At 36.9% G+C, this 57,671-nt stretch carries 47 protein-coding genes (2 of these 47 cut by a window edge); 20 read left to right on the top strand and 27 right to left on the bottom strand.

Annotation, left to right across the window (positions count from 1 at the left end; translation table 11 throughout):
* Nucleotides 1-723 carry the 3' portion of a PepSY-associated TM helix domain-containing protein gene (locus tag OM074_RS01190; protein WP_301197438.1) on the top strand. 798 nt of this gene lie to the left of the window's left edge, so only the last 723 of its 1,521 coding nucleotides appear in the window; the start codon falls outside the window, past its left edge; the stop codon is at nt 721-723.
* Between the two features lie 4 nt (nt 724-727).
* Here the strand turns inward: OM074_RS01190 and OM074_RS01185 are convergent, their stop codons facing one another.
* The 5 genes from OM074_RS01185 to porU form a co-directional block, all read right to left on the bottom strand.
* Complete coding sequence (locus OM074_RS01185) at nt 728-1,057, bottom strand: thioredoxin family protein (protein ID WP_301197437.1); 330 nt, start codon at nt 1,055-1,057, stop codon at nt 728-730.
* Nucleotides 1,058-1,111: 54 nt separating this feature from the next.
* A complete protein-coding gene (locus tag OM074_RS01180; RefSeq protein WP_301197436.1) occupies nt 1,112-1,477 on the bottom strand; it encodes a CoA-binding protein in 366 nt (121 codons plus the stop codon).
* 269 nt (nt 1,478-1,746) lie between these two features.
* Nucleotides 1,747-2,226, bottom strand: a complete 480-nt coding sequence (gene ispF / locus OM074_RS01175; RefSeq protein WP_301197435.1) for a 2-C-methyl-D-erythritol 2,4-cyclodiphosphate synthase — start codon at nt 2,224-2,226, stop codon at nt 1,747-1,749.
* Between the two features lie 77 nt (nt 2,227-2,303).
* Nucleotides 2,304-3,440, bottom strand: a complete 1,137-nt coding sequence (gene porV, locus OM074_RS01170) for a type IX secretion system outer membrane channel protein PorV (RefSeq protein WP_301197434.1) — start codon at nt 3,438-3,440, stop codon at nt 2,304-2,306.
* 65 nt (nt 3,441-3,505) lie between these two features.
* A complete protein-coding gene (gene porU / locus OM074_RS01165) occupies nt 3,506-7,294 on the bottom strand; it encodes a type IX secretion system sortase PorU (protein WP_301197433.1) in 3,789 nt (1,262 codons plus the stop codon).
* A gap of 357 nt (nt 7,295-7,651) precedes the next feature.
* On the opposite strand from porU, the gene gldJ reads away from it, so the two are divergent.
* Both gldJ and OM074_RS01155 read left to right on the top strand, forming a co-directional pair.
* The gene (gene gldJ / locus OM074_RS01160; protein WP_301197432.1) at nt 7,652-9,145 is read left to right on the top strand and encodes a gliding motility lipoprotein GldJ; all 1,494 of its coding nucleotides are present in this window, start codon (nt 7,652-7,654) and stop codon (nt 9,143-9,145) included.
* Nucleotides 9,146-9,211: 66 nt separating this feature from the next.
* Entirely contained in the window at nt 9,212-10,507 is a 1,296-nt protein-coding gene (locus tag OM074_RS01155; RefSeq protein ID WP_301197431.1) for a UDP-N-acetylmuramoyl-tripeptide--D-alanyl-D-alanine ligase, read from the top strand.
* 25 nt (nt 10,508-10,532) lie between these two features.
* Here the strand turns inward: OM074_RS01155 and OM074_RS01150 are convergent, their stop codons facing one another.
* The 6 genes from OM074_RS01150 to OM074_RS01125 form a co-directional block, all read right to left on the bottom strand.
* The gene (locus OM074_RS01150; protein ID WP_301197430.1) at nt 10,533-11,579 is read right to left on the bottom strand and encodes a glycosyltransferase family 2 protein; all 1,047 of its coding nucleotides are present in this window, start codon (nt 11,577-11,579) and stop codon (nt 10,533-10,535) included.
* Nucleotides 11,580-11,581: 2 nt separating this feature from the next.
* The gene (locus OM074_RS01145) at nt 11,582-12,463 is read right to left on the bottom strand and encodes a lysophospholipid acyltransferase family protein (RefSeq protein WP_301197429.1); all 882 of its coding nucleotides are present in this window, start codon (nt 12,461-12,463) and stop codon (nt 11,582-11,584) included.
* Complete coding sequence (locus OM074_RS01140; RefSeq protein WP_301197428.1) at nt 12,456-13,253, bottom strand: inositol monophosphatase family protein; 798 nt, start codon at nt 13,251-13,253, stop codon at nt 12,456-12,458. The genes OM074_RS01145 and OM074_RS01140 overlap by 8 nt, the downstream gene beginning before the upstream one ends.
* Nucleotides 13,254-13,265: 12 nt before the next feature.
* The gene (mtaB, locus tag OM074_RS01135) at nt 13,266-14,588 is read right to left on the bottom strand and encodes a tRNA (N(6)-L-threonylcarbamoyladenosine(37)-C(2))-methylthiotransferase MtaB (RefSeq protein WP_301197427.1); all 1,323 of its coding nucleotides are present in this window, start codon (nt 14,586-14,588) and stop codon (nt 13,266-13,268) included.
* Nucleotides 14,589-14,751: 163 nt separating this feature from the next.
* Nucleotides 14,752-16,527 (bottom strand): hypothetical protein, encoded by a 1,776-nt coding sequence (locus OM074_RS01130; RefSeq protein WP_301197426.1) that lies wholly within the window; start codon nt 16,525-16,527, stop codon nt 14,752-14,754.
* 122 nt (nt 16,528-16,649) lie between these two features.
* Nucleotides 16,650-17,384, bottom strand: a complete 735-nt coding sequence (locus OM074_RS01125) for a lysophospholipid acyltransferase family protein (protein ID WP_301197425.1) — start codon at nt 17,382-17,384, stop codon at nt 16,650-16,652.
* A gap of 468 nt (nt 17,385-17,852) precedes the next feature.
* On the opposite strand from OM074_RS01125, the gene OM074_RS01120 reads away from it, so the two are divergent.
* The 6 genes from OM074_RS01120 (at nt 17,853) to OM074_RS01095 (ending at nt 23,972) form a co-directional block, all read left to right on the top strand.
* Entirely contained in the window at nt 17,853-19,151 is a 1,299-nt protein-coding gene (locus OM074_RS01120; protein ID WP_301197424.1) for a cysteate synthase, read from the top strand.
* Nucleotides 19,152-19,483: 332 nt separating this feature from the next.
* Nucleotides 19,484-20,200, top strand: a complete 717-nt coding sequence (gene dapB / locus OM074_RS01115; RefSeq protein WP_301197423.1) for a 4-hydroxy-tetrahydrodipicolinate reductase — start codon at nt 19,484-19,486, stop codon at nt 20,198-20,200.
* 21 nt (nt 20,201-20,221) lie between these two features.
* Nucleotides 20,222-21,661 carry a S26 family signal peptidase gene (locus tag OM074_RS01110; protein ID WP_301197422.1) on the top strand — a complete coding sequence of 480 codons (1,440 nt, stop codon included), beginning with the start codon at nt 20,222-20,224 and terminating at the stop codon, nt 21,659-21,661.
* Between the two features lie 250 nt (nt 21,662-21,911).
* On the top strand, nt 21,912-22,979 hold the full coding sequence (gene lepB, locus OM074_RS01105; protein ID WP_301197421.1) for a signal peptidase I: 1,068 nt from the start codon (nt 21,912-21,914) through the stop codon (nt 22,977-22,979).
* Nucleotides 22,980-23,038: 59 nt separating this feature from the next.
* The gene (locus tag OM074_RS01100; RefSeq protein ID WP_301197420.1) at nt 23,039-23,329 is read left to right on the top strand and encodes a lipopolysaccharide assembly protein LapA domain-containing protein; all 291 of its coding nucleotides are present in this window, start codon (nt 23,039-23,041) and stop codon (nt 23,327-23,329) included.
* Nucleotides 23,316-23,972 carry a WbqC family protein gene (locus OM074_RS01095; protein WP_301197419.1) on the top strand — a complete coding sequence of 219 codons (657 nt, stop codon included), beginning with the start codon at nt 23,316-23,318 and terminating at the stop codon, nt 23,970-23,972. The genes OM074_RS01100 and OM074_RS01095 overlap by 14 nt, the downstream gene beginning before the upstream one ends.
* Before the next feature lie 33 nt (nt 23,973-24,005).
* Here OM074_RS01095 and OM074_RS01090 read toward each other — a convergent pair whose 3' ends face one another.
* Both OM074_RS01090 and OM074_RS01085 read right to left on the bottom strand, forming a co-directional pair.
* Nucleotides 24,006-24,431, bottom strand: a complete 426-nt coding sequence (locus OM074_RS01090; RefSeq protein WP_301197418.1) for an NUDIX domain-containing protein — start codon at nt 24,429-24,431, stop codon at nt 24,006-24,008.
* A gap of 2 nt (nt 24,432-24,433) precedes the next feature.
* Nucleotides 24,434-25,213 (bottom strand): C40 family peptidase, encoded by a 780-nt coding sequence (locus OM074_RS01085; RefSeq protein WP_301197417.1) that lies wholly within the window; start codon nt 25,211-25,213, stop codon nt 24,434-24,436.
* Between the two features lie 142 nt (nt 25,214-25,355).
* Between OM074_RS01085 and OM074_RS01080 the strand changes: the two genes are divergently transcribed.
* Complete coding sequence (locus OM074_RS01080) at nt 25,356-27,488, top strand: HD family phosphohydrolase (protein ID WP_301197416.1); 2,133 nt, start codon at nt 25,356-25,358, stop codon at nt 27,486-27,488.
* A gap of 38 nt (nt 27,489-27,526) precedes the next feature.
* Here OM074_RS01080 and OM074_RS01075 read toward each other — a convergent pair whose 3' ends face one another.
* Nucleotides 27,527-29,446, bottom strand: a complete 1,920-nt coding sequence (locus OM074_RS01075) for a methyl-accepting chemotaxis protein (RefSeq protein WP_301197415.1) — start codon at nt 29,444-29,446, stop codon at nt 27,527-27,529.
* A 204-nt stretch (nt 29,447-29,650) separates the two neighbouring features.
* On the opposite strand from OM074_RS01075, the gene OM074_RS01070 reads away from it, so the two are divergent.
* The gene (locus OM074_RS01070) at nt 29,651-30,664 is read left to right on the top strand and encodes a substrate-binding domain-containing protein (protein WP_301197414.1); all 1,014 of its coding nucleotides are present in this window, start codon (nt 29,651-29,653) and stop codon (nt 30,662-30,664) included.
* A 132-nt stretch (nt 30,665-30,796) separates the two neighbouring features.
* On the opposite strand, the gene OM074_RS01065 is transcribed toward OM074_RS01070, so the two are convergent.
* The gene (locus tag OM074_RS01065) at nt 30,797-32,839 is read right to left on the bottom strand and encodes a M3 family metallopeptidase (RefSeq protein ID WP_301197413.1); all 2,043 of its coding nucleotides are present in this window, start codon (nt 32,837-32,839) and stop codon (nt 30,797-30,799) included.
* A 327-nt stretch (nt 32,840-33,166) separates the two neighbouring features.
* Between OM074_RS01065 and OM074_RS01060 the strand changes: the two genes are divergently transcribed.
* From OM074_RS01060 to OM074_RS01045, 4 genes are all read left to right on the top strand, one after another.
* The gene (locus OM074_RS01060) at nt 33,167-34,300 is read left to right on the top strand and encodes a hypothetical protein (RefSeq protein ID WP_301197412.1); all 1,134 of its coding nucleotides are present in this window, start codon (nt 33,167-33,169) and stop codon (nt 34,298-34,300) included.
* 39 nt (nt 34,301-34,339) lie between these two features.
* Nucleotides 34,340-35,320, top strand: a complete 981-nt coding sequence (locus tag OM074_RS01055; protein ID WP_301197411.1) for a DUF6588 family protein — start codon at nt 34,340-34,342, stop codon at nt 35,318-35,320.
* A 114-nt stretch (nt 35,321-35,434) separates the two neighbouring features.
* On the top strand, nt 35,435-36,463 hold the full coding sequence (locus tag OM074_RS01050; RefSeq protein ID WP_301197410.1) for an SPOR domain-containing protein: 1,029 nt from the start codon (nt 35,435-35,437) through the stop codon (nt 36,461-36,463).
* 18 nt (nt 36,464-36,481) lie between these two features.
* On the top strand, nt 36,482-37,471 hold the full coding sequence (locus OM074_RS01045; protein WP_301197409.1) for a DUF6588 family protein: 990 nt from the start codon (nt 36,482-36,484) through the stop codon (nt 37,469-37,471).
* Nucleotides 37,472-37,632: 161 nt separating this feature from the next.
* Here the strand turns inward: OM074_RS01045 and OM074_RS01040 are convergent, their stop codons facing one another.
* Nucleotides 37,633-38,148 (bottom strand): nitroreductase family protein, encoded by a 516-nt coding sequence (locus OM074_RS01040; protein ID WP_301197408.1) that lies wholly within the window; start codon nt 38,146-38,148, stop codon nt 37,633-37,635.
* Between the two features lie 230 nt (nt 38,149-38,378).
* On the opposite strand from OM074_RS01040, the gene OM074_RS01035 reads away from it, so the two are divergent.
* The 4 genes from OM074_RS01035 (at nt 38,379) to def (ending at nt 42,289) form a co-directional block, all read left to right on the top strand.
* Complete coding sequence (locus OM074_RS01035; RefSeq protein ID WP_301197407.1) at nt 38,379-39,008, top strand: YdcF family protein; 630 nt, start codon at nt 38,379-38,381, stop codon at nt 39,006-39,008.
* 171 nt (nt 39,009-39,179) lie between these two features.
* Complete coding sequence (locus tag OM074_RS01030) at nt 39,180-41,159, top strand: peptidase U32 family protein (protein ID WP_301197406.1); 1,980 nt, start codon at nt 39,180-39,182, stop codon at nt 41,157-41,159.
* A 156-nt stretch (nt 41,160-41,315) separates the two neighbouring features.
* Complete coding sequence (gene ruvX, locus OM074_RS01025; protein WP_301197405.1) at nt 41,316-41,741, top strand: Holliday junction resolvase RuvX; 426 nt, start codon at nt 41,316-41,318, stop codon at nt 41,739-41,741.
* Nucleotides 41,738-42,289 (top strand): peptide deformylase, encoded by a 552-nt coding sequence (gene def / locus OM074_RS01020; protein ID WP_301197404.1) that lies wholly within the window; start codon nt 41,738-41,740, stop codon nt 42,287-42,289. Before ruvX ends, def begins: the two co-directional genes overlap by 4 nt.
* Before the next feature lie 159 nt (nt 42,290-42,448).
* Here def and OM074_RS01015 read toward each other — a convergent pair whose 3' ends face one another.
* The 11 genes from OM074_RS01015 to OM074_RS00965 all read right to left on the bottom strand — a co-directional run bounded on the left by OM074_RS01015 (nt 42,449) and on the right by OM074_RS00965 (nt 56,805).
* The gene (locus tag OM074_RS01015; RefSeq protein ID WP_301197403.1) at nt 42,449-43,138 is read right to left on the bottom strand and encodes a DUF2490 domain-containing protein; all 690 of its coding nucleotides are present in this window, start codon (nt 43,136-43,138) and stop codon (nt 42,449-42,451) included.
* Between the two features lie 7 nt (nt 43,139-43,145).
* Entirely contained in the window at nt 43,146-43,550 is a 405-nt protein-coding gene (locus OM074_RS01010) for a hypothetical protein (protein WP_301197402.1), read from the bottom strand.
* Nucleotides 43,551-43,552: 2 nt separating this feature from the next.
* Nucleotides 43,553-47,104, bottom strand: coding sequence for a CotH kinase family protein (locus tag OM074_RS01005; RefSeq protein WP_301197401.1), 3,552 nt, complete (start codon nt 47,102-47,104; stop codon nt 43,553-43,555).
* Nucleotides 47,105-47,228: 124 nt separating this feature from the next.
* Complete coding sequence (locus OM074_RS01000) at nt 47,229-48,086, bottom strand: polysaccharide deacetylase family protein (RefSeq protein WP_301197400.1); 858 nt, start codon at nt 48,084-48,086, stop codon at nt 47,229-47,231.
* Between the two features lie 52 nt (nt 48,087-48,138).
* A complete protein-coding gene (locus OM074_RS00995; RefSeq protein ID WP_301197399.1) occupies nt 48,139-50,829 on the bottom strand; it encodes a carboxypeptidase-like regulatory domain-containing protein in 2,691 nt (896 codons plus the stop codon).
* 52 nt (nt 50,830-50,881) lie between these two features.
* Entirely contained in the window at nt 50,882-51,595 is a 714-nt protein-coding gene (locus OM074_RS00990; RefSeq protein ID WP_301197398.1) for a glycoside hydrolase family 16 protein, read from the bottom strand.
* 11 nt (nt 51,596-51,606) lie between these two features.
* On the bottom strand, nt 51,607-52,497 hold the full coding sequence (locus OM074_RS00985) for a bacteriohemerythrin (RefSeq protein ID WP_301197397.1): 891 nt from the start codon (nt 52,495-52,497) through the stop codon (nt 51,607-51,609).
* Between the two features lie 12 nt (nt 52,498-52,509).
* Complete coding sequence (locus tag OM074_RS00980; protein ID WP_301197396.1) at nt 52,510-53,937, bottom strand: glycosyltransferase family 2 protein; 1,428 nt, start codon at nt 53,935-53,937, stop codon at nt 52,510-52,512.
* 4 nt (nt 53,938-53,941) lie between these two features.
* Nucleotides 53,942-55,177 carry a hypothetical protein gene (locus OM074_RS00975; protein WP_301197395.1) on the bottom strand — a complete coding sequence of 412 codons (1,236 nt, stop codon included), beginning with the start codon at nt 55,175-55,177 and terminating at the stop codon, nt 53,942-53,944.
* A gap of 1 nt (nt 55,178) precedes the next feature.
* Complete coding sequence (locus tag OM074_RS00970) at nt 55,179-56,408, bottom strand: YaiO family outer membrane beta-barrel protein (RefSeq protein ID WP_301197394.1); 1,230 nt, start codon at nt 56,406-56,408, stop codon at nt 55,179-55,181.
* Nucleotides 56,409-56,427: 19 nt separating this feature from the next.
* Entirely contained in the window at nt 56,428-56,805 is a 378-nt protein-coding gene (locus OM074_RS00965; RefSeq protein WP_301197393.1) for a response regulator, read from the bottom strand.
* A 246-nt stretch (nt 56,806-57,051) separates the two neighbouring features.
* On the opposite strand from OM074_RS00965, the gene OM074_RS00960 reads away from it, so the two are divergent.
* On the top strand, nt 57,052-57,671 hold the 5' portion of the coding sequence (locus OM074_RS00960; protein WP_301197392.1) for a hypothetical protein. The gene runs 346 nt beyond the window's last position; 620 of the gene's 966 nt are visible here — the first part of the coding sequence; the start codon lies at nt 57,052-57,054; the stop codon falls past the right edge of the window.

Raw genomic sequence — 57,671 nt, 5'->3', positions numbered from 1 at the left:
TATGTTTTTGGTTTGTTTTTATTGGTCAATACAATAGCTGGAATGTTTTTGCGTCCTCCTCTTTTAATACCAATTGCAGGAGCAGCCATGCCCATAGTGCCCTTTACCCATCTGGATAATCCCAATCCTTGGCAGGATAAGTTAAGGATGATCCGCTGGAACGAGTTTCTTAATACTTATATTGTTTCTACTTCAGATGGTTTCTATGTAGTAGATGAAGGGTTAGGAACTCCATTGAAGCCCGTTGAATCGCAGCCTCCGGTGAGTGTAATGGGCTGTAATGTTTTTGAGCCGGTGGCCGATGATACTTATTTAATAGGTTCTTTTTCAGGGTTGTTTAGCTGGAATGTTACCACAGGTTATGTTTTTAATATGATGACCAACCAGGCTGTGTCTAAAAGGGTAAAATCAGGACGACCTGTTTCTGATTACATGGTGAGCGGTTTGGTTCGGTTTAGTAATAAAAAGATGTGGTATCTCGATTACTCAAAGGGAATTCAAGGCTTGGTTCGCTTTCATCAAAAAGCCATAATGCCAGGAAGTATTAAAAAGAATAGTCCTATGTCGTTGTGGAACTTTTGTCTCGAATTACATACGGGAAGGATCTTTGAATCCATATTAGGGCCATTTTATATATTGTATATCCCAGTAGCCGGTATTTGTTTTATGTTGGTGTTGGTAAGCGGTTTTTTTCTTTGGTGGTGGATTTATAGACAATCATAAAATATTAACCAAATATCATTTGGTAAGGCCTTGTTATGGCGTTTTTCAATTCCGAAATACTAAGGTTTCGTGAAAACTGAAAATATGGTTTTTCTTCAAAATAAACAAGGATTGAAGGGACTGCAAAAATGCGATTTTGGGCGGCCAGCTCCGGAGATAGCTTAATGTTGCAATAGCATAGTTGCATATAGGGGAAGTGCTCCTCAACCATTTCATTAATCTTGGGCAACAGAACTTTGCATACACTGCATTCATCATGAGAAAAATAAAAAATAACGCCCTGGTTATTATTTGTTTTTTCCTCAAATTCGTGGTGAGTTGTTACTGTTTGCATTACAAAATTCCTTATGGTGTCTTTCTCAAATGTCCAGAATCGGAAGATAGGTAGTTAATACTGGCCGGTGCTTAATAAAACCAAAGTGCAGGCATGAAGCACTTCAATATTATTATCCTTAGCAAACTCTTCCATTTCAGTATTCTCAGTGCCCGGATTAAAGATAATTCTTTGGGGTTTTAAAGAAGCTATGATATCAAAGTATTTTGCCTGGTGCTTAGCTCCAATATATAATGTTACCGTGTCGATGTCTGCAGTGTCTAATACCTCTGTAGTAATAGGGATCATGTCAATGTTTCCCATGCGGTTACCAACTGCCACAACTGGGTGGTTGTATTCAGTAAGTTTTTTAACGGCTTTATTTGAATATCTTTCCGGATTTTCGCTGGCACCAATAACTAAGGTTTTCTTATTGTTCATGATCTTTAATTTTATCGTAAAGCAAATGCAAATGTAGCAATTTTATAATCAAATCAAAATATACAGATGTTTAGATGTGAGTTGGAAAACTTCCATGATAATATAGATTTGAGAAAAAAAACATAGCGCTTTGCTCTCTGCTCCATACCCATTGGTATTTGAAAATAATAAGCTATCTGCTATAAGCTATCCGCTATAAGCTAATTGCTATAAGCTAATTGCTATAAGCTAATCGCTATACGCTAATCGCTATACGCCATAAGCTACCTCTATCCCTTCTGGATTAGCACTGTTGCATAGGCGGCAATACCTTCCTGTTTACCTACAAAGCCCAGTTTTTCGGTAGTAGTGGCTTTTATGGCAATATCTTCAATGTCAATATTCATCACCTGGGCCAGTACACTTTGCATTTCTGGTATGAGGTTTTTTAGTTTAGGTTTTTCCAGGCAGATTGTAGAATCAATATTGTTGATTGAATATCCTTTTTCTGCAATAATATCTACGGTTCTCTTTAAAAGAATTTTGCTGTCAATTCCTTTAAAGTCATTGGATGTGTCAGGAAAATGGAAACCTATGTCGCGCATATTGGCAGCACCAAGCAGTGCATCGCATATGGCATGGATTAAAACATCTCCATCCGAATGACCAATGGATCCTTTTTCAAAGGGGATATGGATTCCGCCAATCCATAGTTCCTCATTAAAACCTAACTGATGCACGTCGTAACCAAAACCTACTCTAAGCTTCATTGTATTTAAGTTTTTTGAAATAAAAAAATCCTGAACCAAAACGGTTCAGGATTGCAAATATATCAGATATAATAAAATTATCTTCTTTTTCTTCCTTTTCCTCCATTCAGTTCATCAAAGTTTAGTCCTAAAGTAAAACGGATCGTGTTTGCCAAAGGGTTATTTGATGCCATTGTAATTATGTATGAAGCGTCTATTGTTAGCATGTTGAATTTGATCCCTGCTCCGGCAGTTGCAAATTTTCCATTACCCATTGACTCGTCTTCATGATAATATCCGGCTCTAATTGCGAATTGTTCAGCATAGGTGTATTCAGCTCCAAGTGAAAAAGTTAAATCAGTAGCTTTGAAATCACTGAATGATTCAAAAAATGCCGCAGGGACAGATTTTTCACTAACATCCTCTCCTTCTTTTTGTTTTACTACCATAACCCTGTTTACATCAAGGGCAACACCAATTTTATTGTAGCGGTCAATTTCAGTATTGTAAGCCACCCCTAATTTTAAGTTCATTGGCAAAAAGTCGTTGGTGTTTCCATCGTCATATGACAATTTCGAACCAATGTTGGAGAAGTTGACCCCGGAAGAAAATTGACCATTTCTGCCTCCCCATTTAACCCTGTCGGTATAAAAAAAGTTTAAATCTGCAGCAAATGCATTGGCAGGGGAAATAGCATTGTCTCGTACTCCGTTAGTGATGTCGGAACGTATGAACCTGAAAGCCACGGATCCTGAAATATTATCAGAAAGCTTTCTTGCATATGCTGCATCAATAGCAAACTCATTTGGGCTTCCACTAGATACAATACTACCAGAGTTATCTGTAAAGTTAATGTCCCCTAAAGCAAAATACCTGAATGATGCACTAAAGGTTTGCATTTTGTCGATGCGTTTAAAAAAGGTGGCATACATTAGGTTGATATCGTTTACCAGGTTTCTTAGCCATGGAGTGTATGAAATAGCCGCTCCCATTTCCTGATCAAGGAATGCATATTTAGCAGAGTTCCAGTGCTGGGAGTTGATGTCTGGAGATGTTGCAGCACCCACATCACCCATTGCACCCCCTCTTGATTCGGGTGTAATTGTAAGGAATGGTGCTCCGGTTTGAGGCGGCCCAAATCCACTCCCGTCATTGTCACTTTGTCCGTTAATATTAAGAGAAGAAGAGATTGCCACAAACAAAACAGCAACCGTTTTTAAAACTAATTTTTGCATATGATATTTATTTACTTTCATTTTTGAAATTCACTACAAAGGTAAACTCAAAAAAAAGAATTTTATTATGGAACTACCATTATTTTTCCTGTTTCTTTTCCCTTTCTGCCTGTTTGGGAATTTATAACGAGCTCATACAGATAAATTCCGGGCGATAAATCAACAGTCCACTCAATTGGGGGGATTGTGTTGTACAAAGCAACAACTGATTTGTCAAACTGCTTAACCAACTCCCCGTTTAAGGTGTAGATATTAAAATCGATGTTTAATATAGAATTGGGCTCGTCATGCTCAAAGTAAAAATACGTGGTGTTCCCTTGTGCCACAGGGTTTGGGTAGTTTTTAATGCTTGACACCTTGATGGAACTCTCTGCCGAAACCTTAAACTCAATTTCTGATTCAGAAGAATTGTTATAAGTATCCCATGCTTTTACCTTGAGATGGTGAACGCCCGATTCCATTTGTGGAAGCTGGTATGTTACGGTCCCTTTTCTGTAATTATTTAGTTCGCTTTCAAAATAATCATTTAAAATGATTGGATTACTCTTGTTTCCATCAAGCACGCAGGTAATATCGTGCCCTATACCTATTCCGGTTGTATTAATGCCGTTTTCGTCACTAAAATCAGCAATTAAAATAGGAGTAGGGCCTGTTTTTGAACCACTTGTAAAATCTCTGTCGTTAATGTAAAGTGATATGTCAGGTCCTTTTTCATCTATGGGAGCATCTTCAATCATCCCACCGATAGTTATGTTGTCAAAGGCGCCAAAGGCTTCCTTGTTGTCGTCCGAAAACGCATAATAGCTTATTTTACCGTTATCAAAGTTGTACCTGATATCCTTTGGTACAATAAAGTCTATTTCAAATTTGCCATTTACCACTTCTGTTCGCCCTTTGAAAATGATATTGTCATATTCTTCATACTGAAAAGTTCCAATCCCTAAATTGTCTAAAGTTGTAACAAATGATTTTTTGTCGAATATGTTGATGTAAACCTCTCCATTAAAATCACTCTGGATCTGACCCAGTCCATCTGTTATTTCTCCGGTAATGGTGTCTGTACTCAAAGCCAATAGGGCATCAATTTCAGATGTTACATTATCGTTATTTAATGTTAGTGTGTTTACCTTATACCTGGGGAATATGGGTTGTATAGCCGGGTCTCCCAGTAACGTAAAGTTGAGTTTGTTGACACTCGATCCGGAGGCGTTTTTTGTTCGCTTCATGATTTCACCCAGCGTCAATGGTTGGCCATCCTGGTTTAATTCAAAAATATTATCGTATATATTGTCGTTTACTATTTTGTTTAAGCTGGAGTATACAATACGGGTTGTAGAATACAATGCAATTCCACCGCCAAGTTCGTGTGTAAATACAAGTTCCCCTGCAGAAGGTTCTTCATGATCATCGTAACGGCTAAATTCGCAGGTTGCTGTAATAAAAATTGGGAGCTTGTTGTAGTTTTGCCATTGTTTAATGTGTTCGTATGTAATAACATGTTCATGAGATAGTGCTCCGGTACCACCATGTCCTGTATAGTTAAATACTAAAGTGCCTTCATGGAGGGCGTTGTATATTTCTTCTTCCACCTCGGGATAGTTTCCTCCGGTTGAGTTTTGCTCTTTAGTATAGGCGTCAAAAAATATTTTGTTGATGTCAAACTGAGGATAGTTACTGTCTACTTTTTCTGAAATTGAATTGGCGTGTTTCATATGGATGTTGCTGTCTCCGTCATCACCAACAAAAGTTATGGTGTTTTTCCAAGTGTCCAATTCAGCTTCGTATAAGTATCTTCTGGTTTTGTCAACGGCAATTTTGGCTTCTTCAACAGTATTTACAGGGAAACGGCCAATTCCAATATCCAGTTTTTCGGAAGTGATGCTACTTCCTTCAATATCATCCAATAAACCAAAATAGTCATCCGACACATATGAATTTGTGCGATGAAGGGAGTTGATGGACTGGTATGTGATTATCCTTCCTTCATCCGAACCCGGCCTGTTGTCATATGATCCATCACCAAAAAGCAAAAGGTTTTGAGGCCCTTTATAGTTATTGGATCCTGTTCTGTCATAAAACATTTTTGCAAAACTCCTGATGGCAGTAACATCCTTTTTACCGGATGAAAACTCATTGTAAATCTGTTCGTCTGTTACAACGGCATAGGTGAGCCCGTTATATTCATTGTGTATTTTCCCTAAGCGTTCAGCCTGATCAATAAAATCAGGATCACATACAATTAAGTATTCAACATTGGGCAGACCGTGCAGGTCCTGGTTTTCTACAGCTCCAACCAATTTTGGTGTTTCAAAATTACCTGCAGGATCAAAGGCAACAAACTCACAGGCTTGTGGGTTATAATTAAATCTACTGGTGTTACCTGATTGGTTGTGAATGATGTTTTGTGGTCGTAAAGGATCTGTAATGTCCCATATTATAATATTTTCGGAGCTGTTGCTTAGGTTGAACTGCATGTTTTCTCCCAGGTCAGGGTCATTTGCATATCGGAACAATAACTCATCTTCTTCAAATTGAAGCTCTCTGGTGGCATTGATACATATATAATCCAGATAGCCAATTGAATTGGTTGAGTTATTGTATGCAAGTGTCAGGTCTATTTGCTCTGAAACGGGAATAAAGCTTTTATTGATAATGCCTTCCCTGGCAAAATAGTCCAGGTGTTCACTCAGGTCAACAGCAGATATGTTCAGTTTGGTAAGTTCTGTGTCCTGATATAGTAACTTAAAGTTGGCAATTGAACCAGATCTGCTTGCCAGTCCAATTTTAACTTTGGCTTGCTCTTGGGTATGTATGTTGGGGAATGAGAAATTAAAGGTTTGTTGTGGTTCTCTGTAGTATTCAAATTTTTTTCCAAACCATTTGCTCCCGGAGCCTATCAGGTTAATTTCATTTTCTTCATGATAATTATAGTCGACAAATGTATTAACAGCATGTTCATATGTTTCTGGCTGATTGTCAGACTCAGGGATTGATTTTGATGCGTCCTGCTTTTGAGTGATAAAATAATATGATTTGTCACTAAAAGGATGCTTTGTGTGTAAGTACATTTTTTGTGAGTAATCATATTTCCAGGTAACAGGGCCTTCAGCATAAAAATATATGGCGTTGTTATAATGCCAAACTGCATTCTCAACCAAATCGTCCTCTCTGGGCAGGCTGTTTGAAGTAGGGATTAATTTACCCCCATTGCCATAGATGCCAACATTTTCAGGGTTTGATATACCCCAGTTGGCAAGCTGTGTGTAGGTGATTTTATGTATTCCGGTATTGGTTACGCTTATTTTTTTCCAATTTCCCTCAGCCAGAACTGAATGGGTTGCGTACTGGTATGTGCTTGATTTTAATTTGGATTGGACAGCTGATTTATTTGAAGTGTAGCTTATGATAATATCAAAAGATTTAAGCTTTTGAAAAGAAGACGCTCCTTCCTCCATTTTTAATGGGGTGATAGTGATGTCTGCATAAAACTGACCTTTAGATTGAGAAAAACCAAATTTGAATGGGATATCCTTGCTGATACCTGCATTTTTAAAGGCCACATGTTCTGAGGGTAAAGGCCATATAAACTGTTGGTTTTTTATTGATATGCTTATTGAATTCAGATCAATGTTGGCAGGTAAGGCAATGCTTTCAAAATAATATGGCAAGCCAGAATTATCATCTAATCCTGCCATCCCGGTAAAATCGAGCAATACAACATCTTTTTCCTGAACCTGAGTATGGGCAGGTTCGTGCCATGTGATTTCCCTTTTTAGCAAAATATTATCCTGACCCCAAGAATTGATGTAAAAAAACATCAAAACTCCACACCACAATAGCTTATATATATTCATATTTAATCTTTAAATTCTAAACGTATTAATAATGTAACTTGTTTAGTTTATCCGGTTGCAAAAATAAAAAAAGCATAAAAAGTTATACTCTCGAATACCAAATCAAGTTTCAAAACGTTTAAAATGTTGTTTTATTATAAATGGGTATAACAATAATACGAATAATCGAGTTGTTGAATTTATACTGATTTTACGAGTTAAAAGTATTTATTTGAAATAAAAAGGTAAAAAACTTCAAAGAATAATTTTTTGAATATAACCTTTTTCTATTTTTGCAGTATAAGGCACAAGATGCATTTTTACTGATGTATTTATTTAATGCTTTAAAATAAGAAACTTTAAGATTATTAATTCGCTATGAAGTTTAAGACTAAATTTTTTCACATTGCACTAACACTTGGAGTAGTTGCCATGACATCTTGTAGTAAAGGTGGTTCAGGTAACGTTTCTTCAGCAACCGGATGGGAGTACAATACTCCGGATAATGGAGGATTTGAATATTATGCCGGATATGAACAAGAAATAGGCCCTGGTTTAAGATTTATTGAAGGGGGTACTTTTATTATGGGTAGGGTAGAGCAGGATGTGCTTTACGATTGGAATAATGTTCCTCGCAGGGTTACTGTTCCATCTTTTTATATGGACGAAACAGAAGTAAGGAATGTTGACTACAGAGAATACCTGTATTGGATTAATCGTGTGTTTATTGATTATCCTGAGGTTTATAAAAAGGCGCTTCCTGATACTTTAGTGTGGCGTAGACCTTTAGCTTACAATGAGCCTATGGTTGAAAATTACCTTCGTCATACCGCTTATAGTGAATATCCTGTTGTTGGTGTTAACTGGCTCCAGGCTGCTGACTTTTGCCAGTGGAGGACTGACAGGGTGAATGAAAAAATTCTTATCGACAGAGGTATACTTGAATTGGATGTAAACCAACAAGGAGAAAATAACTTTAATACAGAAGCATATCTTTTAGGACAGTATGATGGTATTGCAGGTAAAAGACCAATGCCGGATTTAGATCCAAATAAAGATAGCCGTAGAGTACGTTGGGAAGATGGTATTTTATTACCACGTTATCGCCTCCCAACTGAAGCTGAGTGGGAATATGCTGCACTTGGTCTTATCGGTAATTCTCAAGAAGAGCGTATGACTAACAGGAGGATTTATCCTTGGGATGGCCATATTACCAGAAATGCTGATCAAAAAGAGCGTGGTAGGATGATGGCTAACTTTGTTAGGGGCAAAGGTGACTACATGGGTATGGCAGGAGACCTGAATGATAAAGGTGATATTACTGTTGATGTTCACTCATATTATCCAAATGATTATGGTTTGTACTGTATGGCTGGTAATGTTAATGAGTGGGTAGCAGATATCTACCGTCCACTTTCATTTGATGAAGTTGATGAGTTCAGCCCATTCCGAGGTAACGAATTTAAAACAAAGGTACTTGATGAAGAAGGTTATGTGGTAGAGAAAGATAGTTTGGGTAGGATTAAGTATCGTTCAGAAAATGATAAAGATATTCTTGACAGAAAGAACTACCGTACTTCTGATAACAGAAACTTTGGTGATGGTGATGCTCAATCGAATATTAATCCGGCAAGTGAGTGGTTGGATAATGAGCAGAGCACTTCGGATATGTATGGTGCACATGATGGAACAATGGGTTCATTGGTTTCAGATAGAACACGAGTATATAAAGGTGGTTCATGGAGAGACAGGGCATACTGGTTAAGTCCGGGTACCCGTAGGTATCTTGATGAAAGAGAAGCAAGGGATGACTTAGGATTTAGATGTGCAATGACAAGAGTAGGAAGTCCTGAAACTTATGGAAAAAAGTAATAGCGAAAACTAAATATTTTTTTAAAGGCTAGCCCAATGGGTTAGCCTTTTTTTTATTTTTGTTTTATGGTTAGTATTTCAGAGATATATAAGTTGTTTGTGCAGTCTTCCGGTGTGTGCACAGATACGCGGTCCATAAAAAGGGAGAGCATGTTTTTTGCATTAAAAGGAGCTAATTTTAATGGCAACCTGTTTGCCAAAGAGGCTATAAGGCAAGGGGCATTGTTTGCAGTTGTTGATGAGCCGGAAGCGGCAGGTGACGAGAATATTGTTTTGGTAGATGATGTTTTAAAAACCTTGCAAGAGTTGGCAAGCTATCATCGTAAGCAGTTAAATATTCCAATTATTGGGATTACAGGAACCAATGGAAAGACGACTACCAAGGAGTTGGTAAAATCAGTGTTGGAGTCGACTTATAAAGTGTATGCAACCCAAGGTAATTTAAATAATCATATTGGTGTACCGCTAACCTTGCTTTCAATGGGGAGTGATATTGAAATTGGGATTGTTGAAATGGGGGCTAACCATCCAGGGGAAATAAGGGCTTTGTGTAATATTGCAGACCCGGACTGTGGGTTGATTACTAATGTGGGGAAAGCACACCTGGAGGGATTTGGATCTTTTGAAGGTGTTAAGAGTACAAAGTCAGAGTTGTACAGGCATCTTGAAGGAAAGCAGGGTACTGTTTTTATCAATTCCGATAACAGTCATCTTAAAGGAATGTTGACACAAGGGGCAATTAAGTATTCATATGGAAAATCGGATGATAACAAGGTGGTTTTTGGCAGTTTTCTGAATGGTGATTTTCTTGGGTTTTCGTGTGCTATAGACGGTTGTGAAACGGAAATTAAGACCAACCTGGTGGGTCGCTATAATCTCGAAAATGCCATGGCAGCAGTAACAATTGGCAACTATTTTAAGGTTACCAGTAATCGTATTGTGCAGGCTATTGCCAACTATTTTCCTACTAACAACCGGTCTCAATTAGAAGTTACCTCAAAAAATAAAGTGTTATTTGATGCATATAATGCAAATCCATCCAGTATGGAAGTGGCTCTTTTAAATTTTAAGGATATGGAAGGAGTCAATAAAACTGTGATATTTGGAGAGATGAAGGAGTTGGGTGTTGATAGTGCCATGGAACACAAAAAGCTGGTTGATGCCTTGTTTCAAATAGAAGGCCTTAGAATTATCCTTGTGGGTGAAAATTATAGGGAGTTGGTTAAGGATTCAGAAGTTGATTATTATCACAATGTTGATGAATTGGTATCCTTGTTGAAAGCTAATCCATTGGAAGATGCTCTTGTACTTGTAAAAGGTTCAAGGAGTAACCGACTGGAAAAACTTAAAGAGGTGTTGTAAGCAGAATCATGAAGACTGTGCCCTACTATTTAATTTGGTCTACTTTTTCAATTTCTGCAAGTTCTGTGAATTTTTTTCTTTTGTGAATAAAAAACTGGTTTACTATTGAATGGGGGTACATTTCTTTGTGAACGAATTGTATTCCTGATTTCAGGTTTATTTTCCGTTTGTGATACATTTTTGCAAACGAACCATAAAACATCAGGTGGGCTTTAATAACTGAATAGAAATTTTTAAATTCTCCAGATAAAAGAAATTTGATTCCAGCTAAACCATCTAATAACATCCTTTGCAATAGGTGGATAAACAAAGTGTTGTTAGGAAGGTTTTTGATCAGAAGGAAAAGGTTGTTTCTAAAGTTTAAATATACCTTTCGTGGATTTTTGTAGTCGAGAGTGGCGCCTCCCAAGTGAAAAATTTCGCTTTCTGCAACATAGCGGATATTCCATCCTCTGTTTTTTAGGCGCCAGCATAGGTCAATCTCCTCCATGTGGGCGAAAAAGTCCTCATCGAGTCCGCCTTCCTGAATATATAACTTAGTTCGTATCATTAAAGCAGCACCACTTGCCCAGAATATATCAGCGGAATGGTTGTATTGTCCGTGATCCTTTTCCAATTCGTTGAAAATTCTTCCTTTACAAAAAGGATATCCAAAACGGTCGGTATACCCCCCGGCAGCCCCTGCATATTCAAAATATTCAGGATTACGATAACTTTTTATTTTGGGAACACAAATGGCTGTTTGAGGGTTTTTATCCATTTCTTTGATCATTGGTAATAGCCAGTCTTTACCGGGGGCAACATCAGAATTTAAGAGTACAGTATAATCTGCGTCAATCTTTTTTAAAGCTCTGTTATAGCCTCCTGTAAATCCATAGTTTTTATCCAGCACAATGGTTTTTACAGATGGAAATTCTTCGGCAATTATAGAAAGCGATTGGTCTGAGGATGCATTATCGGCTACTATTACCTCAACATCCGGATGTTCAGAATGTTTTATTACTTCAGGCAAGAACTCCCTCAGTAACTTTTCTCCATTCCAATTTAATATTACAATTGCTACTTTAGTCATTGTTATTTATTCAAATCAGGATTTGCATGCTTCCATCGGTTGTGCGACCAAAGCCAGTATTCTGGTTTTTCTATAATTATCTTTTCAAGATGTTTTGTGTGAATCTCTGTGATTTCAAATTCCTTGCAATCCTTTGGGTTTTCCACCAGGGGTTCAATAATCATATGGTAATAGCCCCTTTTTACTTTATCAAATCTGACAAAAACAACCGGGTCATTGGTTTTCATTGCCATCTTCTCTGTTCCCAGGTGAACCGGGGTCAGCTGGTTTAAAAATTGTGTTTGGTATTGTATTTTACTTCGGGAAGGGGATTGGTCAGAAATCATTCCGATGATAAAACGTACCCTGTCCCTTTTTAATTGCAGCATAGATTTGAATGCCAGTTTCATGGTAAAGTTAAGAGTTCCCCATTTGGAGCGCAGTTTAAGCATGAATTGATCGTAAGGCTTACTTTTTAACGGGTGGTATACCTCACATCCCTGGCATTTAACAAACAGGTTTATTGATGGTATCCATTCCCAGTTGCCATAATGACCAAGCACAGCAATCACATCTTTTCCTTCATCGTAATATCTGTTAATTAATTCAGTATTGGTGATTTTTACCCGCTCCCGGATTTGCCTTTCACTCATGCTTTGTAGCTTGAAGGTTTCCAGGAAAATATCGCTTAAATGGCGATAGAACTTGTTGGCAATTGACTTTATTTCCTGTTCTGATTTTTCGGGGAAAGAGTTCCTGAGGTTTTTGTATACTAACTTTTTTCTATATCCAATTCCCTTAATTATGTAATAGAACAGGTCTGATAACAGATAAATTGCCCAAAAAGGAAGGTATCCTATAAGTTTGATAAAAAACAGACCAATATAAACTCCTGTATTATTCACTTTTCGACACCATTAGTTTATTAACAATTTCTTTGAACTCATCAAAAACCAGAGAGTTTGAAGAAATGATTTCTTTGCCATAAATATAATTGTTACCGCCTGTGAAATCGCAGTTTTTTCCACCGGCCTGTTGTACCAGGAATGCCCCTGCAGCCACATCGTATGGTTTCAGATCGTATTCGTAAAACCCTTCGAACCTTCCACAGGCAACATATGCCAGGTCAGTTGCGGCAGATCCTAGCCTTCTGAGTCCATGGGAGTTTTTCATAAAGTAATTCAGGGAGTCCATAAAGCCGGCCATTTTACTATAGTTTGAATAGGGAAAGCCGGTGGCCAGGAGACTATCGCTGATTGTAGCCGCCTCTGAAACTTGTATTTCTTGTCCATTTAAGTATGCAGGAGCTCCTTTCCAGCTATAAAAACATTCTTTGAGTCCCATTTCGTATACAACACCTAAAATAATCTCTCCATCCTGTTCCAATGCTACGCTTATGGCAAAAGGAAATAGCCCGTGTATAAAATTTGTTGTGCCATCAATGGGATCTATTATCCAGTTGAAATGTTCTCCTTTTTTATCCGAAGTACCTTCTTCGGCAATAAATCCCGCTTCCGGAAGTAATTCGGAGAGCCCTTTTACAAGGCGTTGCTCACTTCCTTTGTCAACATGTGTTACAAAATCATTTTTTCCTTTCGCTTCAATGCGTTTGGATCCGGAAGATTCATCCAGTATATATTTTCCTGTATTTTTTACAAGTTCTACTACAGAATGACAGAGAGTTGCAAAATCCATTTTTGTGAAATTTTAGTTGTTTACAATTTCTGAGTCAAACACCAGTTCATCAATAATTAATGAATTTAATCTGACTGTTTTTATCGAATTCTTCAGGTCTTCGTGGTATGGGACTCTTATTTTTAAATAGTTTTCGGTGTACCCATTCATGAAGCCATTGTTATTGCTGCCTTCAAATAAAACCCTGGCAGTTGTGTTTTCAAATTTCTGGTAAAAGCTTCTGGTTTTTTTATCTGATAACTCGTGTAAAACCTGACTTCTGCGTTTTCTTTCTTCAATGGGAACATTGTGGTCAATAGTTAACGCTTTAGTATTTGGGCGCTCAGAGTAGGTAAACACATGAAGCTGTGATATGTCAAGGTTGTTGATGAACCTATGGGCGTCGTTAAAGTGATCTTTGGTTTCCCCCCTTACTCCCACAATTACATCAACACCGATAAAGGCATGGGGCATTAGCGCCTTAATCGTGTTTATTCTTTCAGCAAAGAGTTCTCTTTGGTATTTTCGTTTCATCAGGGCAAGTACCTTGTTGCTACCTGATTGTAGTGGAATATGGAAGTGCGGCATTATTTTTTCCGACTTCGCTACAAATTCAATAATTTCCTCTGTTAAAAGGTTAGGTTCGATACTTGAAATCCTAAATCTTTTTATTTTTTCAACTTTATCAAGCTCCTTAAGTAAGTCGAAAAAGTTTTCGTTGGTGCTTTTTCCAAAGTCCCCAATGTTTACTCCCGTTAAAATTATTTCCTGAGCTCCTTCATCGGCCGCTTTCTGAGCAAGGGCAACGGTGGTTTTAATATCTGCATTCCTGCTACGCCCCCTGGCAAGCGGAATGGTGCAGTAAGAACAATAATAGTCGCAACCATCCTGGATCTTTAAAAAAGTCCGGGTTCTGTCTCCAATGGAATATGATGGGAAGAATTCTTTGTTGGTAGTAATCTTGCCGGCATGAATTTCACCTGAGGCTTTTTTCTGCAGATCGCCCAGATAATCTGTAATCTTAAATTTTTCGTTGGATCCCAACACCAGGTCTACGCCTGGGATTTCAGAAATGGCCTTAGGTTTCAACTGGGCAAAACATCCAGTTACTACCACAAATGCATTGGGGTTTTGCTTTAATGTTTTTTTTATGGCCTGGCGGCATTTTTTGTCTGCTATCTCTGTAACAGAACAGGTGTTAATAACATATACATCAGCAAACTCATCAAATTTAACCTTAGTAAAACCATCTTCAGTAAGCGAACGTGCTATGGTAGAGGTTTCACTAAAATTCAACTTGCATCCTAAAGTATGGAAAGCTACTTTTTTCTGCAAAAACATCGACTTATCTATCATCTCTTTAATTAAATTAATGGTATGCCCGGGTATTTAAAGCCAACAAAGATAGGTAAAAGGATTCAACCCGAAAATGTTGAGTGATGATTTTGTTTTTTTGCAAAAAAAAGGCTTGCATAAAGCAAGCCCATTTTAAAACGAATGTTCTTTTTTACATACTATTCTATTGCAGAGCAGTGTTGATTGATGGATATTGAATCAATAATTGGTCAATTTCATCAATTAACTCTTTCTTTTTTTCCTGAAAAAGCTCTTTGTAATATTCAATACCGGCAAAAACATTTTTTTGAAAAGCAATCAACTGTTTCTTTTCTTTTGCATCTTCCGGTTTTGACAGGAATTCTTCAATACGTTTTTTAAATATATCGAGGTACATACCCAGCTCCTTAGTGAACATGTGTGGTCGTGGACGATCATCCAGCAGGTTTGTACGTCCGTAGATGTGATCCACCATTTCTGCCAAAGTAGATTCTTTTGAGAAATAGGCCAGATTAGGTCCAGGGCATACAGTTACCTTATCGGTAGGTCCAACCGGAATGTCCTTTGATTCAAGCAGTGAAACCCCTAGTCCTACACATAAGCATTCCTTCTCAATAATAGCGTCGTAAGCTTTTTGATAATCTTCCTGTGGAAGGTTCATTTCCTTTAGCTCAGCAAGTTTTTTACTTTGGTACTGTTTTGAGGCAGTACAAATTGGTTTTTCGGTATACTCAGTATTGTATTTTAAATACTGTTTTGTACACGGCATACCATGTTTGCCTGCCTGAGCATTTGCAAGGCGCTGTTCGCTCATCGAAGCCCATTTAACACTGTTGAACGGAACTCCAAGTGGAGATAAACCACTAAAGTACAGTTCGTCTTCTTTTGCGTTTTGTAAAAGCTTTAATGTTTTTACATCGATACTTACCGCTTCCGGAACCAACATAAATGGGGTACCCCATCCAACGCCGTCCATCTGGTAGTATTTAAGTAAAAAGTTATGTTCTTCGTTTGTGCCAACACCTCCCTGAGCCGTGATTTTCATTTCAGGTGTTTCTGCCGGAATAGCAAGTTCTTTTTTTGCTAAAGCGGTTTCGTATGCGTTCTTGCAGGTTTCCCAAAGTTTTTCCTTGTTCTTTCTGAACTCGTCAAGGATTGGGCCAAACAATACACCATTGGTTGGAAACGCGTGGCCTCCACAGTTAACTCCACTCTCTATGCGATATTCTGAAACCCATATTCCTTTTGCAGCCAACATTTTTCCCTGCACTAAGGCAGAGCGGAAGTCGCTTACTTTAAGTATGATCTTCTTTTTTAGTTCTCCGTTTAAATCGGGGAAGAAGTCTTTGAATTTTTCAATATAGCTATAAAGGCGTGGGCTCATGCCTGCCGATAACACTAACGATGAACTAAGGTTACTTTTTGCAAAACCACGTAATGCAGCATGTGCATCATTGTACTCAATAGGTAATTCCTCTCCATCCTTAGAGTTAACTTTGTCCAGCTTGGTCATGATATTAACATCAATATCCCCAATTGGCAAGTGATCGTTAATCCAATTACATAACTCTTCTTTTACCTGACGGCTTTTTTCAGCAAAATTAAACTTCTCTTTTATCGAAGAGAAATCAGGCAACATACTGAAATACTTTTCAAATTCGCTGCCTTTTTCAATGGCCGACTTTTTTAAGTTAGCCACTTTTGATGATACGATTTCGTCTACCATGTTCAGGTACGAGGTGATACGCTCAGCTCTAAAATCTTCAACCTTTTCAGAAATAGCCTTAAAAGGAAGGTCGAATTTTTTGCAGTAGAACTCTCTCATTTGCTCCATTAACTTATCGTCGACCAATGATATAACCGAGGAAATACCATATGGGGCAACCTTAATGGGCGTGTCAAGAGTGTATCCTAAACCGAGTACCGGAATATGGAAAGTGTGTTTTTTTATTAAATCCATCTATTTTATGGTTGATTTTGAATGTGCAAAGGTAATTGATATATAAGTACAAAAAAAACGACAAAAATATCGTTTTGTTCTAATATTCAGTGATTTTGAATATGGATGTTTTTTGTACTACATTATTGGTTGAGTTCTTTTTTTATTAGTTGCTGTATATCAGCAACTAAGGCTTCTGTATCTTTCCCCTTTGGTTCAATAGGATCTAATACTGTATATGAAATTTTTTCGCCAAATTTTAAAGGAAACATGCCTTTGTACATCATTCTGCTGTGCCCGTCAATTACAAAAGGTACTATTATTGCGTCAGGAGCAGCTCTTAATAGGGTGTTGATCCCGGCTGGCATAAATTTTTTAACTCTGCCGGTTTTGCTTCTGGTACCTTCGGGGAAGATACAGGCCGCATAATTGTTTTGTTGTATTAATTTGCCCAGTTTAAAAATTTCCTTTACCGACTGTGCTCCGTTTTTGCGGTCAATTAATGCTGATTTACCGTGCTTTAAGTTGTAAGAAATACTGGGCAAGTTTTTGCCAAGCTCAACCTTGGATACAAATTTTGGGTAGCATTTTTTAAATCCGTGAACAATGGCAGGGATATCGTAAAGACTTTGGTGGTTTGAGGCTATAATGATAGGGCGACCCTGGGGTATTTTTTCCAAACCATTAAACCTGATTCTGCAACCCATGATGCGTAATCCATATACCAAATGGTAATTTAATATGTCTACTACTTTTTTACGTGCCTGATCTCCAAAAACATGGTGGGCAATAACCTGGATCGGATGAAAGATTAATAACAGTAAGCCAAAATATAAATGAAATAAAGGAGTAAAGATGTACCCAAGTATAATATTCATTGTTAGAGATGTTTAATTTAAGGTGCAAAAAAACAAAAAATACATGAAACAACCATGCAAATTCAATCAATTAAGTTGCACACCGGGCAATGATTGAATTTATTCAGGAGTTTTATTAATAACAGATCGTTAGATTTTAGATAAGAGATAAGAGACTCATTTACAAGATGCTTAAAATGAGATTTTTACCCAATCTAAGTTGATTTTATTAAGTATCTCATAATCTTATACTTATAAAAAACTAACGAACTATTGATTTAATCATTTAAATTAATTTAAAACAGATTGATACATGTATGTAAATTTTAATTAAATAGAGGTAAGCAAAATGTGTTTTTGGAAATGGAAATATTTATAGTTATAACTTTTAGTTATGGGTTATAACTAAAAGTAAAACTTATTTGTGTGTAAACTTTTTAGCAAACCACTTAAATCATATATTTTTGTCCATCAAAGATTAAAAGTGTTATGAGTAAAGATTTTACACCTACTCCATATATTTTGGAGTCAGTTAAAACCGGAAAACAATTTAAGGATACGGGATGGACACTGGATGCCCCTGATGAAAAAGATCCTACACTGATAAGAGCCATATATAATAAAAAGCAGATAGAAGTTAAAGATGCCTCATATGGTGTATTTCGTTTCGCCGACTGGTTGCCAGTACATAAAATGATGGAAGGCTCTTCTGCACCTGTTACATATAAAAGTGAGGGTTTGGCTAAATGTTTAGGGTTGTCGAACTTGTACATCACCTTTAGTGGATATTGGCCCGAAAAAGGTTCTAATTTCCGAACTTGTTCCTTTAAGGAAACAGAAGCTTATGCTGTGGGAGGCAGGTTGGAATCAAGCAATGGAACTGTATTGGTAGTTGCTTCTGCCGGAAATACAGCTCGTGCATTTGCCAGGGTATGTTCCGATAACAATATTCCATTGCTGCTTTGTGTACCAGAGGACAATATTAGTGCTCTTTGGTTTGATGAGCCGATTAAAGATAACGTGAAGTTGGTTGTAACAAAATCAGGAAGTGATTATTTTGATGCGATTCACCTTTCAAATATGGCTTGTGAGTTGGATGGTTTTGTTGCTGAGGGAGGGGCAAAAAATGTAGCCCGCCGTGATGGAATGGGAACAACAACCTTATCAGCTGTAACTACCATAGGAAAAATTCCTGAATTTTATTTTCAGGCAGTAGGAAGTGGGACAGGTGCTATTGCTGCCTGGGAAGCGAATAAAAGACTGATTGAAGATGGAAGGTTTGGTAATAATCTGATGAAGTTGATGGTGTCTCAGAATACTCCTTTTGTGCCTATACATGATGCATGGAAGGCTGATTCAAGGGATATGTTGCCTTTAGATGATGATGTTGCCCGTAAGCAGGTTGAGGAAATTGATGCAAAAGTGCTTTCAAATCGTAAGCCTCCTTATCCCGTTTGTGGTGGTCTTTATGATGCCATGAAAGAGGCTGGAGGTGAGGTGCTTTGTGCTACCAATGAGGAAGCTGCTGAGGCTGCCAGGGTGTTTAAAGAAGTTGAGGGGAATGATATTCATCCGGCTGCTGCTGTAGCAACAGCTACTCTTATAAATGCTGTAAAAGACGGTGTCGTTAAAAAAGATGATTGCATAATGCTTAATATCACAGGTGGTGGAGAAGAACGCTTTAAGAGCGAAAAAGAAATTGTATACCTGAAACCAGCTCATGTATTTGATATTACTCCAAGCATGGAAGATGTTGAAAAGGTATTGAGTGAATTGTTTCAGAAGTAAGCCAAAAGAGATAAAATAAGAAAAAGCACAGTGGATTTCGCTGTGCTTTTTTTGTACAGGCTTTTGTATGGTTGTTGAGTGTGTAAAAATATCGGAGTGTGATTTAATTTAGCTACATAAAATTTTATTCAAACAAGGGTTGATAGATAAATTCTTATATTTGCCTGATATAGGAGCTGGATGTTGGATTCAAAACCATAATGAGGTTAATATTTAGTTAAATGTTGATTGTCTGCTTTGTATTGGTTATTTGTCTCTTATATTTATGCTTGGGTTTTATTTATTAATAGTGAGGTTATATATGACTAACCTCTGATAAAAAAAAGTAAAAGATGAACATTGCTTTAGTAGGATATGGCAAAATGGGTAAAGAAATTGAAAAGATTGCCATTGAAAGAGGACATAAAGTAACGGCAAAAATCGATATGCAAACCAATGATACTTTTGATGGGGAAGGATTTGCTGCAGCTGATGTGGTTATTGAATTTACCGTTCCAGAAGCGGCTTATAATAACTATCTGAAATGTTTTGAATATAATAAACCTGTTGTGTCAGGAACAACGGGCTGGCTGGATAAAATTGAGGAGATCAGGGACTTTTGCGAAAATAAGGGTCAAACCTTCTTTTATGCATCTAATTTTAGTGTTGGGGTTAATGTGTTTTTCGAAATTAATAAAAGGCTGGCAAAATTGATGAATCCATTAACTGATTATGAAGTGAGTATGGAAGAAACTCACCATATTCATAAATTGGATTCGCCTAGTGGAACTGCCATTACTCTTGCCGAAGGCCTTATTGAAAATATCGACAGAAAGTCGGGTTGGGTTGAAGGTAAGGAGGCCGGGAAAGAGGAGATTCATATTGAGGCTTTCCGAAGAGATGAGGTTCCGGGAATTCATACCATAAAATATGATTCCCCTGTTGATGAGATTGTAATTCACCATAGTGCTAAATCACGTAAAGGTTTTGCCTTAGGAGCAGTGATTGCTGCTGAGTTTGCAGCAAAAAACAAAGGCTATCTGGGAATGAGTGATTTGCTTAAGTTTTAATATTATAAAAAGAAATTAGTAATGCCTAAAGTTTCTTTAGCAAAGTGGATAAGGTTTTCAATAGCAGCCTTAGTTTATTTTTTATGGGTATTATGGGTGTGTAACTATTGGTTGTTACTGGGATTGCCTATAATATTTGATATTTACATTTCCAAAAAAGTACCTTGGGATTTTTGGAAAAAAACTAAAGATGGATCTAAACCAGCGGCATGGGTAGAATGGGTTGATGCCCTATTATTTGCCCTGGTAGCGGTGTATTTTATTAACTTGTTTTTATTCCAGAATTATAAAATCCCGACTTCCTCACTGGAAAAGTCGCTTTTGGTAGGCGATCACCTTTTTGTAAGTAAAGTAACTTACGGACCTCGTATCCCAAACACACCTTTGTCGTTTCCATTGTTGCAAAACACAGTGCCTATCTTAAATACAAAATCATATTCTGAATGGCCTCAATGGGAATACAGGCGATTAAAAGGCTTTAAAGAAGTTGAAAAGGGAGATATTGTTGTCTTTAATTTTCCAACAGGAGATACCGTTCCATTTAATATCACAAACCCCGATTACTATATCTCTTGCAGGAGGGAAGGTATTGGCAGGGCCAATTCTAATCCGTCCTTGTTAAAGGGATTTGAAAACAGGAGCCAGTGGGAAATCAATTCACGCTTGCGAGAGTTGGGTAAAGAAAATATATTAAAGAACAAAGCCACTTGGGGCGAAGTGCTTTATCGTCCTGTTGACAGGCGGGATAATTATGTAAAGAGGTGTGTCGCAGTAGCAGGGGATGAGTTTGAAGTTAAGAGCAATCAAATATATATTAATGGTGAAAAGGTTGTGAACCCTAAAGGATTACAGCATTTTTATAATATTATTACTGACGGGACAAAGTTCAACAAAAGGTTTTTGGATAAACTCGAGATCTCGAATGAAGATATGCGATTTTTAGGAAATGGTCCTAGCTTTACTTTACCGCTTACAGAAGAAAAGGCCAATGAACTTAAAGAATATCCATTTATCCGCCAGATGGCTATGGAGGAGGAGTTACCTGATTCAAATTATACGCAGACATGGCCTTATAGTACAGATTATAATTGGAGTAGGGATAATTTTGGACCCTTGTGGATTCCTAAAAAAGGAGCATCCGTTGAATTGAGCTTGAAAAATCTGGTGTTGTACGACAGGATAATTACTGCATACGAAGGGAATACGCTGGATGTAAAGAATGGTGAGATTTATATTAACGGTGAAAAAGCAAAAGAGTATACCTTTAAAATGGATTACTACTTTATGCTTGGAGATAATCGCCATCAGTCGGCAGATAGCCGTTACTGGGGATTTGTTCCGGAGGATCATGTAGTAGGTAGGCCATTGTTGGTGTGGTTATCTCTTAATAAAGATAAACCGCTCTTTGGAGGAAAAATCCGTTTTGACAGGTTTTTTAAGTGGGTTGCCAACGAACAATAAAATATTAATTGATAGTAGAATAATGGAGTTGGTGTTTTTATGCTGACTCCTTTTTTGATTAAAGAAAAGACATTGCCAAGGGGGGTGTTAGAGTTTTGTCATGAAATACAGGGAGATTATAAAATTAGGTATAGCAATTGTTTTTTTTATTTTAGGACTATGGACAGAGAGCCTGTTGCCTTTTGTTGTCATACTCCTTTTAGCGGATTCTGTTCAAAAAGGGCCTTTTATAAAAATTGTAACAGAATTTTTGAAGAAGGTACTAAAAAAGAATTATGTCTACGCAGAGTGGTGTATTGCTGCTGTTCTATCTTTGTTTTTATTGGTATTTATACATAATAACTTTGTAGGAGTATATTCATTCCATACTTCATCGATGAATGGAACCTTGGAGCCGGGAGATATTTTATGGGTAAATAAATTAAAGCCTGGGACCGGGAAGTTTGTGAACTCAACAAAATGGTTTCATAGAAGTTATGGTATTAAAGATTTGCAGCGTAAAGATGTTGTGATGTTTAACTTTCCTGAAGGAGACTCCTTGTTAAAAAACAGGCCAACTGATAGTTATTACTATTTGAAGAGGTTGTATGGAGAGGAGGAGTTTAGAGGAAAAATGGAAAATCTCCGGTATTATCCGGTTGATCAGCGACCCCGTTTTGTTAAAAGGGTATATGGATTGCCGGGTGACACGGTTATGATTGAAGGTGGGAGAGTGTTTTGTAATAATATTGAAATAAATTACCCTGAGTATTCAATTGGCAGGTATTTGGTTGAAGAAAGCATAAAGCCTGATCTGATAAATCAAGGGATCAAGCCATATAATGAACTCACAACCGAAGAGGGGTTAGTGTGGGAATTGTATGAAAAAGATATTGAAGATGCTACAGGTATAGAACCAGGGTGTTTACCCAAAAATTATCCTGATCGCCTGGTGTTTCCTTTTTCACAACATTTATTATGGAATATGCATAACATGGGGCCAATATTTATTCCTAAAAAGGGAGTGGAAATAAGGTTAGATATGGATAATCTGAAGTTTTATGAAAGGATAATCTCTGTTTTTGAAGAAAATACGTTGGAGTTGAAAGGCGAGAAGATCTTTATTAACGGAAAAAGAACTGATTCGTATAAATTCAAAATGGATTATTATTGGGTAATAGGCGATAATAGGCCACATTCGTTTGATAGCAGGTTTTGGGGATTTGTACCAGATAATCATATATTGGGTAAGGTGGAAAAGGTTTTGTTTTCAATTGATCCGAATGCAAAATCAATTTTTAAGTTTAGAAGTGATCGTTTTTGGAAAACCATAGAATAAAAATATTGCGTTAATAATTAGATTTGTACTCTGTAGGTTTGTTATAAAAATATTGAGAAATGAAGTCTTTGTGGTTTTTAATTATACTTGCATTTTTTGTAGTAGTATTCTCTGTTCAGAATGCAGAAGTTGTTCCCATTAAATTTGTTATTTGGGAAGGAGAGGTTTCGTTGGCTATATTGTTGATCCTGACTTTTTTGTTGGGGTTGATTGTGGGGGCGATCTATTATGCTGTACGTATAAGGAAAAGTAAAAAGAATCTAAATCCGGTTGGAGATGTTGCATTCGAAAAAGAAGAACAAAGTGATATAGAGGGTGACAAAAAGGGGGGTGTAGATGAAACATATTAAGGCTCTTTTTTCGATTAATTATTTGCCATCTGTGCAATACCTGTCGCATTGGGTAAATAGTGAACGCCCAATAATTGAGCAGCACGACAATTATATTAAGCAGACATACCGTAACCGATGCGATATTTTAGCTGCAAATGGAGTAATTCCATTGACAATTCCTGTAGCCAAAGGCAGGCGCCCCAAAGTTAGTATGAGGGATATTGAAATCTCATATGATACCAGGTGGCAGTCGTTACATTGGCGCTCAATTGTGTCAGCTTATAATTCGTCTCCGTTTTTTGAGTATTATATGGATGCGTTTCAACCATTTTATGAAAAGAAATATCGTTTTCTGTTTGATTATAATGTTGAATTGATGATGGCCGTTCTGGATGCTCTGGAATTGGAAACAAAGTTGGTTTTTAGCGAAGATTTTGTTGTGGACCCTATAGGGCAAATGGCTGATTTGAGACAGGTTATACATCCTAAAAAGGATTATAATGAACTGGATCCGGACTTTAGTCCAAAAGAATACCGACAAGTTTTTCAGGATCGTTTTGAATTTACACCCAACCTGAGTGTTATAGACTTGATTTTTAACAAGGGTCCGGAAGCAATTGATTGGTTGGAAGATGGACTGAATGGAGTTGTTGGATGCTGATTAATGGTTACTGATTGCTTTTTTGCGTGTAAATTACTCAATAAATTCAATAAACTCCCGGATAATGTCCTTGTGATCAAAAGCTAAGGTGGGCAGGTTGTTTAATTTAAACCACTGGGCATCTTTTGCGTCATCCATGGCAGTGGCCAGAAGTTTAGACTCTATCAAAGCATAAAATACTACAGAAACCGTTCGGCCCCTGGGATCTCTGTTTAGGGTACCGTATGTTTGGAATTGTTTTAAGTCAATACCCCGGATTCCTGTTTCTTCCTCAAGTTCTCTTTTTGCCGCATCTATCAAATCTTCGTCCATATCCAGGAAACCTCCGGGGAATGCCCATAAGTCTTTACATGGATCATTCTTTCTTTGAATCAGGAGTAATTCCGGAGCGCTATCTTTTGTAACAAGGATAATGTCTACAGTAACTGCCGGACGAGGATATTGATATGTAAAACTCATACTTATTGAGGGATGATGCGTTTAATAACCCTGAGTTTATGGCTGTATTTATTGATATCCTTATTGAAAATTCCCTGATGATCAATATGATCTATCCTAACCTCACCGTAGGCGTGTATGATCTGTCCTTTTCCTAAGCAAATACCAACATGTACGATGTTTCCCTCTTCGTTATCAAAAAATGCAAGGTCGCCAACTGTTGCTTCTTCAACAAAACTCACATTGTCACCCAGTTCAATTTGCTGGTAAGCATCACGAGGAAGCCAATGTCCGTTAATTTTGTATACTATCTGTGATAATCCGGAGCAGTCGATGCCAAAGAAAGATCTTCCTCCCCATAAATAAGGAGTATGTAATAATGAAGTAGCTACTTCTCTTATATTTAATTCTTTTTTTGATGGGATGGATCCTGATATAAAGTATTCGTTTTTACCAATGGAAAAACTGTTCATTTCATGCCCGTTGAATACGATTCTGCTCCCGGCAGGAATCACCATTGGAGTACTGGAGTTTTCCTGAACAATTTTAATTTTTGGAGTAGGAACCATCCATGCATCCGCCTTCTTCCATAATTCATACTCTGTTGCTGCTACCGAAAAAATAAGCTTAGAATCAATCCATCCTTCGTATCCATCGAAGTCCATCTTGATTTTTGCCCACTTTTCAGTTTTTTCAGTAACAATAAAAGTTTCTCCAAAAAGAATCTGAGTAACTAGTTCAGACCTCTCAGAAGGTTCTTTTCTGACTGGTATAAAGCTATATACGCTAATTGAACCGACCATATATTATTAAAATTAGTGGTGCGAAGATAACTAAATATGTATAAATATGAGGATAGGCTCCTATTTTTTATCATTTTGAACAGGCCGGTTGAGTCTGAATTTATGTTTTTTTGACCATCTTTGTTAAAATAATTTTTCTCCTATGAAGAACTTTCTGTATAAATTAAAAAGGTATTCCCAGACTACATATCGGATATTGTTGTTTTTAGCTGCAGTTTTTTTAATTGCAAACCTGATGCCCCGCGAGGGAAAGTTTCAATATGAATTTAAAAAGGGGGAGCCCTGGAGGTATGAGGTTTTAATTGCGCCTTTTAATTTCAGGATATACAAAACAGATATAGAGTTAAATGTAGAACGGGATAGTATATTAAAAAATTTCAGGCCCTATTTTGTTCAGGATAGTACCGCTTACTCTAAAGTAAATGAAGGATTTTTACTTGAATATACAAAACGGTTGACTGAGTATAAGTCAAAATACAAGTTTTTACGGAGGCGTTATCAAAATACATCAACAGATGAATATATAAAAAATGTTGCTGATAGTCTTTTTAGGCATATTTCAGATAAGGGGGTTATTTCACTTCCTGATGAATACATGGAACGAAGTGACCAGCTGGAATTGATGTTAGTAAGAAACAATCTGGCAGAACCATATTTGTCGTCTGAGTTTTATTCGTTAAGATCCGCCTACCAGTTCTTTACGCGTGAATTGGCAAAGTCTTTGGCCTTGGTGACAAATGATTTTGAAAGTGTGGAAGGATTTGTTTCTGAGTTACAGGTGGAGCGGTTTCTTGTGGCAAATGTTTCCATGGATGGAGGACGATCCGAGTCGGAGAAAAGCAATCTTTTGAAAAACATGGCGTTGACTAAGGGGATTGTTTTGGCCGGGCAAAAAATTATTGATAAAGGAGAAATTATTGATGAGCAGGCATTAAAGAAATTGGATTCCTATAAAAAAGAATATGAAGCCAGGGTGGGTACGCTCTCTGAATATAATATTGTATTTGTGGGCCACTTGTTGATCAGTTTCTTGTTTTTAACAGGGCTTTATCTGTTTTTGTACTTTTTTAGGCATGATGTATATAGTAATTTGAAATACGTTACGTTTTTGTTGCTGATTTTATGTACCGTTATAGCATTGGCATACTTATCTTATCGTATTCCTGATATTCCAATGTGGGTCATTCCTTTTACCATTTTGCCACTGATTGTAAGAACCTTTATGGATGCCCGTTTGGGATATTTTATTCATGTAACCGCTATTATCCTTGCATCATTTTTTAGCCATAACAGCTTTGAGTTTATCTTTTTGCAAATTCCTGCAGGAATCACAGCCATATTTAGTTTGTATAAAATGGTGAGAAGGTCGCAGATTGTACGTTCTGCCATATTTATTTTTATTACTTACTCATTGTTTTATACTGGGTTAACCCTGTTGCAGGAAGGCGGTTTTGAGAGTATTAATTATGAGTATTTTCTCCTGTTCACCATCAATGCCTTTTTGATTTTTATAGTTTATCCGTTGATATACATATTTGAGAAGTTATTTGGTTTCTTGTCGGATGTTACATTGGTAGAGCTTTCCGATACTAACCACCCGCTGTTACGTAATCTGGCCGAAAATGCACCCGGTACTTTTCAGCATTCGATACAGGTTGGTAATATAGCCCAGGAAGCGGCTTATAAAATAGATGCAAACCCATTGTTGGTCAGGGCGGGAGCCATGTATCACGACATAGGGAAGACTGCCACGCCTTTATATTTTACCGAAAACCAGATTTCCGGGGTGAATCCCCATAACGATATGGATTATGAAGAAAGTGCTAAGCTTGTGATTAATCATATTGAAGAAGGAATAAAGATAGCCAGGAAGTATAATCTACCTGAAAAAATCATTGATTTTATTGCTACACATCAGGGTACTACTAAAGCTAAGTATTTTTATAATTCCTATATAAATAAATATCCCGATAAAAAACCAATCGAAGAGAATTTTACTTACCCGGGACCTTCTCCTTTTACAAAAGAAACCGCAATCCTGATGATGGCTGATTCAATTGAAGCTGCATCCCGGAGTTTAAAGGAGTATTCTGATGAAGCTATTGATAAGTTGGTTGAAAATATTATTAACGGACAAATTAAAGAAGAGCAGTTTTTTAATGCACCAATAACCTTTAGAGAAATAAAGGAGGTGAAAGAAGTGTTTAAGGCTAAGTTAAAAAATATTTACCATGCCAGGGTGGCCTATCCTAAAATCAAAAAAGGAAAGAAATAAAAATAAAAAAGGGAAGATTTAATCTTCCCTTTTTTGTTTTAAAACTTTTCGTAACCATCATCATTTTTTAAGTCCAGATCAATTACTGTTTGCCTGTTTTGAGTTGTACTCTTGGTGGTTACTTTATTTCTTGCTGTGGTAACCGTATTTTTTGTTTTGTGGTTACCTTTTGTTTTATTTTCAGAGAATTCATCACCTAACGTAAATAAAGAAATTGAGTTATTTAGCATGTTTGATAATGCCTCAAGTTCTTTAGATGCTGAATTTATTTGTTCTGAATTAACAGCATTTCGTTGAGTGATTTGATTTAATTGCTGAAGTGCATTGTTTATTTGCTCAACCCCTGCTACCTGCTCTGCTGATGCGGCTGTAATATCCTGTACCAGGTTTGCCGTTTTTTCAATCTCTGGAGTAATTTCAATTAAATTTCTGGATGCTTCACTGGAACTTGAAATCGTATTTTTTGAAGCATTGTTAATTTCAGTTGCAGCCTGCTGACTTCTTTCTGCTAATTTTCTTACTTCTGCAGCAACTACTGCAAAACCTCTTCCTTCAGCACCTGCCCGGGCTGCTTCAACAGCAGCATTTAGTGCTAATATATTTGTCTGGAAAGCGATGTCTCCAATGATTGAAATTTTTTCTGTAATGTTTTCAAGATATTGTTGGGCAAGTTCAGAGCTTGCGTTGCTCGTCTTTATGCCCTCAGCTGCCTTAGTGGCAATTTTTTCAGTTTCCTTTGAATTTTCGGTGTTTTGCTGTATGTTGGCATACATTTCTTCCATCGAAGAAGAAACTTCTTCTGCTGCCGAGGCTTGTTCGCTGGCACCTTCGCTTAGCTCAAGCGATTCTTTGTTGAGCTTGTCGCTGGCTTTTTCAATTTGGTCAGCCCCTAATTTGATTTCATTGATAACTGTTTTAATATTAGAAACCATGGCATCTAAGGCTGCAGCTAACCTTCCAATCTCATCTTTTCTGTTAATGGCAAACTTGGTACTCAAATCTCCTTTGGCTACTCTTTCTGCCAGCTCAATACCATCTTCAATGGGACGGCTAATGGAGGTGGCCAAAAAGTAAATAAGGACTCCGCCAAGTATGATCAATACTATGATGGCAATAATAATGAGCCTTTTTTCCTGGGCAACAATGCTGGCACTTCTGTCGCCCATCTCCATAAGGTAGTCAAGCCCCAGCTCAGAAGATTTTCTGACTTCCCACATTAGTTGCCTGCCAATTTCATATCTCTTTAATTCCGCTAAACGAGCCTTTTTATACAGCGGTATGAATTCAGTTAGAGCAGATTCCAGCTCTTCTATGGTGTTTTTAAGCGCATAAGGATACCTTCCGCTGAAGAAAGACTTGTTGTTGTCAATTATGTTGACAATATCAATACTGTTTTTGGTTATAACATTGTTTGATAAGTTTGCAAACATAAAGTTTGCCTGTGCAGCAACCTGTTGTATGGCCAGAGAACCCTTGTTTTGGTTGCTTTTTTGGTTTATTAGCTCAAAAAGCCCTGTTATTTCATTGTACTTATTCTGACAAAAGTTTTCGGCTTGGATAAAATCGTTTCGTTTATCCTTAAAATCATTGGTCAGATCTTGTACATAGTATAAGTCAATTCCTCTAGAGGCTAGTTTGCTGCTTGATGAATCTCCTAATGAAATAAGTTTTTCAAGAGCCAGGCTGTAGCTTTCTATTTGTTTTTCAGCTCTTTCGTTGTAATATGTGTCCCCTGAAAGATCTACGGCTGTCATTAAGCCATTGGCTCCTTCCCAGTAATGATCCATCTTGGAAGATTCGCTGACAGATGGGATGTATCTGTTTGAAAGTTGGTTGATTTCGTATTCAACTTTTAACAGGTTGAAAAGAAATACAAGGCTGGAAACAACGGATAGCAGGATCACAATTCCAAATCCAAAGCCAACCTTATTCCTGATTTTAAGGTCACTCCATTTCATGGTGCTTTCAATTATAATTTCAATAATGCGCTTAAAACCCTGTTAGGGCTATTTTAGATAAAGTACAAGTATACGTTTTTTGTTTAACTATGTTGCAAATAGTTAAAATAAATATAAAATATAGAATGAGTGTAAATAATTCAGAAATGAGATTACTTCATTAAGAATTGTTAGATTTGTCTTATTATAAAAAAATAAAGAATCATGAATAGACATATACATTGGATTTTGCAAATGCTTTTTGTTTTTGCAATAATATTATCTGTAGGCTGTTCGGGGGGATCTGATACAAAAAAGATAGCTTTTTTATACCCCTCAGAAACAATTGTCCGGTTTAAAAAAGAGAGTCAGTTTTTTAAAGCATACGCAGAAAAGTATGGTGCAGAGGTGATTATAAAGGGTGCCGACAAGGATGAATCCATACAAAAGGAACAGGCGCAAGAATTAATTGAGCAGGGAGTGGATGCTATTGTAATTATTCCTGTAAATGTAAATACCGCTGCTTCTATTGTAAGGAATGCAAATGAAAATGATATTCCCATCATGACTTATAATAGAATGATCTCCAATTGCGAGGTTGACTTTTTTGTTGCCAGTAGTAATGATTTGATTGGAAAAATCATGGTGGATGCTGTGATGGCAGAAAAGCAAGGCGGTAATTTTGTTATTTTTGGAGGAGATAAGTTCGACAAAAACGGATTGGATTTACAAAATGCCATAACAAAGTATTTAAAACCATATAAAGAAAGTGGTAAGGTTAATGTGGTGTATGAAACCTTTATTGAACATTGGAGTTCGGATATTGCAGGATTTGAAATGCAAAAGGTTATTTCGTTATACGGAACTGATATTGATGCTGTTATTTCAGGGTTTGATGGTATGTCGGATGCGGTAATAGATGTTTTAAAAAAATACGACCTTCAAGGTAAAGTGGCTGTTACAGGGCAGGATGCTGAAATTAGTGGATGTAAAAATGTTATTGCAGGAAATCAATGTGTTACGGTATATCACCCTTTGAAGATAACTGCAGAAAAAGCAGCTGAAATTGCACTTGAAATGGCAAAAGGTAAGAGCTTGAAAGATTTTGTAAACAGCACGGAATTTAATGGTGTCAAAGAAGTGCCTACCCATAGGGTAAACTCGATTGCCATTACAAAAGATAATATTGATAAGGTATTGATTGACGGAGGTGTATATAAAAGAGACGAGTTGTATTAGGATATTAGTTAATGGTTGCTAGTTACTTGGTTGTTGGTAGCTTAATTAAAAGGAGTGTTTCAAATAAAAGAAGCACTCCTTTTTATATGTTGTTCAATAAATAGTGGCTGTAGTCTCAAAAAAAGCCAATCTTTATTTTCTAATAAGTCCGCTTCTTTTAAGCAGGGCTTCGTTGGTAGGCTCCTGGCCTCTAAAAGCCACGTATAAATCCATAGGGTGTTTTGTGCCCCCTTTACATAGGATGTTATCTTTAAATGATGTTGCGGTGGCCTTGTCAAAAATGCCGTTTTGTTTAAAAACACTAAAGGCATCAGCATCCAGTACTTCTGCCCATTTGTACCCATAATATCCTGCTGCATATCCACCAGCAAAAATATGGGAGAAGGCTGAGCTGAAGCATGTTCCTTCAACCGAAGGGAATAATTCAGTGGCAGCCATTGCTGTATCTTCAAAATGGGCAACAGAACCTTCAAATTTTTCGTTTAATGAATGCCATGCCATGTCGTTCATCCCAAAAGATAGTTGGCGAACACTTAAATAACCACTCTGAAAATTAGCTGAGGAAAGGATTTTATCAACCAGTTCGTCAGGGATGGTTTCTCCGGTTTTATAGTGTTTTCCTACTTTTTTCAACCACTCTTTTTCCATGGCCCAGTTTTCCATAATCTGTGAGGGGAGTTCAACAAAGTCGCGGTATACATTAGTACCACTTAAGCTTTTGTAGGTTGTTTGACTGAGCATCCCGTGCAAGCCATGTCCGAACTCATGAAGGAAAGTAGTTACTTCATTATAAGTTAAAAGAGAAGGAGTATCTTCTGTTGGTCGACTGAAATTACAAACAAGAGAAACAAACGGTCTGATATTGTGGCCTTCAGAGGTAATGAATTGCTCGCCATAATTTGTCATCCATGCGCCTCCCTGTTTTCCTTCGCGAGGGAAAAAGTCTACATAAAGAACTGCAAGGTATTGCTTGGTGTCATCATACACCTCAAAAGCTTTTACTTCCTCATGGTAAACGGGGATGTTTTTGTTTTCTTTAAAAGAGATGCCAAATAATGAAGTTGCCAGATCGAAAATCCCTTCTTCAACCTTTTCTAATTGAAAGTATGGTTTAGTCATCTCTTCTGTGAAATCAAATTTTTCTGCTTTCACTTTTTCTGAATAATAAGAAAAATCCCAACGCTGAAGTGTGTCGTTTAAACCATTCGTTTTTGCATATTTTTCAATCTCAATCACTTCGTCTTTAGCAAAAGGCAGTGAAGCATTCAGGAGTTCGTTTAAAAAAGAATTTACTTTTTCCGGAGATTTTGCCATCCTTTCTTCTAAAACATACTGTGCATGGTTTTCGTATCCCAATAACTGAGCTTTTTCCAGTCGCAGGTTTACTATGGACTTAATAATATCCTTGTTGTCATATTCATTGCCGTGATTTGCCCTGGTGGAGTATGCCATGTACATTTTTTTGCGCAGTTCTCTGCTATCGGCATATTTCATAAAAGGAACATAGCTTGGGTATTGAAGTGTAAATATCCACCCTTCTTTTTCTTCGGATTTGGCTAATTGCTTAGCAGCTGATTTTATGGCCTCAGGCAATCCTGCCACATCTTCTTCCTTGGTTATATGAAGTTTGAAAGCATTGGTTTCGGCTAGAACATTTTCCCCAAATTGCAATGTCAACTTTGAGAGTTTCGTTGATATTTCACGATATCGATCCTTTTTTTCGCCGGAAAGTAAGGCTCCTTTACGGGAAAAAGCCTTGTAAGTATCATCCAGTAATTTGCTTTGTTCTTCGTTTAAGCCAAGCTCATCTCTTATTTGAAAAATAGTTTTTACTTTTTCAAATAAGGTCTCGCTTAACCAGATGTCATTTGAATACTCAGTAAGCATTGGAGAAATATCTCTGGCAATAGCCTGGATTTCTTTGTTTGTTTCAGCATGGTTGATGTTGAAAAATATTGAAGAAATGATGGAAAGCTTTTCGCCTGCATTCTCCAAAGCCACAATTGTGTTGTCAAAAGTTGGTTCTTCAATGCTATTGATTATTTGAGCAATATCCTCTTTTGCCTGTTTAAGCGCAATTTCGAAAGCCGGCATATAGTCGCTCACAGCAATTTTGTTAAAGGGAGGTGTTTGGTGAGGTGTTTTAAATTCCGATAATAATGGATTGTTGTTCATATTGTTGTTTCGTTTTTTTACAATTAAATATAATGATCATACAAAATAAACAACTAAAAGTGAGGATTCGTTTCATCCGTGTAAAATAATTTTTGTTCCAGAGGGTAGTAGTGTAGCTTTATTCTCTTGATTTTTTCGACGAATGTTGGAGTTTTTAAAAATGTAATAAGTGAGAATCAGGGCTGAGTGTTCTTATTATAAGAACAAAAGTTTGTATTCGATGCACAAGCTTATTTGTTCTGATAAAAACAAAATTGAAACCTTGTAACATAATTATAGTAAAAGGTTAAATAAACAAGCCGTGATAATTAATTAAAAACACACAACATGTACAGTAAGCTGTTAAAAACTATCCTAACCTGTATTGCTATTTGTATTGTACAAAACGTTATTTCGCAAGAAGCACTTAATGAAGTCGACTTTAAAAAGATTGCAAATTCCGACAAGAAATTAAAAAAGGCAGATGCCGTTGTGTCTAAGGCGGATAAGTATACTACACAAGTGGAAAACCTTAAAAATGATGGTTCGGTACGTGTACGCAAAATCCAGAAATTGGAGACCAAGGCCAATAAAATTATTATCAAGTCATCTTCGTACTATAAAGACGGATATGGTAAAAAGTATAAAACTTACGAAGGTGTTGTAAAAAGAGAGATTAAAAGTGGCGGCTTGAATGAAGGAGCGGTTTCGAAGGGGGAGGTAGCCAGGGATTTGTATAAGATAGGAAGAAAATGGCGTCGCAAATCAAACGGACAGAGCAATGTGGATAAAGGAGTAGAGTATTTGTATAAAGCCAATGAAGAGGAAGGTAAGGCCATCGAAAAATTAGTTGGTATATTGGAAGGTGTCCGGGTAGTTGAAGAGGTTGAAGAAGTGGCAGTAGCAGTTGATACGGTTCAGCAACCAACAGATACTGTTGCTCAGGTTCTGCCGGTGCCTGTTGTGGCTGAGTTGGTGGTAGATAGCATACCTGATGTTGTACAGGATTCAATAGCTTTTGTTTCTCTGGATACTTTGAGTGTGATCCCGGAAATTAAGGATACCCTTTATCTTGCAGAAAAAGATACTTTAAATGAAGCACCCATAGTTGAAACACCTGAGGTTGCCGGAATGGAAACTGCAACTCCAGTAGAAATATCAAGCCCTGTTGAAGAGATGTTGGAAGAAGAACCAATTGAGGAACCAGCAGAAGAGAATTTTTCTACATATTTTACTGTCCAGTTTTTAGCCGACAAAAATCCTGTTCCCAAAGAAAAGATAGCTTCTTTGTATGGAGGTTCACATGAAATTATTAAACATGAAGGAGAGGGATGGTTCCGATATAGTTTCGGAAAGTTTGCAGATATCGATAAGGCAAAGCAAGCTTTGTCGGAATCGGGTGCAAACGGTTATGTAGTGGCCTATCACAATGATGTCAGGATTTCAACAAGGAAAGCTTTGGAGTTGATGGCAGAGGAATAGTTGTAGTTATTGGAAAATTAATCTTAAATCACATACACAATGAAGAAAATTATTATTGCACTTATATTGTGCATGAGTTCTGTTTCAATGTTTTCGCAATTTAATATTGGAAGTATTTTTGAAGCAGGGATGCATGACGCCAAAGCATTGGCAGATCCTTATCTAAAACCTTATGGTGAAATGTTGGGAACCAGTTTGAATACAGGTTGGTATACCTCTGCAAAAACACACAAGCTTTTGGGTTTTGATATTACTTTTACCGGATCTTACACAAAAGCACCATCCAGTGCCAAAACGTTTGATGTAAATGATGTGAATCTTGAGAGTTTTTCATTATCTCCAAATTCGCAGACAAGTATCGCACCTACACTTGCAGGAAAATCTTCTGAACGTCCAATTTTGCGTCATAATGATGATATAACTCCTGGTGGAGTAAGTGATTTTACCTTACCAAATGGATCAGGTACGGATTATATGCCCTTGCCTATGGTAACAGTAGGAGTTGGTTTGCCGTATGGGTTGGAGATAAAAGGCCGTTTTTCTCCAGAACTAAAGTATGGAGATGTTGGTAAGTTGTCGTTATGGGGATTGGGAGTACAGAAAGAGGTAAAAGATTATATCCCGGGTATCAAACATGTTCCTTTTCTGAATATGTCGGTATTGGCAGCCTATACAAATTTTTCTGGATCGGCAAGTATGAATAATGTTACTGATGTTGTAACAGATGGAGAAATAGAAATTGGTGCATCAGCATATACAACCAGGTTGTTAGTTGGTGCTAATTTTCCGGTAATAGCCTTTTTTGTAGGTGCTGGTTATGGCAATGCTTCAAGTGACTTTGATATAAGCGGAGAATTTGCAAATAGTGAAATGGAGCCATTTACATTAAGCTATTCAACAGGAGCATTGGATTTTAATGCCGGTTTGCGCATCAGGTTAGGTGTTATTGGATTGCATGCCGATTATACAGTAGGTGATTATAGTGCCATTACAGCAGGGATTGGCATAAACTTTAGATAGAAAATATTTTTTACAATATTTATAGAGGTAGTTGAATAAAACTCATAGGAGTTATTTTGGCTACCTCTTTTATTTTTCATATTTTTTACGATTGGATTTTTAAGCCGTATTTTTATGAAGCCTTCCAGATTATTATTAATTGTAGTTTTATTGACAAATACATGTTTTTGCTTTTCTCAGGGTATTTCAGATGAGTTAAAAAGTTGGTTGAGCACAAATGAATTATCAAAGATTAAAAAAGCTGAATTAAGAATCGATCAGGGGGAGCAGATATTGTTTTCACACCAGTTAAGAAACCTTACCGATACGATTGTAAAAGAAGAGGTGAATTACCTTAGCCTGTCTCAAAATCTGGTTGTAGACAAGAAGTTTGGTCGCCTGTTGATGGAAACCAAGGAGTATTTTGCTACCGGCTTTGGATCAAAACTAGAGATTTATAAAAAGTATCTGGATCACTATACTAAAATAGATACCCTGGGTAAGTTTAAAACGGTACATGCCCTAAACGATTCGATAGATATTTATATTTCAGATGCAAATTTTTATAGTGATAAAAGTGGCGTAAAAGGCAATTTGATTATTGCAGCCAATGCAGTTCATAAATCAAATGTTAATCTTCAATCGGCTGTTTTGCTTTGCGAAAAAGCCTTGCTACGTTTAAAAAACAGGCAGTATGATATTGAGGAGAATGTGCAGCCAGATGTAATAAAACTGGTAGTACAGTCTGTTGATAAAGAAAAGGAAGAGGTAAGGGATGGAATAGTGCCCGTAGTAGTTGAAAAGAAGGATGAGGAAGAGGTGGTTCAGGCAGAACCGGAAACTATAATTGCTGTCATTGAAAAGGATGATGTTAAGCAAGAAGAAAAAACAGTAGAGCCAAAGAAAGCGGTTTATTTTACAGTTCAGATTTTGGCAGATAAAAAGCCGGTGTCGGATTCTAAAATCAGAACAATTTATAAAGGGAGCCTCCCTGTTGTTGAAAACCAGGGCGATGGATGGTACAGGTATAGTCTGGGTAAGTTTGATTCTTACCCTGCAGCCAAAAAAGCCCTGGCAGAATCACAAGTTAAAGGTTATGTTGTGGCATACAAAAATACAGACCGGATTTCTGTTCGTGAAGCTATTAGCCTTATATCAAAATAAATAATAATTAGAGCACACATGATACGCAACACAATATTACTAACATTGGTTTTTGTGCTTTCTTTTCAGTTGAAAGCGCAAAAAGAGGTGGTGAAATTCCTGCAGTTTTCTAATTCCGAACATCAGGTGTGGATGATGGAACAGTACTTGCAGCCCTTGGCAAAAATGCAAAATGGCAACCTTAATTCGGGGTGGTATCACACAGTAAAACCACATCGCTTTTTAGGTTTTGACCTCTCGTTATCAATGGCATCAACCAATATGAGCGATATTAAAAAAGGATTTTACGTAACAGACATGCCGGGTTTTGAGGATGGTTATATTGTTAGTGCCAACCCTATTTCTCCCAATGTTTCCGGAACCACTCCGGATCTGCCGCAAATTAAAAGAGCAGGAAGTGGAGAAGAATTGGATATGCCCAATGGAAGTGGGCTTCAGAAAATAACTATTCCAATGCTGTCTTTGGGTGTAGGCTTACCGTACAGAACAGAACTTAGGTTTAATATCCTTCCTGAATTTGATAATGATGATTTAGGGAAAACCTCAAAATATGGTGCTTCAATAAAGCATAGTATTAAAGAATATATACCCGGATTAAGTGAAATACCCATGCTTTCTTTGGCTATGATGGGTGGATATGGCATTATGAAAAATGATGTGGAGGTAATTCAATCGGGGAATGATGTAGTGGGGCAGGTTCTGCAGGGAGAAACATCAGGATATACAGGCAGGCTGCTCGTGGGAATGGATATGCGCTTTTTTTCTGCGTTTGCCGGAGTTGGCTATGGCGCCTCAACTGTTGAATATGCTTTAAAAGGAAATTATTATGTTGGTAGTATTGCTGACCAGGATATACAAAAAGACCCGGTTTTAGTTAGTTATGATTTTTCACAGATAGATGTCAACTTTGGTGTTAATATTAAGGTGAAGTTCTTTGATATTTTTGCGGATTATTCTTTGGGTGGTTATAATACTTTTAATTTTGGGTTAGGTTATAGTTTTAGGTAGTTTATATTGCTTATAACCATGGGCAGCTTTGTCTTTAGTGCGAATCGTTGCAATTATATGAATTGCTATCAAAATAATTTGTATCAGGAGAGAGACCAAAATTATTTTGCCCCCAACTTACAAATTGCTTGCAAGGCAGAAATAGCTCTTCTCTTTTGTTGTTAAAGTCCATTAAAACTTAACACTTCATCAAGGTTTTTTCGTTTTTTTATTGGTGCTGTGTTGTCTACCGGATATCCAATGGTTAATATCGCAATTGGTTCAAATCCTTTTTTGTTTTCGATAACACTATTGATTATATCTTTATCAAAATGACAAACCCAACATGTTCCCAGCCCTAGTTCAGTTGCCATTAGGGTCATATGGTCAACAGCAATAGCAACGTCAATGTCGCAGTGGTCTTTGTTGTCATACGGCCTTTTCCATGATTCTTCATGGTTTCCGTAGATGATGATAAGATTTGGTACTTTACCAAACCATTCACGCTGATACGAATCCTTCAGTTTAGCCAACAATACATCATCATCAACTACCACAAATTGCCAAGGTTGTCTGTTGGCCGCCGAGGGTGCAAGCCTGCCGGCATTTACAACTTCTTTTAGTAAGGTTCTGTCTACTTTATTCTCGAAGTATTCCCGTACGGCGTAGCGAGATTTCATTAACTCTTTAAAATGCATATTTGTGAATTTTTTGTAAAGATAAATATATCAAATGTTCTTTGTATTTTTCGCGTTCAGTTCGATTTTTTGCGTCATTTAAATAATGTTGAATGTTTTTCATTTTATCCAAGGTTTTATCTTTTTTGCTATCTCCTATTTGGTGGGTTGTAATTTTAATGGTATTGTATTTCGTTTTTAGCAAAAATAAAAAGCGGAAGTTCTGTTTGATTTCATCTTTATTGATACTGATGATTTTTTCTAATCAATTGCTTTTTTACTACGTGAGCGGATGGTGGGAAGGTGAATTGGAGCGAACAGAGAAAGTTGATCACTATGATGGAATAATTTTGCTAGGAGGTTTTTCAAATTACCGATCTCAATCTGACCGGATTCAGTTTACACAAAGTACCGACCGGATGAACCAGGCTTTGTCTTTATATAAACAGGGTAAAGCGGATTGGTTTGTGTTTAGTGGGGGATCTGCCCGTATTATTGTAAAAGAAAGAATGGAAGGGGAGTTTTTGAAAGGTTATTTGCATCTGATGGGAATCCCCAATGATAGTCTGTTAGTGGAATGGCAATCAAGGAATACCCATGAAAATGCAGTGGAAACTAAAAAGATGTTATGTGCCCATGGGATTGAAAATGGTAAGTTTCTTTTGGTAACATCAGGTTTTCATATGAAAAGGGCATTGGGGTGTTTTAAAAAAGAAGGGATTAATGTGGATTCCTTTAAAACAGATGCATTACAAAGCTATTTGCCTCCGGATTTTGCTGATGCCATTACCCCATCAGCCGGAACTTTAGCCATGTGGGAGCGCTTGTTTAGGGAATGGGTTGGTTATGTGGTTTATAAAATGAAAGGGTTTGTTTTGTAAAACAGGATTTGACTTGTTAAGTGAACTCTTCTAAGAAATTTGTGAAATTTGTTAAGCTATTTTAGTGAATTACATTCCCCCGAATTGTTTTAACTTCCCCGGACAATTAAATATTGTCCCTGACTTTATTTTTCTACTTTTGCAACTGATTAATTTATTTAGGATAAGGATATGGATTTTAAACCGGAGTTGTTGATTCCTGCAGGGAATATTGAGGCTTTTCATGCTGCCATTGAAGGAGGTGCTGATGCTATTTTTTTAGGACTGAAGCAGTTTAATGCGCGTGGGAGGGCTGTTAATTTTTCAAATGCCCAATTGGTTACCATGCTGGATGTTGCAGGCAAAAAAGGTGTTAAAATTTATGTTACCCTAAATACTGTAATTAAAAATGCTGAGATCCCGGAACTGTTGGATGTGCTTAATTTTTTGTCGCAGACAAAGGTGAATGCAGTAATTATCCAGGATTGGGGAGTTTGGTATCTGGCAAAAAAGTTTTTCCCAAAGCTAACCATTCATGCCAGTACTCAAATGGCTAACCATAATTCGATGGGAGCAAACTTTTCAAAGAAAAATGGTATTGAACGTGTTATAATGGCACGAGAATTAACACATCCAGAATTAGAGACCATCATGCAAAACTCACAAAGCGAAGTGGAGATCTTTGTTCATGGGGCGTTGTGTTATTCTTTTTCAGGGTTGTGCTTATTTAGTAGCTACCTTGGAGGGAAAGGAGCCAATAGGGGACAGTGTACACAGCCTTGCCGACGGGTATTTAATGATGCAGGAAAGGAACATGCTATTTTTTCATTAAAAGATAACCAGCAAATATCGCTGGTGCCGGATTTTGCCAAAATAAAGGTAGCTTCATTAAAAATAGAAGGAAGGATGAAGTCGGCTGCATATGTTTATAGGGTAGCCCAGGCATATCGAATGGCCATTGATGACCACTCGAAAATTGAGGAAGCAGAAGAGATGCTCAAATGGGATTTTGGAAGAGAAAAAACCGATTATTTTATGGGAGGTAAGGTAAGAGGTTCCATTTCAGAAAAAACCAATAATGGAGTTTATGTTGGAAGAGTAAATGCCTTGTCTGCTTGTGGTTTTGTTGTTTCAACCCAGCATCAATTCGAAAAAGGTCAGCAGTTGAGGGTGGTGAATAAAGTCGGAGATTCTGTTTCTGTAAAGGTAAAGGAATTTGTAGATAGTGAGGCTGGAGTGGAAATCATAACCGATAAGCAGATTGTCAAGGGCAATGATGTTTATTTGATTGGACTGCCATCGAAAAATTTCTCCAGCAAGTTTGAGGTGCTCAAAAAGGAAAATACCAAACCAATTAGTGGTGCCTATAAACGAAAGATACGTCAGGATATACAAATTAAAAACCAACAAAGTTCTCGACCTGAATTTTTTGTGCGCATCGATAACCTTGAGTGGTTGCGTAAGCTGAGGGTGGACGATTTTAAGGGGATTTTCCTTGATTTACCAAAGCAAGAGTGGCGCAATATCCCGTTTGACAGCCCGTTTTTTAAGAAGAATTTACAGAGGTTTTATATTGAAATACCCGGATTTATTTCTGAAAACCATTTAAAACAGATGCAGCAGAATATCAAGTGGTTAATCCGAAAAGGATTAAAGAATTTTGTGGTGAGTCATTTGTCGCAGATTGAGCTTTTCCCTAAAGGGGTAAATGTAGTTACAAACGAGCGGGTTTATATATATAACGATGCCGCGATACGTGGTATAAAGTCATTAGGAGTTAAACAGGTTACTTATCCGGTTGAGAATGATTACGAAAATTTAAAGAAAGGAACTTCAAGGGATGGAATAGTTCCGATGTACGCCAATCCGGAATTGTTTTTTGCCCGTATGCCGGTTGATGTATATGATAAGGAGGATGAGTTTAAGGATAATACAGATAAGGAATTTAAGCGCTTTGTGCGGAATGGAATGACTTCAGTGTATTCTAAAACGCCTGTAGCCTTAATGCAATATTCCAAAACCTTATTAAATGATGGTTTTTTTAGGTTTCTTTTTGACCTGAGAACGGAATCTCCATCGAAACACCTGCCTGTGAAGCTGTTTAAAAAATTCAAGGCATCAGAACAGTTGCAGCCTTCTACAACTTTTAATTTTAAAAGAGGATTGAGCTAGGAGGCAAATAACAATGATCAATGACTAAAAACTAATGAACTATTGTTATTGATGGAAAAAGGATAGCGCTCCATGTAGTTAGAGAACAACTAAACAATTATAAAACAAGGTTATTTGGTTTAAAACCACTATTTTTGCGCCACTAAATGTTTTTATGTGGGAAGAATTTTAGCGATAGATTACGGTAGAAAAAAATCAGGGATTGCAGTAACAGATCCTTTGCAAATTGTTGCAAATGGGTTAGATACAGTGCCATCGCATACTTTAATTGATTTTTTAGAAAAATATTTTGCATCTGAGGATGTAGAACTCATTGTTTTGGGGTATCCCAAACAGGTTTCAGGTGAGGAATCTGAATCTATGAAGTATATAAAACCTTTTTATAATCGTTTACGAAACAAATTTCCACACTTGAATGTTGAATGGGTAGATGAACGTTTTACATCAAAAATTGCCTTTCAGGCCATGATTGACGGAGGTTTAAAGAAAAAAGCCCGTCAGGATAAGGCTTTGGTTGATAAAATAAGCGCTACAATTATTTTGCAGACATATCTGGAACAAAAAAGAGATTTTAAAATATGATATTACCAGTTGTACTATATGGTCACCCGGTTTTACGAAGGGAGGCTGAAGAAATAGATGAGGATTACAATGGATTAAAAGAACTGCTTGATGACATGTGGCAAACTATGTACAAGTCTGACGGGGTGGGTTTGGCTGCTCCGCAAATCGGAAAACCAATTCGTTTGGCAGTTATTGATGCTGATGTATTATCTGATGAATATCCTGAATGTAAAGATTTTAAACGGGTGTTGATCAATCCGGTTATTACTGAATATGGGGAGGATGAATGCGTGGAGTCAGAAGGATGCTTGAGCTTACCGGGAATCAGGGAGGATGTAAAGCGACCAACCAAGATCAAGATTGAATATGAGGATGAAAATTTTGAGGTAATTGAAGAGGTGTTGGAAGGTTTTGTAGCCCGTGTGGTTCAACATGAGTATGACCATTTGGAAGGCAAAGTGTTTACAGATCATCTTTCTCCGCTTAAAAGAAGGTTTTTAAAGGGTAAACTGGCGGCCATATCGAAAGGTAAAGTAAATGTGGGGTATAAGATTAAAACAGCCTAGGGAACCATTGGTCCTTAGATAATAATTCATAAGAAGTAGTTTTCAGTTTTAAAAGAGAATTCTTCCAAAAAAATAACCACCGGTGCAGCTGGTGGTTATTTTTTTAAGCCCTTTGGGGTTCCTTATGGTTGAGTCAGAAATGCGCCGCGGTGTAGAAAACTATTTTATTTTTAACCATTTGGGTTTGTACTCAATACCTACTTGTATTATGTTAGTTATATCTGGATTTGCCACATTAAATTCTTCCTGGCGTTTATAAGATATTGTACCGGAGATACGTTTGGAAATATCCTTTTCAATTGTAACAAATAAGCGGTTTTTCCATCTGTTTTTGTCTTTGGTGGGTGCCAGACAGAAAAAATATTCTATACCAGCTGAAGGTTCACAGAACCATTTTTTGTTTCGGTATTTCACACCAATTTTATGTCTGTGTTCAATATGCTTCACATATCCATCTTCCGAAGAATTAATATTTGCTTGTTCGCTTTGTATTTGAGCCCGGTAACTCCACCTTAGCTTCCCGGTTTTATATCCAAATTTTGAGAAGCCTGCAATGCGGTGGATGCGTTCGTTTTTTCTTGGGTCGTCATATTCCACCTGATACCTGTATGCCAAGCCAACATCCAACCATTTTTTCACTTTAGTTGAAAGGTTGAATTGTATTTGCCAACTCTCTAATTGGCTTGAGTTTTCGAAGATACGCAGCTCCGGTTCTATCGAGAAGTCAAGTTTTTTAAATAATTCCCCATTAACAGAAAGGTTGTACCAGGATGAAAAATCTTCTTGCTGAGCATAAACAATATTGGCAAAAAAGGATAATGTAAAAAATGTAAAAAGTAACCTTTTCATTATGTTCTTATTTTGCAACAATAATATCTTCAACCTGAACTGTTTGCTTTTTTGAAGTAATGGAAACCTCTTTGATGATGGCAATACGTTCTGATGTTTCGTTATAATCTAAAGTTTTATCTTTTGAGTAGGCAAATATCTTGTAATCTCCTTCCCTTAAATAATTAAATTCATAGTAGCCATCATAACTGGTTTCTATTTTATCACTATAAAACTCATCTTTTCCATAAATAATGTACACATCATATGCCTGGGCAGGATAGGTGTCTCTTAAAATAGTGAAATCGAAGTTGTAATCTTCAATAATTACCTTTCCTCTGATTGTTGCCATTCCTCCTTCTCCAGCTTCTTTTTCGCAGGAGTATAAGGATATTAACAGGATATAAGCTAATAGCGTAAGTGTGTTTCTCATACTTATTGTTTTTTTATTATTTTAATTGTTTCTAATCCTCTGTTGCCCATTAGTCTGATCAGGTATACGCCATTTTTTAAAGAAGCCAGCTGGTCTTCAGAAATATAAACAGTATGGATGCCAATGTTATACTGTTGGCTGGATAGCTGGTGTACTACCGCTCCATTTATATTAACCAGGTCAAGATGATATTTTCCTGTCTGGCGTATCTGAAATGTTATGTTAGCATGGTTTGTAATTGGGTTTGGAGCGCAGCTTAAACTTGCGTTCAGCTTGTTTTTGATATCATGTATGCTATTGTCAATGAGCCATTGGTTATGCTCTCCTGGTGTCCCACCGTTTTCTGAAGACATCCAGTTTTCGCCTTTTTCATTATTGAGCCTTGGGTGCGACAACTCAATTGAAGCACTTTGGTTGTAGGATTTTAAAGGCCATACGCCTGTTGGATAGTAATCAACTGCATCAATTAATGTGTTGTTCTGGTTAAATAGCCTGATATGGTCTCCATCAGCATTTAAACCAAAACTAAAATTCCCCATTACATTTTTTATGTTGGGGTAAATGGTTTTAAATTTTTGAATGTCTTTACAAAAGACGATGAAATCTCCCGGAGCTAAATAATACGAAGAAGGAACAATATATGCAGAATCTTTATTAGCATCACGTAAAGTCCATCCCTTTAAATCCACGGTAGTTTCTCCGTTGTTATATAGTTCAATCCAATCACCGGGTTTTAAGTTTCCGGTTGATTTATAGAAAATTTCGTTGATGATAACCTTATGGTTTTCTTCAGACGAAGGTTCAAATATAGCCCGGTGGAAGTAATTATCATTGATTGGGTATGTAATTTCTGTATCGGAGCTTTCCACATCACCTTCCCAACCTGCAAATTTATAACCAGGATTAGGAATTGCTTTTAGTTTCACCGGGATGTTTTCAAAATATGATCCGTAGAATGGGTATTCGCCGGGATAGATTGAGTTTACTTTAACTTTTCCGGACTCGGAGGGGAAAGTTTCTACTTCAATGGAATAGTTTTCGTCAAAACCCATGGCTTCACCAAGAAACTGGCGGAAATAAAAAGGCCGTTCATCAGCAAAGATTCTAAGTCTTTCTACTTCGTTATGCCATTCATTATAATCTAAATTCCATCTTTCGCAATGGTATTCCATTTCATTATCAATCAGGGTTTCAATAGTGTTGACCTGATCAATTACTTTAGAAGATTCCCAATAAGTATTTAAATAATCGCATCCTTTTTGAGCAAATTTTTCCTTGAAATCTTCATTTGTGGTTAGTTTTCTAAATAATAATGTTGACCATGGCGGATTAGGCCATGAAGGATTATCAGAGGCTAAGGCATCGGCAATGGAGTTGTATTTGTACAGCTCATCTCCAAACAAACCAAAACCAAAATCGGTATCAAATACAATCCACCTGTATTTGCTCCTGATGCTGTTTGTGTTCCAGTATTTTATATTGTTCCCCGGCCAGTCACCGTTAGCAATAAAAGTTTCGAATAAGAAGTAATTGATAAAATTGTCAACTTCAATTATGTCACTAACTGTTTTGTAGTTGTCTTCAGTATTCAGATCGTTATAAGTAATGAAATTTAGCATTTCTTCATATCTCATATTGTTGCCTTGTATAGCAAGTCCATTTATTTCCAAAATGTTGAGGTTGTCTGTTTTGACATATGAGTTATCAGAAATAAAATGTTCGTTTACTTTTTCTCTTAGATTTAAAATACCCCAGTACTCGCCGTTTAAATACACTACAGTAGGTTGAAAGCCTTGGTATTCAAGATCAATTTCTTTTACCAATGAAGATAATAATCCATCCCTGAAGTGTGATTTATAATAATCGCTACCAGAGTTTCGTAGAACTAAAGACTCAAATTCGTTGTTTTCTTTATCGGTGAAGAATTTATACTTAAATGCACCTTTCCCATATTTATTGCGGGCAAATAATGAGAATGATTTTTGGGGATGGCTTCTTGAGTAATTGCCAAATATTTTTAAGCCTGCAAGTTGGTCAACTTGTTTAATTCCATTTTTATCATAAAACTCAAAATGTACGGGCTTTTCCCAATCTTGCCAATAGTTGGCACCAAAGTGTGGGTAATCGGGTTCCATATTCGGGCCATCGGCATAAATTCCCGAATTGTAATCCCATAAATTGTCAGGCGATGTGGATAAACAAACAGTGGGTAAGTTATGTTGCTGTCCGAATATATAAGTATTGGTTGTTACGGGCCCGGGAAGTTTATCTGTATCAATGATCCGTGCCCTGATAGCACTATGGGTATTTATTTGAATGGGATGCTGATATCTTGTGCTGTTGATGTCGGGGCTTGATCCATCGGTTGTATAGAATATATTGTTGCTTGCTCCATTTTTTGAATATAACTCAAGTGATATGGTGTTTGAAAAATAGCCCCCTTGCATAGAAAAAAATACGGAATCTTCAGTTAAGGTGCTGTACCCTTTGGTTGTGTTGGATGCCATTGGGGTTGGGGTGGCAAAATAAAGCCAGTTTGTGCTTCCGTCAGGTTTTCTGCCATAGGACATGTCAGATGGCAGATATTTTGCACAAACAGAATCGACCATCTGCAAATTGTTGAATAGGTATACGGGTTCACCCAGACTCTTTATCTTAAAGTTTGTGTGAAGGTTCATTTTGTCGAGTTCAAAATATTCTGTTGGAATATCCAATCCTTTGGGTTTTAACCCCAGCGATAAAAATGGTATGCAGGATAGGTCGGAAGAGGTTGCTGTATGATTGTGAACCTCAATTGCTAAAACATTTGTTCCTTGTTTCAGTAGTTCCGAAACATTGGCTATTTCAAAACTGTCGGGTTGTTTTCCTTGATAAATAAGTGCCTCATGGCTGTAATCATCACAAGGGGTGTCAAAGGAAACGGGAGAACCAGCAGTGCCTAGTTTGTCTCTTGCAATTTCAATCCTGTTGATATAAGCAATAAAACCATCATCATAGTCTATGTGGAAAGCTATATCCGATATTTCTTCAAGGTTTGAAATTTCAAACTCTTTTCTTACATAAAGGCTAATGGCAGGATCAATTATTGTTTCATCATCATCGTCTCCATAACCAAATCCGGAGGCTCCTTCCGACCAGTTTTGATCGTTGAAACCAGTATCTTTCCAGGTGTTGCCAATTTCGCTATTGGGGACAAGGTATTTAAAATGTGCCCCTTTGTTAATGATGGTTTGCCATGAACCAATTTGCTTTAAACGGTTTTTTCCAGATGTGAAAAGTACAAGAAAATCATCTGGATGAATATTGATGTCCGGGAAATTCCATTTGGTTGGATTTTCAATATCATCAGTAAACGAATATGTAGCCAGATTGATAGTGTTTTCAGATGTGTTGATGAATTCTACCCAATCAGGATAGTCTCCATCTTCATCCATAAGAGTATTGGAATTTGATGAAACCAATTCATTAATTTTTATCTGCGAAGGTAACTGGAAGCAGATAAGCAGGTTTAGTATGGTAATTAAGTAAGCCTTGCTTGATGTGGTTGAGTGCATGAAAAATTTTTTGCAAGTATACTAAATGTATTTAGCACCGGATGCAAAAAGCAAGGCTTATAAAATCATACTTAAAAGCTTTTTGACAAACTATAGGTTTTGCATGGTAAATGTTAAGATAATGTTATCTGCCCAATAATTCATTTACATATGTAACAAATTTATCATTACTGTAATTCTCAATATTTACAGATGGGATATTGTACATTTCTATGGGAAAATTTGAAATTGCTTTGGGGTTAGAGTTTCTTAACCCCTTGTACCCGACTTGTTTAGCTTTGGCCTGGATTTGAGGGTCATCGGCACCGCTCCCATACGGTAGTGCCACATATTCAACATCCACATTTAGTTCAGATTCAATGGCTTGTTTTGATACCAGTAATTCAAGTTCTGCTTCATCGATACTGATGTCTCCTAAAGATGCATGGGTGGCGGTATGTGATCCCATGGTGAATATTCTTTCGGAATCAGGGTTGGTATAATTTGCCATTTCTCTGAGCTGATCCCAAGAAACATAGCCAGTTTCTCCAACATAGGATGAAACAATAAAAAATGTGGCCTTTAAGTTGTATTTTTTTAAAAGTGGAAATGCTATGGGGTGTATAGACAGATCCCCATCATCGAAAGTAATAATGGCGGCGTCTTGCGTTAATGTCATTTCGCCATTGTTAATTTTATCCAACTCGTTAAAGTCGATTACTTTAAAGTTTTTTCGGATATAGATCAAATCATTTTCGAAATTGTAGATGTCGCGATTGTAAATATTTCCCGTTCTTCCATAAACTAAATTGTGATAAAGTAAAACAATTACCTTGGGATTTTCGCGGACAGGTACATCCACAGGGGGCAAAATATCTTCTTCCATTTCAGGCCAATCACAGTCACATTCTTCGCAAACAGTTACGCATTCCTTGCAGTTTTCTGATTTATCACATGAGGATAAAAAAACAACGGATATCAATATTAATATTATTTTTTGCATATGATTTCTATTAATGGTGTTCAAATGTATAATAAGTTTAGTATGGTAAATTTTATTCTTTGATATAAGCAGGATAGTTTTTTAATGCTTCTTTTACAATATAATAAGATGATTTTTTATATTCTTTTGTAGGAGGCATTGAATAAGAATCCCATTTATCCCAAAGGTATCTTGGTGTGCTCACATGGCAGTCGCCCCAGAATGCAGTAACCGCTACCCCATCTGACTCTACCGTTTGGTTGTAATTTGTTCCGCCATGTAAACGATAGTCTGTAATATGTGCTACCTTTAACTGGGAAGGGTCGTTGAAATTAATCATTGCCCAGGGAAGTTTTACAATAATTTCGTTTCTTTTTATAATGATAGCATCACTACGTTTGGGGTTATTTTCATCTCTTATTCTCAGGTATCCGGCGTCAAATTCTGAACCAGCGCAGTAATTGATGTCTCTGTGATTTTTCCATTTAACTTTGTTCCAGCCATTCCCATTGGTAGCAATAGACCTGAAATATTGTCCGCTGGCAGGGAAACCCTCCTGTCCAATACCATACATATCGTATGCCTTTGTAACGTACAGGTTAGCTTCAGCTTTTGTTATGCTTACGCAGAATTCAGATCGGTTGCGAACTCTTTTGTTATTAGGCAATATCGATTCTCCTTTTGCTTTGTTGTAGGTGTCCAGGGCAACCCATATGGTATCATTAGATTCAAATTTTGCTTTTAGTTTAAGCTTAACATATAATCCTTCAATGTCGGAAGAGACCCGTATTTGGTCAATTTTTTCATCATTTGAAGAATATCCGAATTGTGAAAAATCTGCTTCTTCAGGAATAAAAGTTATCAGGCCATAGTTTTGTTCTGCATTATAAATATTATGCCATCTGTTTCTGGTTGAGGGATGGGTAGTTTCGCCGAATATCCATACAAACTTGAACCATTCATCTATCCATGAAAACAAAATACCCCCACCACAGCCTGAGTCTTTTATATTGTGCATCATCCTGACAATATAATTACCCTGCTCTTGCTCTGTCAATCCACCATGGTGCATTCCATTGGAGGAAAAACGTGAGGTTCCCCAGCTGCTTGATACGCCGTATTCCGAAATGATTAGTGGTCGGTTAGTGTATTGGGATTTTAAATCATTTAAATAGCCAAGATAGCTGTTGGAGCCCATATAATCGGTATAATCGGTATATGAAGGATCACAGCTCATAAAATCCGGAAAATATGGATAAACATGGTAGCTGGCAAAATATCCGGCAGGAGCATGGGTTTCATCAATTTTGTCAAGATCAATATCAACCATGTCTTCGGGTCCGTGTTCTGTAGGGTGTTCAATTGGGTCCAGGGTTGGCCAGCTTGAAAAACTAATCGGATGCTGTTGCATATATTCATCCTTTTCATAGGTCATTGCTTTGTCAAGCCTTTCTGTAGCCCATACTTCAGAGGCTGTTCCATGTAGTAAACTGAATACTTCTCCCTCATAGGAGTTGATATCCGGGTTGAGCAAGTTTGTGTAATATACTTCATTAGCATATATTTCACGTCCCATGATGTAGCCCAGAATCCAGGGCGATACATCTGCAGTGTATTTACCCGAAGCCCAACCCCATCTCTCCGGAAGTGTTGCGTTGCCGTGAACGACATCAATAACTTCTTTTATTCGGTTGTCAAAGTATTCAGATATGGGTGCTGTTTCAAATTCAGTGCTGATATTTACATCCCTAACAAATTTTATTTCACTGGTAAATAAATTTGCCTGTCCGTCAAATCCCTCATATTCTTCATCTAACCAAGCTCCGTGCATTAAATATAAAGGAGATTCTGGGTTTGCTTCATTAAATTTCTTTAGTTCCTGATAAAACCGTGGATAATGGAGGGTGTATACTCTGATGAGGTTATAACCTGCCTGTTTCATCATGCTGAACCACATAGCATATTGTTCGGAACTTGGTGCCATCTCGGCCGGACTGGTTCCAGGTATTGCAGCTCCAAGATTAATCCCTTTTATATAAAATGGGGTATAGGTATCTCCTTCATATTGCTCAATATATTTTTTGCCGCACTTAAATGGAATATAGTATTCCTTGTTAATAATAAAGTTTTGTTCGGTATCCTCCGGTTTTATAAGCCTGTCGGTATGGGTATTAAATCCTTCCCCTTCAATAACGGCAGTGTAGGTATTGTTGGCCACATTTGAACTATTAAAATCTTCAGTTTCTAAATGCTCAAAATAAAAATCAATCCGTTGGGTATTGAAATGAGCAAATTTTACCGTTTTACCTGAGTTTTGCGACCTGAAGTTTATCAGGAAGATTCGTTGGTTGAGGTAGTTGTTGAGGTGTGAATAATCCCAGGTGAAATTTTGTATTCCTTCAGGGCATGTGGCCGAATATATGTGTTCAATTTCTTTGCCCTGAAGGTCGTAGATTGTTATATCTAATTTAGATTCCTTTTTTAATGCAAATGAGAAGTTTAGCTTGTATGATAGCTGATCGCTTGTTGCGTAGGCATAAAGTATATCAGGATTTGAATTTTCTGCAACAGATAGGGAATATGCTCCATTAGAGTCGGTGGATGTTCTGCTTTTCTGACTGCTGTTAAAATTATTATAAATGGTAACAGACGCATTTATAATGGGTGATCCGTATTGGTCGAGTATTGTCCCATTAAAATTTTGCGCTTTACCGTATGGCGAGAATAGGAAAATGATGCTTGCTATAAGTAGGAATGATCTCATTTTTTTCATTTATCTGCAGATGTTAATTGGGGATTTTGTAATGTCCTTTGTCTTATTTTGTTGATGGGTGATAATTAAAATCAAGTATTTTTACTTTTGGGAAATGACTAACCACTTTTATGTCTTTATTCATTAGCCACAGGTTAAAATGGAACCTTGTTTTGTTAAAGGCAAATTCTTCTGGCCTTGGATATGATATCTCACTTAATGTTAGTAATCTGTTATGGGCTTTTTCATATACTGTACTTTTAAAATGTATGGAATCATTCGTAATGTCAATAATGTGTTTAATAACCGTTTTTTTCTTTTTAAAACTGAATCTGTGAACTTTGGTTCCACTATTTGTATGTACGGCGTACTGCATGTTTTTGTTTTCGTTTCTTCCCCAGAGTGAATATTCTATATCAATTTCATTATAATGAGGAGCTGCACTGTGATCGTACAAAAATATTCCGAACACCATATAAGGGTGAAAGGTTTTTGTATTGGTAACAATGGTCGTTTCATATCTTCCTTCTTTAAAAATGGGTTTTGAGAATATCTCGGCACAAGAAGAGTTTCTCCGGATTCTTAGTGTCACATTCCCGTTGTTATCCAGGGTTACATTCTTTGGGTGTGTTCCAAAAATGTTGTTCCCAGGTCCGGTTGGGTCCGGAGATATCTTGTTAATCCATTCAAAGCCACTAAAGTAGATTTCTTCTTTGTTTTGAGATTTTATCACGGCAAAACATGATGTAAATATTATTATGAGGTATAATAATCTCATGAATTTGCTTTTTATGCTCTAATAATGTTGTTGGGTGAGTTGTTGTATTCAAAAGCCAACTCCCTGAATTCTTTGTCCTTATTAAATATGTGGGTGATGAGCCACTTCTTTAAAAAATGAAGTATGTTACTTGCCAAAAAAGCATGGTTGTAATCATACTCTACCTTAAAATGGTTTACTCTTGAAATAAATAACTTATGTTGTTCTATATGTTCTTCATAATTTTTAAAACCGGCCAGGCTTAGTAGTTCTTCCTCTTTTTTTAACTCGTTAGAACAAAAGTTTTCCAAACGTATTATGATGGATTGTATTTCTCCATTAACCTTTTGATTCTGTAGTTTTGAAATATCATTGAAAATGGACATAAAAACTTCTTGTTGCCTGTCGATTAACTCAATTCCAATATTGTAGTTGCCAAGTTCAACCCTGCTGTCGCTGTATGGGAATAAGTTATTGTGGAAGATCTGGGCTTTTTGAATCAATCCTTTTTCAAACAGAATCTCTCTGCAGGTTCTATCCTCTTGTAAAATATGGGATACCAGCCATTTTTTTAAGAAATGTAATATGTTGTTGGCTAAAAAAGGGTTGTTGTATTTATATTCCAGTTTAAATTGCTTTAGTCTGGAATAAAATAGTTTGTGATGGGAAAGATGGCTTTCAAAATTTTTATACCCGGCTGCCTGCATTAATTTTTCTTCCGTAGATAGTTCGTTTAATGCGTATTCGTCAAGCCTTTCAACAATTGATTGAAGCTTGCCATTATTTTTTTCGTTTTGAAGGCTTGAAACATCGTTGAAGATGGACATAAATGTTTCTTGCTTTTTGTCGGTGATTTCAATACTTGAAATTGAATAACCTAAAACAAGATTGCTGTCGTTTTGTATATTGTCTTTTGTTCCCATATTACAAAACTTTTAAGAATTAAAACCTTCTCTTTTCATTTTACCCCATCCTTTTTTGTTTTTCCTGAAAAAGAAATCAAAGTTTCCGGAAAGAGAAAAAGCAAGGTTTAGTGGATGGTATAAAACCATTTCTAAAATCGAAATCAAAATAATTTTTAGGATGAACTGGTTTCCCCGGTATCTTCCAAAAATATATTTTTCATAAAAAATGGCAAATGAAGAATATAGCAAGGAAAATGAAAAAATAAATATCGTAAACAGAATAAAGAATGTAATGTTAATCATCCCAAAATAAAGCATGGTAAAAAAATACACTATTCCAATAAATTCAATTATGGGGCCCAGCCATTCAAATAAAACCCAGTATGGGTATGCAATCAGTCCTATCCGTCCAAACTTGGGATTCAAAAGCATTTTTTTATGTTTAAACAAGGAATCGATTAATCCTCTTGTCCATCTGTTACGTTGTCTGCCAAGGGTTTTTAACGAAGTAGGGACCTCAGTCCAGCATAGAGGATCGGGAACAAATGCCACTTTATAGGGTGTTTTTTCTTTTGTGTGCATATAGTTCCTCATGCGCATCACCAGTTCTAAATCTTCGCCAACCGTATCGCGGTCGTAGCCCCCGCAATTGAGAACAATCTTCCTGTCAAACAATCCAAAGGCGCCGGAAATAATCAATAGCCCATTGATTTTACTCCAGGCCATACGGCTTAGGATAAAGGCCCTGAAGTATTCAAGTATTTGAAATTGAGCCCATAGATTTTTAGGAAAATTGACTTTAGTAATCCTACCTTCTTCAATTTTACAAGAGTTGGCAACCCTGATTACACCTCCTGAGGCAATTACCTTTTTGCCTTGCTCTTCTTCAAGGAAAGGTTTTACCATCCTGAAAATGGCATCCGGTTCGATGATGCAGTCCACATCTATACCCAGAAACAGTTCTGAACGGCTCACGTTGATTCCGGCATTTAATGCATCTCCCTTGCCTCTGTTGTCTTTATCAATTACAATCAGGTTGGCATATGCAACATTTGTTGATTTATAGATTCCTCTGATCTCAGCCGTTTCCAGTTTTGCTTCGTACGAATAATTTACCTTTACCAGTTCGTAATGGTTAATCATCAAATCCAGGCTTTCATCCTTGCTTCCATCATTTACAATGATGACCTCTACGTCGGGGTATTGGAGGGATAGTAAGCTTCTTACGTTTTGGATGATACTTTTTTCCTCATTATAACATGGTGCAATAATTGAAATGGTTGGTAATAGTTTATATTCAGAAACATTGGTGAAGTTGAAAAACTTGTTGCGTTTGGAATAAAAACTCAACTCAAAACTGGAGAAAATACCAATTAAGATATAGGAAACAAACAGCGTTGATCCATATATCAAAAAGAGCAGATTAAAAACGTAATGTATAGTATCTATGTATGCCATTTGTTTACTGATTTATATTCAGGTCTGAAACTTCCTGCAAGGCCATTTTTATCTCTTTATCCTCTGAGTTTACAAAGGGTAATATAAAATCAAAATTTTCTTTAAAAAGGATTTTCATTGCCTCAATTTTGATCATCAGGGAGCTGTTGGTAATCACTTCCTGTAAAAATTTATGGAAGGTTTCGCTTCCCGTTTCATGTGAATCTTTTAAAATCATAAACTTAATATCGTCGGGTTCCTGGTTAAACCGGTCAACTATAATATCCACACCTTCATCTTTCGGAACCAGTTTTAAGAATGAATCCCATGCCAACCGGTTCAGCAGATAATCCTGATGTCCGATAAAGTTAAGGATAAGGATCAGGCTCCTGGATCCTTTCCTGTAACGGTATTTGGCCAGTATTAAGCCTGTAATGATCTTTCTGTTTAAATCAGAAGACAGGAAATCGATATAATCAATATTCATTTTGTGATTTTTGATCACAGCATTAACTGTAATATTGATGTCGAACAATGATAAATTGTATTTGCTCCCAATAAAATCTGCCAGTTGATTTTCTCCCTCCATCAAACGGATAAGCGCTCCATAGGCTTCGGTACGGAGGGCATAGTTTTTTGAATCGGAATATTTATAGATCCTTTTTTCGTACCTCTCATCCCTGAGTCTGAGGTAAGAAATAATCCTCATAGCCAATATTCTGTCACTTAGGTTATAGGAATATAAAAAGCGGTCGATAGTTTTATACAGGTCTACCTTATCCAACAATTCTTTAAAATGAGGACTGTGGTTGACAGCAACGGTTTCCTGAATCCTGGTAATGGAAATAAACAGGGCTTCTACATGAAGTTTGTATTTTGAAAAATACCTGAGCTTTTTAAACAGGGCTTCCTTTTCTTTCTCGTCCTGGTATTTTTCTGAGTATAAATATTCTACAACTAAGTTTGTAAATGCGTTTGAAAGTCGGGGCAAAATCTTTTCGTGGTGCGTACGGCGATAGGTGTAAAACAGACTAAAACCGGTAAATAGTAATACACCAACCGCATTGATTGCTATAAAGTATACCACCAGGCATTGCCACCACTTAAAACGGGGAAATACAGGGTTAATAAAAACATAATCGTTAAAGTATATTTCCGGTTGGTATAAAAAATATAAACCCAACACAGGAATGCCAATAGCTAATGTTTGGAATAGCCTTTTAAAGAAACGCCTTATATTTATGATATAAATAGCACGCATGTTAGAATCGGTGTTTTAATAGGATTTCAAATAAAAACCTGTTTCGATATGAGTTTTGGCTAATCTCTTCATATACATATCCTGCCCCAACCCTCACTTCGTTTGAGTGGGAGATGGCAAAATTCCTTTCCAGTTTAATCTTATAGGCACTTAGCCAAATACTTCCGATGGGCTGGGCGTATCTCGACCTGTCATCAGGAGAGTTGCCGTAACCAAGTTCTAAACCATAATAACCAACCTGGTTATTGTCGTAAATTCTCATGTTAAACAGAGATGAAAAAGAGTTGTTACCCTCCTTTATGGTGTAATATGGGCGCAATGATAACCACATATTAGAAACGTATTTTCCTAAATGACCTGTAAGAACTATTACATCATCGCTAGGGTAATTAAAGAATTTTGCCCCGGCACTGGCTTCAAAGTTATTGCCAAAAGGGAAAAAATATTCCAGTCCAACCCTGTGGCGGGGAAATAATTTGTTGTTAATTCCAAAGCCATAGTTGGCGAACAGGTAATGTCCATTGTCAAAATTGTGATAAATATCTATCTCAGGTTGGATGTCATCAATCTCAAACCTGTAAGCATAATTGCACCTGAAAATAAAAATGGTTTGCTCAACACTAGTGCTGTAGTCAACAAATGCCAGGTGGTGTGGGGTTGGTGTGTTGTTCTCAAACAAATCAATGGAGTAAAAAGCTGATATAGTGTTTTTACTGGCCGATCTTTTCAGGTTGTTGTATAAATATCGGATGTCGGCAGAATCGAGCAAGGATTTATTCTGGTTCAGGAAGTTTATTCCGGCAGAATATCTTTCAAGTCCTTGGTAGGCTAATGCCTTTTTCAACGTAAGGTTGTAATCGTTGTTGTAACCATTTGTTTTTGCCGTATCAATAATAGATAATAACTTTTTATATTCTTTATTCCATAACAGTACATTTAACCAGGTTTCGTATAGTTCATTGTTGTTTGGGTCAATGGCATAAACCTGGCTGATATATTCTTTGGAAGTATTATAATCTTGTTGCCATGCATAAACATTGGCCATAAACACTTTTACATCATTTCGGGTTGAGTCCAGTTGAACTACCTGAGCCGCTTTTTGAACAGCCAGGTCATATTCTTCAGCTCTTGAATGATCAATGGCCACCGAAAACAAGGAGTCAATGTTTGTTTGAGCCATTGTGCAAACCGCAAATAGAGATAAAATGGTTATATGTAATAATCTTATCATGTTCCGATAAATTGAGTAATTAGTTTAATAAACTATTGATTTCCTTAATAACCTCTGTGGGGACAAAAGGTTTTTTAAAAAATATATTGGCTCCTTTTTGTCGTGCTTTTTCAATATCAATTTCCATGTTGCTGAAATAGATAACCGGAGTTGTAATGCTTTTTTTGTGACGTAAAAAGGTAATTACCTCGTAGTTAGCAGCTCCTGTAATTGAATTGTCAAGCAAAATAATATCAAAGTTTTCATTGTCTTTAAGCCCTTTAAGTGAAGAGAAGGAGTTGCACGTTTTTATATAAGGTTTTGAGAAGCTATTCAGCAAATACCTTTGAATAATAGACGAAAATACAATGTCTTCTGATATGATGAGGTAGTTACAGGCCATTTTCTTTTTACGCAAAAATAGTATTTGAAACATATATATAGCGAGCAGTAGAGCGCTAAAGTTATTGAATTTTGACAAACAAGGGTATTCGTTAGGTGTAAGTGAGGTGCTGGGAGGTGAAAGGGGGGAGTTTTTGTAGAGGAATGGGGTAAAGAAATATTGAATTTTATAAATGAAATGTGTGTGTTAGTCAAATTTATCTTGACATTCGATTGCAAGTGTGTGAAATTAGCATCAAAACTATTTATAAATGTATAGATTATGAAAAAAATAGCACGGAAATTAAGTTTTGTTGTTTTGGGATTATTGATATTTGCTTCATGTGATGTCAAAGACAAAGAGGCAACGCGACCTCAGGCCAATTTGAAGGTGGCAATGAATGGTTGGGAATACTTTATTGGAGATAATGATTTTGAATCATGTTCGGAGGTAAAAGAGTTTCCATTTTTTAGCTCAGCAAATGTTTCCATTTTTAATGATGAAAATTTCTTATATGTAAAGGTTGTTGCAGAAGAAGATTGGGTAATAGAGAAGTTATACCTTACTATATGGGAAGGGGAAATTCCTCGTATTTTTACCCATGAAGACTTTCCTTATCAGATTGTTTTTCCAGAAGCGGAATACCAATCAGAAGTGACATTTAAAATTCCGAGAGGAGATAATTGGGATGTTTGCATGCCGTTATCATTGAAAATCTTTACTCAGAATGTAATTGATGGTTCAAGGGATCATTGGTATTTGACAAATGATAATTTGGATAGTTTTGATTTCTTTATTCAATTTTGTTGGGAGGAATGTGAAGACTGTATAGAGGTAATAGATATAATAGCGGCGCAGCATTATGATGTTGGGGATTTGATTGTATGGAAAGAAAATGGAGA

The organism is Plebeiibacterium marinum (assembly GCF_026013615.1).
GTDB classification, from domain to species: Bacteria; Bacteroidota; Bacteroidia; order Bacteroidales; family Marinilabiliaceae; genus Saccharicrinis; species Saccharicrinis marinus_A.
The sequence above is the reverse complement of the archived record's forward strand: the minus strand, read 5'-3'. Positions and strand labels throughout refer to the sequence as shown.

Bases quoted from the DNA above. Each gene is read 5' to 3' on its own strand.
- OM074_RS01185 (WP_301197437.1), bottom strand. From the start codon at position 1,057: ATGCAAACAGTAACAACTCACCACGAATTTGAGGAAAAAACAAATAAT.
- OM074_RS01180 (WP_301197436.1), bottom strand. From the start codon at position 1,477: ATGAACAATAAGAAAACCTTAGTTATTGGTGCCAGCGAAAATCCGGAA.
- ispF (WP_301197435.1), bottom strand. From the start codon at position 2,226: ATGAAGCTTAGAGTAGGTTTTGGTTACGACGTGCATCAGTTAGGTTTT.
- porV (WP_301197434.1), bottom strand. From the start codon at position 3,440: ATGCAAAAATTAGTTTTAAAAACGGTTGCTGTTTTGTTTGTGGCAATC.
- porU (WP_301197433.1), bottom strand. From the start codon at position 7,294: ATGAATATATATAAGCTATTGTGGTGTGGAGTTTTGATGTTTTTTTAC.
- gldJ (WP_301197432.1), top strand. From the start codon at position 7,652: ATGAAGTTTAAGACTAAATTTTTTCACATTGCACTAACACTTGGAGTA.
- OM074_RS01155 (WP_301197431.1), top strand. From the start codon at position 9,212: ATGGTTAGTATTTCAGAGATATATAAGTTGTTTGTGCAGTCTTCCGGT.
- OM074_RS01150 (WP_301197430.1), bottom strand. From the start codon at position 11,579: ATGACTAAAGTAGCAATTGTAATATTAAATTGGAATGGAGAAAAGTTA.
- OM074_RS01140 (WP_301197428.1), bottom strand. From the start codon at position 13,253: ATGGATTTTGCAACTCTCTGTCATTCTGTAGTAGAACTTGTAAAAAAT.
- mtaB (WP_301197427.1), bottom strand. From the start codon at position 14,588: ATGATAGATAAGTCGATGTTTTTGCAGAAAAAAGTAGCTTTCCATACT.
- OM074_RS01130 (WP_301197426.1), bottom strand. From the start codon at position 16,527: ATGGATTTAATAAAAAAACACACTTTCCATATTCCGGTACTCGGTTTA.
- OM074_RS01125 (WP_301197425.1), bottom strand. From the start codon at position 17,384: ATGAATATTATACTTGGGTACATCTTTACTCCTTTATTTCATTTATAT.
- OM074_RS01120 (WP_301197424.1), top strand. From the start codon at position 17,853: ATGAGTAAAGATTTTACACCTACTCCATATATTTTGGAGTCAGTTAAA.
- dapB (WP_301197423.1), top strand. From the start codon at position 19,484: ATGAACATTGCTTTAGTAGGATATGGCAAAATGGGTAAAGAAATTGAA.
- OM074_RS01110 (WP_301197422.1), top strand. From the start codon at position 20,222: ATGCCTAAAGTTTCTTTAGCAAAGTGGATAAGGTTTTCAATAGCAGCC.
- OM074_RS01100 (WP_301197420.1), top strand. From the start codon at position 23,039: ATGAAGTCTTTGTGGTTTTTAATTATACTTGCATTTTTTGTAGTAGTA.
- OM074_RS01095 (WP_301197419.1), top strand. From the start codon at position 23,316: ATGAAACATATTAAGGCTCTTTTTTCGATTAATTATTTGCCATCTGTG.
- OM074_RS01090 (WP_301197418.1), bottom strand. From the start codon at position 24,431: ATGAGTTTTACATATCAATATCCTCGTCCGGCAGTTACTGTAGACATT.
- OM074_RS01085 (WP_301197417.1), bottom strand. From the start codon at position 25,213: ATGGTCGGTTCAATTAGCGTATATAGCTTTATACCAGTCAGAAAAGAA.
- OM074_RS01080 (WP_301197416.1), top strand. From the start codon at position 25,356: ATGAAGAACTTTCTGTATAAATTAAAAAGGTATTCCCAGACTACATAT.
- OM074_RS01075 (WP_301197415.1), bottom strand. From the start codon at position 29,446: ATGAAATGGAGTGACCTTAAAATCAGGAATAAGGTTGGCTTTGGATTT.
- OM074_RS01070 (WP_301197414.1), top strand. From the start codon at position 29,651: ATGAATAGACATATACATTGGATTTTGCAAATGCTTTTTGTTTTTGCA.
- OM074_RS01065 (WP_301197413.1), bottom strand. From the start codon at position 32,839: ATGAACAACAATCCATTATTATCGGAATTTAAAACACCTCACCAAACA.
- OM074_RS01060 (WP_301197412.1), top strand. From the start codon at position 33,167: ATGTACAGTAAGCTGTTAAAAACTATCCTAACCTGTATTGCTATTTGT.
- OM074_RS01055 (WP_301197411.1), top strand. From the start codon at position 34,340: ATGAAGAAAATTATTATTGCACTTATATTGTGCATGAGTTCTGTTTCA.
- OM074_RS01050 (WP_301197410.1), top strand. From the start codon at position 35,435: ATGAAGCCTTCCAGATTATTATTAATTGTAGTTTTATTGACAAATACA.
- OM074_RS01045 (WP_301197409.1), top strand. From the start codon at position 36,482: ATGATACGCAACACAATATTACTAACATTGGTTTTTGTGCTTTCTTTT.
- OM074_RS01040 (WP_301197408.1), bottom strand. From the start codon at position 38,148: ATGCATTTTAAAGAGTTAATGAAATCTCGCTACGCCGTACGGGAATAC.
- OM074_RS01035 (WP_301197407.1), top strand. From the start codon at position 38,379: ATGATTTTTTCTAATCAATTGCTTTTTTACTACGTGAGCGGATGGTGG.
- OM074_RS01030 (WP_301197406.1), top strand. From the start codon at position 39,180: ATGGATTTTAAACCGGAGTTGTTGATTCCTGCAGGGAATATTGAGGCT.
- def (WP_301197404.1), top strand. From the start codon at position 41,738: ATGATATTACCAGTTGTACTATATGGTCACCCGGTTTTACGAAGGGAG.
- OM074_RS01015 (WP_301197403.1), bottom strand. From the start codon at position 43,138: ATGAAAAGGTTACTTTTTACATTTTTTACATTATCCTTTTTTGCCAAT.
- OM074_RS01010 (WP_301197402.1), bottom strand. From the start codon at position 43,550: ATGAGAAACACACTTACGCTATTAGCTTATATCCTGTTAATATCCTTA.
- OM074_RS01005 (WP_301197401.1), bottom strand. From the start codon at position 47,104: ATGCACTCAACCACATCAAGCAAGGCTTACTTAATTACCATACTAAAC.
- OM074_RS01000 (WP_301197400.1), bottom strand. From the start codon at position 48,086: ATGCAAAAAATAATATTAATATTGATATCCGTTGTTTTTTTATCCTCA.
- OM074_RS00995 (WP_301197399.1), bottom strand. From the start codon at position 50,829: ATGAGATCATTCCTACTTATAGCAAGCATCATTTTCCTATTCTCGCCA.
- OM074_RS00990 (WP_301197398.1), bottom strand. From the start codon at position 51,595: ATGAGATTATTATACCTCATAATAATATTTACATCATGTTTTGCCGTG.
- OM074_RS00985 (WP_301197397.1), bottom strand. From the start codon at position 52,497: ATGGGAACAAAAGACAATATACAAAACGACAGCAATCTTGTTTTAGGT.
- OM074_RS00980 (WP_301197396.1), bottom strand. From the start codon at position 53,937: ATGGCATACATAGATACTATACATTACGTTTTTAATCTGCTCTTTTTG.
- OM074_RS00975 (WP_301197395.1), bottom strand. From the start codon at position 55,177: ATGCGTGCTATTTATATCATAAATATAAGGCGTTTCTTTAAAAGGCTA.
- OM074_RS00970 (WP_301197394.1), bottom strand. From the start codon at position 56,408: ATGATAAGATTATTACATATAACCATTTTATCTCTATTTGCGGTTTGC.